Origin of the sequence: Aeromonas sp. R10-1, assembly GCF_040908465.1 — a bacterium.
GTDB lineage: Bacteria > Pseudomonadota > Gammaproteobacteria > Enterobacterales > Aeromonadaceae > Aeromonas > Aeromonas caviae.
Map to the genome: position 1 here is coordinate 1 of NZ_JBFODT010000030.1, position 57,429 is coordinate 57,429.

At 63.6% G+C, this 57,429-nt stretch carries 46 protein-coding genes, 1 tRNA gene and 1 riboswitch; of the genes, 33 read left to right on the forward strand and 14 right to left on the reverse strand.

The features are described from left to right. The first annotated feature begins 181 nt into the window (after positions 1–181). The 7 genes from AB5Y93_RS15175 (at position 182) to cbl (ending at position 6,442) form a co-directional block, all read left to right on the forward strand. Positions 182–258: transfer RNA gene (locus AB5Y93_RS15175), tRNA-Asp, on the forward strand. Positions 259–663: 405 nt separating this feature from the next. Next, entirely contained in the window at positions 664–1,665 is a 1,002-nt protein-coding gene (locus AB5Y93_RS15180; RefSeq protein ID WP_042864432.1) for a sulfate ABC transporter substrate-binding protein, read from the forward strand. Between the two features lie 39 nt (positions 1,666–1,704). After that, entirely contained in the window at positions 1,705–2,280 is a 576-nt protein-coding gene (locus AB5Y93_RS15185; protein WP_010672824.1) for an alpha/beta hydrolase, read from the forward strand. Between the two features lie 269 nt (positions 2,281–2,549). Beyond that, positions 2,550–3,389, forward strand: coding sequence for a sulfate ABC transporter permease subunit CysT (gene cysT, locus AB5Y93_RS15190; protein ID WP_368229744.1), 840 nt, complete (start codon positions 2,550–2,552; stop codon positions 3,387–3,389). Then, entirely contained in the window at positions 3,386–4,279 is an 894-nt protein-coding gene (cysW, locus tag AB5Y93_RS15195; protein ID WP_010672826.1) for a sulfate ABC transporter permease subunit CysW, read from the forward strand. The genes cysT and cysW overlap by 4 nt, the downstream gene beginning before the upstream one ends. 31 nt (positions 4,280–4,310) lie before the next feature. Further along, positions 4,311–5,378 carry a sulfate/molybdate ABC transporter ATP-binding protein gene (locus AB5Y93_RS15200; RefSeq protein WP_010672827.1) on the forward strand — a complete coding sequence of 356 codons (1,068 nt, stop codon included), beginning with the start codon at positions 4,311–4,313 and terminating at the stop codon, positions 5,376–5,378. A 116-nt stretch (positions 5,379–5,494) separates the two neighbouring features. Further along, positions 5,495–6,442, forward strand: coding sequence for an HTH-type transcriptional regulator Cbl (gene cbl / locus AB5Y93_RS15205; RefSeq protein ID WP_368229745.1), 948 nt, complete (start codon positions 5,495–5,497; stop codon positions 6,440–6,442). Positions 6,443–6,553: 111 nt separating this feature from the next. Here cbl and gbpA read toward each other — a convergent pair whose 3' ends face one another. Continuing rightward, positions 6,554–7,975, reverse strand: a complete 1,422-nt coding sequence (gene gbpA, locus AB5Y93_RS15210; RefSeq protein WP_368229746.1) for an N-acetylglucosamine-binding protein GbpA — start codon at positions 7,973–7,975, stop codon at positions 6,554–6,556. A gap of 60 nt (positions 7,976–8,035) precedes the next feature. Continuing rightward, positions 8,036–8,121: riboswitch (cyclic di-GMP riboswitch) on the reverse strand. Between the two features lie 229 nt (positions 8,122–8,350). After that, positions 8,351–10,030 (reverse strand): methyl-accepting chemotaxis protein, encoded by a 1,680-nt coding sequence (locus AB5Y93_RS15215; RefSeq protein WP_266140214.1) that lies wholly within the window; start codon positions 10,028–10,030, stop codon positions 8,351–8,353. Between the two features lie 296 nt (positions 10,031–10,326). On the opposite strand from AB5Y93_RS15215, the gene AB5Y93_RS15220 reads away from it, so the two are divergent. The 7 genes from AB5Y93_RS15220 to AB5Y93_RS15250 all read left to right on the forward strand — a co-directional run bounded on the left by AB5Y93_RS15220 (position 10,327) and on the right by AB5Y93_RS15250 (position 17,211). After that, complete coding sequence (locus AB5Y93_RS15220; RefSeq protein ID WP_368229747.1) at positions 10,327–12,177, forward strand: M3 family metallopeptidase; 1,851 nt, start codon at positions 10,327–10,329, stop codon at positions 12,175–12,177. A gap of 402 nt (positions 12,178–12,579) precedes the next feature. Continuing rightward, a complete protein-coding gene (locus tag AB5Y93_RS15225) occupies positions 12,580–13,056 on the forward strand; it encodes a murein L,D-transpeptidase family protein (RefSeq protein WP_029313677.1) in 477 nt (158 codons plus the stop codon). A 121-nt stretch (positions 13,057–13,177) separates the two neighbouring features. Beyond that, positions 13,178–13,891, forward strand: coding sequence for an AzlC family ABC transporter permease (locus AB5Y93_RS15230; RefSeq protein WP_368229748.1), 714 nt, complete (start codon positions 13,178–13,180; stop codon positions 13,889–13,891). Positions 13,892–13,893: 2 nt separating this feature from the next. Then, positions 13,894–14,229 carry an AzlD domain-containing protein gene (locus tag AB5Y93_RS15235; RefSeq protein ID WP_010672834.1) on the forward strand — a complete coding sequence of 112 codons (336 nt, stop codon included), beginning with the start codon at positions 13,894–13,896 and terminating at the stop codon, positions 14,227–14,229. A gap of 122 nt (positions 14,230–14,351) precedes the next feature. Further along, positions 14,352–15,878, forward strand: coding sequence for a YjjI family glycine radical enzyme (locus AB5Y93_RS15240; protein WP_368229749.1), 1,527 nt, complete (start codon positions 14,352–14,354; stop codon positions 15,876–15,878). 10 nt (positions 15,879–15,888) lie between these two features. Beyond that, the gene (locus tag AB5Y93_RS15245; protein WP_368229750.1) at positions 15,889–16,770 is read left to right on the forward strand and encodes a YjjW family glycine radical enzyme activase; all 882 of its coding nucleotides are present in this window, start codon (positions 15,889–15,891) and stop codon (positions 16,768–16,770) included. Between the two features lie 117 nt (positions 16,771–16,887). Further along, positions 16,888–17,211, forward strand: a complete 324-nt coding sequence (locus tag AB5Y93_RS15250; RefSeq protein WP_039039461.1) for a DUF1820 family protein — start codon at positions 16,888–16,890, stop codon at positions 17,209–17,211. A 16-nt stretch (positions 17,212–17,227) separates the two neighbouring features. Here AB5Y93_RS15250 and AB5Y93_RS15255 read toward each other — a convergent pair whose 3' ends face one another. Continuing rightward, positions 17,228–18,160, reverse strand: coding sequence for a LysR family transcriptional regulator (locus tag AB5Y93_RS15255; RefSeq protein WP_368229751.1), 933 nt, complete (start codon positions 18,158–18,160; stop codon positions 17,228–17,230). Between the two features lie 58 nt (positions 18,161–18,218). Next, positions 18,219–19,415 carry an aromatic amino acid transaminase gene (locus AB5Y93_RS15260; protein ID WP_368229752.1) on the reverse strand — a complete coding sequence of 399 codons (1,197 nt, stop codon included), beginning with the start codon at positions 19,413–19,415 and terminating at the stop codon, positions 18,219–18,221. A 392-nt stretch (positions 19,416–19,807) separates the two neighbouring features. Here AB5Y93_RS15260 and bcsG point away from each other — a divergent pair, with 392 nt between their 5' ends. From bcsG to bcsC, 7 genes are read left to right on the forward strand one after another with little or no spacing between them, the layout of a single operon-like run. Further along, positions 19,808–21,454: a cellulose biosynthesis protein BcsG gene (gene bcsG / locus AB5Y93_RS15265; RefSeq protein WP_368229753.1), complete on the forward strand. Its 1,647-nt coding sequence runs from the start codon at positions 19,808–19,810 to the stop codon at positions 21,452–21,454. 14 nt (positions 21,455–21,468) lie between these two features. Continuing rightward, entirely contained in the window at positions 21,469–21,693 is a 225-nt protein-coding gene (gene bcsR / locus AB5Y93_RS15270; protein ID WP_368229754.1) for a cellulose biosynthesis protein BcsR, read from the forward strand. Continuing rightward, positions 21,690–22,352 carry a cellulose biosynthesis protein BcsQ gene (bcsQ, locus tag AB5Y93_RS15275; protein ID WP_368229755.1) on the forward strand — a complete coding sequence of 221 codons (663 nt, stop codon included), beginning with the start codon at positions 21,690–21,692 and terminating at the stop codon, positions 22,350–22,352. The genes bcsR and bcsQ overlap by 4 nt, the downstream gene beginning before the upstream one ends. Further along, complete coding sequence (gene bcsA / locus AB5Y93_RS15280; RefSeq protein WP_368229756.1) at positions 22,349–24,916, forward strand: UDP-forming cellulose synthase catalytic subunit; 2,568 nt, start codon at positions 22,349–22,351, stop codon at positions 24,914–24,916. The genes bcsQ and bcsA overlap by 4 nt, the downstream gene beginning before the upstream one ends. Beyond that, the gene (gene bcsB / locus AB5Y93_RS15285) at positions 24,916–27,138 is read left to right on the forward strand and encodes a cellulose biosynthesis cyclic di-GMP-binding regulatory protein BcsB (RefSeq protein WP_368229757.1); all 2,223 of its coding nucleotides are present in this window, start codon (positions 24,916–24,918) and stop codon (positions 27,136–27,138) included. Before bcsA ends, bcsB begins: the two co-directional genes overlap by 1 nt. A gap of 3 nt (positions 27,139–27,141) precedes the next feature. Next, a complete protein-coding gene (bcsZ, locus tag AB5Y93_RS15290; RefSeq protein ID WP_368229758.1) occupies positions 27,142–28,251 on the forward strand; it encodes a cellulose synthase complex periplasmic endoglucanase BcsZ in 1,110 nt (369 codons plus the stop codon). Continuing rightward, a complete protein-coding gene (gene bcsC, locus AB5Y93_RS15295) occupies positions 28,236–31,676 on the forward strand; it encodes a cellulose synthase complex outer membrane protein BcsC (RefSeq protein ID WP_368229759.1) in 3,441 nt (1,146 codons plus the stop codon). Before bcsZ ends, bcsC begins: the two co-directional genes overlap by 16 nt. 28 nt (positions 31,677–31,704) lie before the next feature. Here bcsC and AB5Y93_RS15300 read toward each other — a convergent pair whose 3' ends face one another. After that, on the reverse strand, positions 31,705–31,980 hold the full coding sequence (locus AB5Y93_RS15300; protein WP_041214512.1) for a metal/formaldehyde-sensitive transcriptional repressor: 276 nt from the start codon (positions 31,978–31,980) through the stop codon (positions 31,705–31,707). Positions 31,981–32,051: 71 nt separating this feature from the next. Between AB5Y93_RS15300 and dmeF the strand changes: the two genes are divergently transcribed. Continuing rightward, positions 32,052–32,993: a CDF family Co(II)/Ni(II) efflux transporter DmeF gene (gene dmeF, locus AB5Y93_RS15305; protein ID WP_103858051.1), complete on the forward strand. Its 942-nt coding sequence runs from the start codon at positions 32,052–32,054 to the stop codon at positions 32,991–32,993. Positions 32,994–33,008: 15 nt separating this feature from the next. Here dmeF and AB5Y93_RS15310 read toward each other — a convergent pair whose 3' ends face one another. Further along, positions 33,009–33,410 carry a hypothetical protein gene (locus AB5Y93_RS15310; protein WP_041211001.1) on the reverse strand — a complete coding sequence of 134 codons (402 nt, stop codon included), beginning with the start codon at positions 33,408–33,410 and terminating at the stop codon, positions 33,009–33,011. Between the two features lie 261 nt (positions 33,411–33,671). On the opposite strand from AB5Y93_RS15310, the gene pulA reads away from it, so the two are divergent. Next, on the forward strand, positions 33,672–37,724 hold the full coding sequence (pulA, locus tag AB5Y93_RS15315; protein ID WP_368229760.1) for a pullulanase-type alpha-1,6-glucosidase: 4,053 nt from the start codon (positions 33,672–33,674) through the stop codon (positions 37,722–37,724). Positions 37,725–37,918: 194 nt separating this feature from the next. Here the strand turns inward: pulA and AB5Y93_RS15320 are convergent, their stop codons facing one another. Continuing rightward, positions 37,919–40,360 carry a zinc/cadmium/mercury/lead-transporting ATPase gene (locus tag AB5Y93_RS15320; RefSeq protein ID WP_368229761.1) on the reverse strand — a complete coding sequence of 814 codons (2,442 nt, stop codon included), beginning with the start codon at positions 40,358–40,360 and terminating at the stop codon, positions 37,919–37,921. 254 nt (positions 40,361–40,614) lie between these two features. Between AB5Y93_RS15320 and tpx the strand changes: the two genes are divergently transcribed. After that, on the forward strand, positions 40,615–41,115 hold the full coding sequence (tpx, locus tag AB5Y93_RS15325) for a thiol peroxidase (protein WP_010672853.1): 501 nt from the start codon (positions 40,615–40,617) through the stop codon (positions 41,113–41,115). Positions 41,116–41,261: 146 nt separating this feature from the next. Beyond that, a complete protein-coding gene (locus AB5Y93_RS15330; RefSeq protein ID WP_323955728.1) occupies positions 41,262–42,482 on the forward strand; it encodes a DEAD/DEAH box helicase in 1,221 nt (406 codons plus the stop codon). A 96-nt stretch (positions 42,483–42,578) separates the two neighbouring features. Here the strand turns inward: AB5Y93_RS15330 and AB5Y93_RS15335 are convergent, their stop codons facing one another. The 3 genes from AB5Y93_RS15335 to AB5Y93_RS15345 all read right to left on the reverse strand — a co-directional run bounded on the left by AB5Y93_RS15335 (position 42,579) and on the right by AB5Y93_RS15345 (position 46,305). Further along, entirely contained in the window at positions 42,579–44,138 is a 1,560-nt protein-coding gene (locus AB5Y93_RS15335; protein WP_045523352.1) for a PAS domain-containing methyl-accepting chemotaxis protein, read from the reverse strand. Between the two features lie 152 nt (positions 44,139–44,290). Beyond that, positions 44,291–44,590, reverse strand: coding sequence for a hypothetical protein (locus AB5Y93_RS15340; RefSeq protein WP_010672856.1), 300 nt, complete (start codon positions 44,588–44,590; stop codon positions 44,291–44,293). 110 nt (positions 44,591–44,700) lie between these two features. Further along, positions 44,701–46,305, reverse strand: a complete 1,605-nt coding sequence (locus AB5Y93_RS15345) for an ABC transporter substrate-binding protein (protein WP_368229762.1) — start codon at positions 46,303–46,305, stop codon at positions 44,701–44,703. Between the two features lie 174 nt (positions 46,306–46,479). Here AB5Y93_RS15345 and AB5Y93_RS15350 point away from each other — a divergent pair, with 174 nt between their 5' ends. Both AB5Y93_RS15350 and AB5Y93_RS15355 read left to right on the forward strand, forming a co-directional pair. Further along, complete coding sequence (locus AB5Y93_RS15350) at positions 46,480–47,187, forward strand: ParB-like protein (protein WP_368229763.1); 708 nt, start codon at positions 46,480–46,482, stop codon at positions 47,185–47,187. Between the two features lie 85 nt (positions 47,188–47,272). Next, the gene (locus AB5Y93_RS15355) at positions 47,273–47,701 is read left to right on the forward strand and encodes a DUF2753 family protein (protein WP_010672859.1); all 429 of its coding nucleotides are present in this window, start codon (positions 47,273–47,275) and stop codon (positions 47,699–47,701) included. Positions 47,702–47,703: 2 nt separating this feature from the next. Here AB5Y93_RS15355 and AB5Y93_RS15360 read toward each other — a convergent pair whose 3' ends face one another. Further along, positions 47,704–48,453, reverse strand: coding sequence for an enoyl-CoA hydratase-related protein (locus AB5Y93_RS15360; protein WP_368229764.1), 750 nt, complete (start codon positions 48,451–48,453; stop codon positions 47,704–47,706). A gap of 89 nt (positions 48,454–48,542) precedes the next feature. On the opposite strand from AB5Y93_RS15360, the gene AB5Y93_RS15365 reads away from it, so the two are divergent. The 3 genes from AB5Y93_RS15365 to AB5Y93_RS15375 all read left to right on the forward strand — a co-directional run bounded on the left by AB5Y93_RS15365 (position 48,543) and on the right by AB5Y93_RS15375 (position 50,404). Next, positions 48,543–48,983 (forward strand): copper chaperone PCu(A)C, encoded by a 441-nt coding sequence (locus tag AB5Y93_RS15365; protein WP_039039478.1) that lies wholly within the window; start codon positions 48,543–48,545, stop codon positions 48,981–48,983. Between the two features lie 92 nt (positions 48,984–49,075). Beyond that, on the forward strand, positions 49,076–49,705 hold the full coding sequence (locus AB5Y93_RS15370; protein ID WP_043155850.1) for a TIGR04219 family outer membrane beta-barrel protein: 630 nt from the start codon (positions 49,076–49,078) through the stop codon (positions 49,703–49,705). An 18-nt stretch (positions 49,706–49,723) separates the two neighbouring features. Beyond that, the gene (locus AB5Y93_RS15375) at positions 49,724–50,404 is read left to right on the forward strand and encodes an SDR family oxidoreductase (protein ID WP_043155851.1); all 681 of its coding nucleotides are present in this window, start codon (positions 49,724–49,726) and stop codon (positions 50,402–50,404) included. Between the two features lie 192 nt (positions 50,405–50,596). Here the strand turns inward: AB5Y93_RS15375 and AB5Y93_RS15380 are convergent, their stop codons facing one another. From AB5Y93_RS15380 to AB5Y93_RS15390, 3 genes are all read right to left on the reverse strand, one after another. Further along, a complete protein-coding gene (locus AB5Y93_RS15380) occupies positions 50,597–51,226 on the reverse strand; it encodes a 3'-5' exonuclease (protein WP_319910597.1) in 630 nt (209 codons plus the stop codon). A gap of 195 nt (positions 51,227–51,421) precedes the next feature. After that, entirely contained in the window at positions 51,422–53,146 is a 1,725-nt protein-coding gene (locus AB5Y93_RS15385; RefSeq protein WP_368229765.1) for a proline--tRNA ligase, read from the reverse strand. 137 nt (positions 53,147–53,283) lie between these two features. Then, entirely contained in the window at positions 53,284–55,293 is a 2,010-nt protein-coding gene (locus AB5Y93_RS15390; RefSeq protein ID WP_368229766.1) for a methyl-accepting chemotaxis protein, read from the reverse strand. Between the two features lie 232 nt (positions 55,294–55,525). Between AB5Y93_RS15390 and ruvA the strand changes: the two genes are divergently transcribed. The 3 genes from ruvA to AB5Y93_RS15405 are packed head-to-tail and all read left to right on the forward strand — an operon-like array spanning position 55,526 to position 57,412. Beyond that, a complete protein-coding gene (gene ruvA / locus AB5Y93_RS15395; protein ID WP_010672867.1) occupies positions 55,526–56,140 on the forward strand; it encodes a Holliday junction branch migration protein RuvA in 615 nt (204 codons plus the stop codon). Positions 56,141–56,148: 8 nt separating this feature from the next. Then, entirely contained in the window at positions 56,149–57,159 is a 1,011-nt protein-coding gene (gene ruvB, locus AB5Y93_RS15400; protein WP_041214526.1) for a Holliday junction branch migration DNA helicase RuvB, read from the forward strand. 10 nt (positions 57,160–57,169) lie between these two features. Then, entirely contained in the window at positions 57,170–57,412 is a 243-nt protein-coding gene (locus AB5Y93_RS15405) for a hypothetical protein (protein ID WP_113979080.1), read from the forward strand. The last annotated feature ends 17 nt before the right edge of the window (positions 57,413–57,429 follow it).

Below are 57,429 nucleotides of genomic sequence, written 5' to 3' on the forward strand. Positions count from 1 at the left end.
CTGACCCCATGCCGAACTCAGAAGTGAAACGCTGTAGCGCCGATGGTAGTGTGGCATTCGCCATGCGAGAGTAGGACACTGCCAGGCACCCAATTAAACGGTGATGTGAAAGACATGACCGGCTGCGAGGATGACACCTCAGAATAAGCGGCAAAAAATTTAGCGAAAGCTAACCGAATGCGGAGCGGTAGTTCAGTCGGTTAGAATACCGGCCTGTCACGCCGGGGGTCGCGGGTTCGAGTCCCGTCCGCTCCGCCACTAAATTGAAAGGCCTTCCCTATCGGGAAGGCCTTTTTGCTTTCTGGCGTCTGGATAAGAGCTCAGGGAACAAGAGGCAACCGACGGGTCTGCCGCCTGTTACTGACAACCCGCTTCTTCCCCCCTGTGGTGCCTGCGTGCCTGGCATTGTCCCTTTACCCAGGGCTTACCCTTCGCTCTGGTTTGCCTTTGTTCCTCCATCTTTTCCCAACCCGGCCAATCGACCGGGCTTTGTCGTGTCTGGAGATGAGCATCGCAAGCACGCGAATAGGCTCTGGCCGAGAGTGTCAGAGGGCCATCGGGAGCTCATATGCGGATAAGAGATAAGTAAAGCGCTTTTTCTTTCTTCATGGAATATACATAAGCGGGCATGCTGTGCTCAACCCAACGATATGGAGTATCACCATGAAACTGCGAATGACCGCTCTCACCGTTCTCTCCCTGCTGGCTCTCGGTCAGGTCCAAGCCGCCGAGGTGCGGCTGCTGAATGTCTCCTATGACCCGACGCGGGAGCTGTTCCAGGAGTACAACAGTGCCTTTGCCAAGGAGTGGAAGGCCAAAACCGGCGACGATGTGGTGGTGAGCCAGTCACACGGTGGCTCAGGCAAACAGGCTCGTGCCGTGGTGGACGGACTGGAGGCTGACGTGGTCTCCCTGGCGCTGGCCTATGACGTCGATGCGGTGGCCAAGGCAGGTCTCACCGCCAGCGACTGGGAAGGGCGTTTGGCCAACAATGCCTCTCCCTATACCTCCACCATCGTCTTCCTGGTGCGCAAGGGGAATCCCAAGCAGATCAAGGATTGGGGCGACCTGGTGCGCAAGGATGTCGCCATCATCACCCCCAACCCCAAGACCTCCGGCGGTGCGCGCTGGAATTATCTGGCTGCCTGGGGCTATGCCCTGAAGAAAAGCGGCACTGAAGAGGGCGCCAAACAGTTTGTCAGCGATCTGTTCAAGAATGTGAAGGTGCTGGACTCCGGGGCACGTGGCGCCACCACCAGCTTCATCGAACGCGGGCTCGGGGATGTGTTGCTGGCCTGGGAAAATGAAGCGTTGCTGGTGCTCAATCAACCGGGCACCAGCGACAAGTTCGAACTGGTGGTGCCCTCGGTCTCCATCCTGGCCGAGCCGCCGGTAGCCGTGGTGGACAAGGTAGCCAAGAAGCATGGTACCGAGGCCGTCTCCAAGGCTTACCTCGAGTATCTCTACTCTGACGAAGGGCAGCGCATCATCGCCAAATACCACTATCGTCCGAGCAATCCGGCGATCCTGAAGGAGACAGCGGCCCAGTTCCCCAACCTGACGCTCTTTACTGTCAAGGATCTGGAAGGCGATTGGGACAAGGCACAGAAGAAGCACTTCGCCCAGGGCGGATCGTTTGACCAGATTTACCAACCGGGCCGCTAAGAGACGCAGGCCCCTGTGACAACAGATAGGAGTACCACGATGAACAAGATCCTTCTGGTTCCCGGTCTGCACAACAGTGGGCCGGATCACTGGCAGAGCCGCTGGCACCAGCAATTTCCCCAGTGGCAGAGAATGATGGGTCTGCCCTGGGACAAGCCGGATCTCACGGTCTGGAGCGCAAAGCTGGCGAGCAAGCTCAGGAGCCGGCGCAGCCGGGTCCACCTGGTCGCCCACTCCTTCGGCGCTCTAACGGCCATCGCTGCCGCCAGACTGCAACCAGACAAGGTCTCTTCCATCTTCATCGTTGCCCCTGCCGACCCTGCCCGTTTCGGTATCCCGGATGAGGTGTTGACGGGGTCCATCAAGGTCTCTGCCCAGTTGATCGCCAGCCGCAATGACCCCTGGATGAGTTTCGAGCGGGCAGAGTTCTGGAGCCGGCAGTGGCAGGTGCCCTTGTTCGATGCGGGGGAGGTGGGCCATATCAATGCCCAGTCCGGCCATGGGGAGTGGCACCAGGGCCTCGCTTTGCTCGGCACCCTATACCGCCGTGCCGAAATGGTGGTGGAGCCTGCTCCTGCCGAGTGGGGCAAGCAGGCCGCACTCAGTTTTCGATGAGGGACCATCGGATTGTCTCGGCACGATTTCCAGGCGGGCTGGCAACTTGGCCAGCGTGACTGACTTTGCAGGTTCCCGGTTTTACCGCTCCGTCTTTTAGGTCTTTTATTTATATAAAAGACCTTTTTTTATGCTTATCGCTCTAAAAGCCTTGTTCCACCATTGTTAGATAAAAAAGTGCTTAGCAAAGGCATTATTGGTGTTTGTTGTCCCTGGCCGCCGTGAGCAAAATCGTCACATCCAAAGTATTTATAACAAACGGATGTGTTATGCGATTAAGTTCTTATTCCGTCCTGCCAGGCCTGGGGCCAACGCTGGGCTTCAGTCTGCTCTATCTGGGCATACTGGTGCTGCTGCCGCTCTCGGCACTGGTGCTGTTTGCGGTGAACAACCTGAGCGCCGCCGAGTTCTGGCAGGTGATCGGCTCCCCCCGGGTGCTCGCCTCCTTTCGCCTGAGCTTTGGCGCCGCCTTCATTGCCGCCCTGCTCAACAGTCTGTTCGGTCTGATACTGGCCTGGATACTGGTGCGCTATACCTTCCCCAGCCGCAGACTGGTGGATGCGCTGATCGACCTGCCCTTTGCCATGCCGACTGCCGTCTCCGGCATCGCCTTGTGCGCCATCTTTGCCCCCAACGGCTGGATTGGCCAATGGGTCGCTCCGCTGGGCATCGAGCTTGCCTACAACCCCATAGGGGTGGTCATTGCCCTGACCTTTATCGGGCTGCCCTTTGTGGTGCGTACCCTGCAGCCGGTGCTGCGGGAAGCGGAGAGCGAGCAAGAGGAGGCGGCCGCGAGCCTGGGTGCCAACCGCTGGCAGACCTTCATCCGGGTACTGTGGCCGACCCTGGTACCTGCGCTGCTCACCGGTTTTGCCCTGGCGTTTGCTCGCGGCGTGGGGGAGTACGGCTCTGTCATCTTCATTGCCGGCAACCTCCCCATGGTGTCCGAGATTGCCCCTCTGATGATCATGAGTCACCTGGAGGAGTATGACTACGCCGGTGCATCGGCCATTGCGTCCGTCATGCTGCTCATTTCCTTTGTGCTGCTGTTGCTCATCAACAAGTTGCAAGCCTGGAGCTGGGCTCGCATCGGAGGAAGCCGTATATGAACGCCTCTACTGCACATCTCGATCAGGCCCAGGAGTCCGCGCCGGCCACCCCGGCGCGTCATCCTCCGGTGACCCATGAACCGGTCTGGGTCAAATGGCTGCTGGTCACCGTCGGTCTGGGCTGGTTTGCCGCCTTGCTGCTGTTGCCGCTGGCCACCGTCTTCATCCAGGCGCTGAGCCCGGGTCTGGCCTTCTTCTGGCACGCCATCAGCGAGCCGGATGCCCTGAGCGCCCTGGGGCTGACCGCCCTGGTGACGCTCTGCTCGGTGCCCCTGAACCTGCTGTTCGGGCTGGCCGCTGCCTGGGCCATCGCTCGGTTCCGCTTTCCTGGCCGGCAACTGCTTATCACCCTCATCGATCTGCCGTTCTCGGTCTCGCCGGTCATCGCGGGCTTGATGTTCGTGCTGCTGTTCGGCAGTCGCGGCTGGTTCGGCGAGTGGCTCAGCGAGCACGACATCAAGATCATTTTCGCTACCCCGGGGATTATCCTGGCGACCACCTTCATCACTGTGCCCTTCGTGGTACGCGAGCTGCTGCCCCAGATGGAGGCGCGGGGCCCGGAGGAAGAGGAGGCCGCCATCATGCTGGGGGCGAGCGGGTTGCAGATGTTCTGGCGGGTGACCCTGCCCGGCATCCGCTGGAGCCTGATGTATGGCCTGCTGCTCTGTACCGCCCGGGCGGTGGGGGAGTTTGGCGCTGTCTCCGTGGTTTCCGGCCACATTCGCGGCCAGACCAACACGCTGCCGCTGCACATCGAGATCCTTTACAACGAGTACCAGACCGGTGCCGCCTTCGCGGTGGCCAGCCTGCTGGCGCTGTTCGGGATCTTCACCCTGCTGGGTGAGACCCTGCTGGCCAGGCTGCGCGGCCAACCGACCCAGTCCCATTGATCCCGAATTAACGGTTATAGGAGAGGCATTCATGAGCATTCAGGTTCAAGGGCTCAACAAGCATTTCAATCAGTACGCGGCGCTGGCCGACATCAACCTCGATTTTCACGACGGTGAGCTGGTCGCCCTGCTCGGCCCCTCTGGCTGCGGCAAGACCACCTTGCTGCGGATCATCGCCGGGCTGGAGCAGGCGGACAGTGGCAGCGTCATCATCCGCGGCGAGGATGCCTCGGATCTCCATGTGCGCGAGCGCAACGTTGGCTTCGTGTTCCAGCACTACGCCCTGTTTCGCCACATGACGGTGTTCGAGAACGTGGCCTTTGGCCTGAGGGTCAAGCCGCGCAGCGAACGCCCGGACGAGGCGGCCATCCGCACCCGGGTCAAGGAGCTGCTGGATCTGGTGCAGCTTAGCCATGTCGCGGCACGCTACCCGACCCAGCTCTCCGGTGGTCAGCGCCAGCGGGTCGCCCTGGCCCGGGCCCTGGCGGTGCAGCCCAAGGTGCTGCTGCTGGACGAGCCTTTCGGCGCCCTCGATGCCCAGGTGCGCAAGGAGCTGCGCCGCTGGCTGCGTGAGCTTCACGACGAGCTGCATGTCACCAGTCTGTTCGTGACCCACGATCAGGAAGAGGCCCTGGAGGTGGCGGATCGGGTGGTGCTGATGAACGCCGGCAAGGTAGAGCAGATTGGCACCCCTGCCGAAGTGTATGATCAGCCCGCCAGTGCCTTCGTGCACAGCTTCCTTGGCAGCGTAAACCTGTTTCGTGGCAGGGTGGCCGGGCAGGGGCTCGGCATCGGTGAACAGCAACTGGGTGGCCCCATCCCCTCACATCTGGCAGAAGGGAGTGCGGCCATTGCCTATGTGCGTCCCCACGAGCTGGAGATCCTGCCCTCGGATGCCCCCGGTGGCATTCGCGCCACCATTACCCGCCTGCTACCCATGGGGCCGCGCATCCGGGTGGAACTGCGTGGCGATGGGGAGACGGGAGGCGCTCACTACGAGGCCGAACTGAGCAAGGAGGCCGCCCGCGCTTTTGCTCCCGGCCAGGGGGTGCGTCTGGTGGCCAGGCAGGCACAGCTCTATCCCGACTACCAGATCTGAGGGCAAGCCGCGAGGTGCGGCCCTCTGTCAGGCTTGCTGCCGGGCTATGATCCCGGCAATCCATAACAAGAGGACGGTGGCACGAGCCACCGCCACTCAGCGCAGGAGGCGATGAGGTGAACTTTCAGCAATTGCGAATCATTCGGGAGGCGGCACGACGGGATTACAACCTGACCGACGTGGCCAATGCCCTCTTTACGTCCCAGTCCGGGGTCAGCCGCCACATTCGCGAGTTGGAGGAGGAGCTGGGGCTCGCCCTCTTCATTCGCTATGGCAAGCGCCTGCTCGGCATGACCGAGCCGGGCAAGGAGTTGCTGGTGATCGCCGAGCGTATCCTGGGGGATGCCGACAACATCCGCAAACTGGCGAGCACCTTTGCCAATCGCGACTCGGGCCGACTGCTCATCGCGACCACTCATACCCAGGCCCGTTATGCCCTGCCGAGGGTAGTGAAGGCGTTTCGGGAGCAATTTCCCCTGGTACAGCTGGAGCTGCGTCAGGGGAGCCCGGAGGAGATAGTGCGGCTGGTGCAGACCGGTGAGGTGGACATCGGCATCAGCAGCGAGCAGCTCGACAAGAGCGAAGGGGTGGTGGCCTTTCCCTACTATCGCTGGCACCACAATATCGTCGTGCCGGAGCAGCACCCCCTCACCGCCGAGCGGGAGCTGACCCTGGCCGCTCTGGCCCACTGGCCCATCGTCACCTATCAGGCCGGCCTCACCGGTCGGGCACGGGTGGATGATGCTTTTGCCGAGGCGGGCATAGTGCCGCAGATCCTGCTGACCGCCCAGGACTCCGACGTCATCAAGACCTATGTCGAGCTGGAGATGGGGGTGGGCATACTGGCGGACATGGCGTTCGATTCCCTGCGGGACAAGGGACTGGTACAGCTAGACGGCAGTCGGTTGTTTGCGCCGCACACCGCCTGGATCGGCCTCAAGCAGGGGCAGTTCCAGCACAACTTTGCCTGGCAGTTCATCCAGCTCTGCAACCCCGAGTTGGCGCTGGCGGAGATCCAGGCCCGCGCCATGAGCAACGAGCCCCTGCTCGACTATCAGATCTGAACCGAGGGATGGATGAAAAACGGGGAGCCATGGGCTCCCCGTTTGTTTGATGTTGACCTGATCTGGCACCGGAAACGCCGAGCGGGTTCCCGCTAGGTCGGATACGTCCCATCACTGCGCTGTCCAGGCCTCCTGCCAGTGGGAGCCTACGCCCGGTTCATACTGGGTGGCCGTGCTCGCCCACTGGCTGCACCAGCCGCTGTAGGGGAAGGGTTTGCACTGATAGACCTTGCCGTTCTTCGGCTGCAGTACCCGGGTTCCGGCGGTGTAGGACTTGAGGCCGTCCGGGAAAGTGAACTGGTAATAGCCCCCGCTTGCCGGATCCTTGAACATGAGATCCAGGGTCTGCTGCACCGCGTCACCACCGGCCTTGGGTTTGCCCTCGATCACCAGCTGATGGTGGCCCGCACTCAAGCCGGTCAGCGCCATGGAGAAACTCTGGCTGCCGTCCTTGATATCGGCACTGCTCTGTCCCCTGGCGACACCGCCGTGGTCATAGAGGGTGTTGGTGATGGCGAGATCCCCCTGGGCCGTGACGGTGAACATCAGGGTGAGCTTGCCGTTGTCGAGCGTGTAGTCGCTCGCCAGACCGCTCACGCTGATCCCGTTCTCCACCGGGGGCTGCTGTTGCTCAAGCTGGATCTCGACCCGTTGCAGGTTGCTGCCAGCCTTGAGGTAGACCGGGTTCTGGCCATAGACGGGGTTGAACTGGCCGTCCGTGCCTTGCTGGCCCGCACGGATCTGGCTCTGCTCGGCGTTGATCTTGCTCGCCAGGGCGTGGGCCCAGTTGTTCTTCTGGCCCTGCTCGGTGCTGGCGATGGTCAGCTCGGTCTGGAGATCGGTGCGCTCGCCATTGGCATCGAACACCCGGGTTCTGGCTTTGTCACCCGCCACCAGGTCGATGGAGGGATAGATGGTCCCTCCCTGGTTCCAGGTCAGCGGTGGCTGGGTGCCATCCTTGAACCGGGCGTCGATCAGGTTGTAGAAGCTGTTGGAGGTATCCCCTACCTCCCACACCCCGAGAATGACCTGATAACCGGTACGCGGGGGCAGGGTGCACTGATGGGTCACCTGTTTGGGGGGCTGCACCATGTTGCCGTCGATGACGCAGAAGGGATTGAGATCGAACGCATCCCGGGTGAGTGGCTGGTTCGGGTTCCAGTCCTGCTTGGTGAGGTAGTAGCGCCAGTTGCGGGTTACGTGGTTGGCAGTGAAGGTCCAGCTGATGACGAAGGGACCGGCCTGCACCTCACGCTTGGTCCAGCGATCGAGGGTCTGGGTGTTGAGCTCGCCGAATTGGGGGTGACCGGCCGAGGCTATCTGGCCGTCGGCGGGGCCGCCATCGGGGAAGCCGGAGGGGGCTTCCAGGCTCTGGGGTTCCCACTGGATGGCGCCACACTGGCTGTTGCCCCCTGTCTTGCACAGGTAGTTGCGCCCTTCGGGCTGGCTGATGTAGCCGTGAGCGAGTACGCCGCCACTGGCCAGCAGCGCCAGCGCTGCCGCGAGATGGGTGAGTCGGATATTTGCTGCCATACATTCCTCTGTTCGGTGATGTGGGCAGTCACGTTGGCAGGGGAGTTCCCCGAAACACGGTGCTGCAACCCCGCTATCCTGGACAGCTTGTCTTTAGACCGGAGGCTTTGCGTCCTGGCCTTTCAACCAGTTTGCCAAATGACTACAGAAAGGATCATGGTGCCGCCTGTGGCGACCACTCATCATGACTATATTTTGTTAAAAAATTAAGTGTAAAAATTGACAGTGCCATCTCATCGGAGCAGCGCATCAGCGGCAGATCACTCCATCGGGATCTGCGCGCTGGTTCAGTGCGAGAGGGTGGTCCGGGAGAGGCTCCCGTGGCCATAACAGGAAAGGAGCCCCTGCAAGCCTGGCAGGGGCTCATGGGGCCACTCAGTGGCGGGGTTGCATGCCTGCTCGGGAAGAGGACACCTGGGTCGGTCGCATCATCCTGTCCTGGGCTTGGGCGTTGTCGAGCTTGAACACCGCCAGTCGCTCGTCGAGGCTTCGGGAGAGACCGGCCAGCAGTTCGCTCTCCTGGGCCAACTGGGAGGCCGCCTGGGACATCTCGAGCGCCGAGTCGTTGATGCCGCTGACGTTGCGGTTCATGTCTTCCGCCACCATGCTCTGCTGCTCCGCCGCCGTGGCGATCTGGGTCGCCATATCGCTCACGTGCTGGATGTGATTGACGATGAGGGAGAGATCCTGCCCCGCCTTCTCGGACTGGTTGACGCTGCTCTCCGCCAGCTTGCGGCTGGCGTCCATGGCGTTGGCGGCGGTGACAGCCCGTTGCTGCAACTGGGTGATGGTACTCTGGATCTCCTCGGTGGAGTGGCGGGTGCGACTGGCCAGCTGGCGCACCTCGTCGGCCACCACGGCGAAGCCACGGCCCTGCTCGCCGGCCCGGGCCGCCTCGATGGCGGCGTTGAGGGCCAGCAGGTTGGTCTGCTCCGAGATGGCGCTGATGACCGCCGTCACCTCGCTTATCTGCATCACTCCCTCCTTGAGCTGGTTGACCTGCGAGGTGGCCTGATCCACCTCGGTGGCCAGCGCCTGGATGCCATGCACGCTGGCATGGACATCCTGGTTGCCGAGTCCGGCCTCGCTGGTGGCATCCTGGGTGTCGCGGGCCGTATTCTCGGCGTGACCCGCCACGTCGGCGATGGTGGCGCTCATCTCGTTCATGGCGGTGGCGAGCTGGGCGAGCTGATCCCGCTGACTGTTGACCGCCTGGTTGGTCTGTTCGGCGGAGGCGGCGATGCGCAGGGCGGCATCCGCCACGTTGCGGGCCCCCTGGCTCGCCTCCAGCAGGGCGCGGCGGATGGCATCCAGCCCCTGGTTGGTGGAGCTGGCGACGGCGCCGAGCTCATCCCTGCCCAGCACCGGGATGCTGACCACCAGATCGCCGGCCGCGACCCGGGCCATGGCCTTGTTGATCTCGGCCAGGGGATTGACGATGGAGCGGCTGATGGCGAGTCCCAGCAGCCCCATCAACAGGATCACTAGCAAGGTGGCGCCACCCATCCACTCATATTGCGACCACATAGTGGCCTCAATGTCCTGCAACAACACACCGGAGCCCAGGATCCAGCCCCAGGGCTGGTAGCCCGTCACCAGCGACATCTTCTGGGCCGCCTCGCCGGACGGGGAGACCCACTGATACTCCAGCCTGCCCTGGTGGCCGCCCTTGCCGAGATCCACCATGTGTTGCCAGTGGGACTCGGCAGGGTTGTTGCCCATCTGCTGGCCGACCAGCTCGGGTTTGGCGGGATGCACCACCACCCGACGATCTTCATCCAGCACGAACAGGTAGTTGTCCCCGTCAAAGCGCATGCTGTCGAGCATGGCCTTGGCCTGTGCCTTGGCCTGCTCCGGGGGGAGGGTGGCGGCCAGGGCCTGGATCCGGCTCATGGCCAGATCCAGCACCGCCTGCAGCCTGGCTTCCCGTTCACTCATCAGATTGCGGTGCAGGGCACTGGCCGAGATGAGCAGCAGTGCGATGAAGCCGACCAGGGCCAGTGAGAGCAGCAGCATCAGCTTGCGACTCACGGCAATATCACCGAGCTTGAACATAGTCTTATCCTTACTTTCCCATGCGGGTCTGATTGTGGCCGTTCTAGCGGCCGGACCTGATTATTGTTGTTTTTAACATGCCATTAACTTTCAATGGGTTGCGATGGAAAACAGCCAATTGAGCAGTTTGACAACCAGTATAGCCAGCAGACAGAAACCCTCGCTTTTGATAGCGTGATGGCGCGCATCCCGGCGCACAATTTGTCTGCTCCATTTGCAAGAAGTGTGAATGGGTTGGCATTTCACCAAAAAGGAGTGGGCGCCCCCCGTGGTCGCCCCATAACAAGAGGGAAGTTATGAGTTCCATTGCCAGGAATTATCTCAACCAGCTCAATGCCGATTACCTGCAGGTGCACAGACGCAAGGAGGACCTGTTCTGGTCCACCTACATGGGCACCAGCGACGATCAGGCAGGCTTCACCGCGGCCGAACAGGCCTACAAGGCGTTCTGTGCCGATCCTGCCCGCCTGCCGGTGCTGCGGGAGATGCATGCCCAGGCCGAAGAGGCGGATCTCAGGCGTGGTCTGGGGGGCTGGATCGCCTTCTTCGAGTGCAACGTCATCGAAGATCCCGGTGCCTCCGCCCTGATGGACGAGCTGGTGGCCGCCGAGGCGGATCTCTTCGCCCGTCGCAAGGGGCTGAAGCTCACCTTGCTGGATGAGCAGGGCCGCCAGGTCCCCGGCAGCCTGCCCGCCGCCAGCACGGCGCTGGCCGCCAGCAGCGACGAGGCGGTGCGCCAGAGCGCGCTCGCCATGTTCCACACCCTGGAGCAGTGGGTGGTCGACAACGGCTATCTTGACATCGTCGCGCTGCGCAACCGCTTCGCCCGTGCCATGGGTTATCGCGACTACTTCGATTACAAGGTGCACAAGAACGAGCAGATGAGCCCGGAGCAGCTGTTTGCCATTCTCGACGACTTCATCGCCCGTACCGATGCCCGCTTGCACCAGAGTCTGGCGGAGCTGAAAGCGGCCAAGGGGGAAGCAGCCCTGCTGCCCCACAACCTGCGCTACAGCGTGAGTGGTGACGTGACCCGCCAGCTCGACCCTTACGTGCCCTTCTCCCGGGCGCTGAAGGATTGGGTCGAGAGCTTCCGCCGGCTCGGCATCCAGTACCGCGGTGCCACCCTCACCCTGGATCTGCTGACCCGGGAGGGAAAATACGAGAACGGCTTCTGTCACGGCCCGGTGCCGAGCTTCTGGCAGGAAGGGGAGTGGGTGCCGGCGGTGGTCAACTTCACCAGCCTGGCCAATCCGGCCCAGGTGGGCAGCGGCTGGAGCGGGCTCAACACCCTGTTCCACGAGGGAGGCCACGCGGCGCACTTTGCCAACGTCACCGGCAACGCCCCCTGCTTCTCCCAGGAGTTTCCGCCCACCTCCATGGCCTATGCCGAGACCCAGTCCATGTTCTGCGACAGCCTGCTGGACGACGCGGACTGGCTCAAGCGCTACGCCAGAAACGCGGCGGGAGAACCCATCCCCGATGCGCTTATCCAGGCCATGATTGAAGCGCGCCAGCCATTTCGCGCCTTCAACGAGCGCCAGATCGCGCTGGTGGCCTACTTCGAGCGGGATCTCTACGCCATGGCAGATAGCGAGCGCACCCCGGCAGCCGTGCTGGCCCTGGCCCGCAAGTGGGAGCGCAAGATCCTGGGGGTGGATAGCCCGCGCCCGCTGCTGGCCATCCCACACCTTCTGAACCAGGAGTCGGCCTGCGCCTATCACGGCTATCTGCTGGCACTGATGGCGGTGGAGCAGACCCGCGCCTATTTCCTGAGGCGCGACGGCTACCTCACCGACAACCCGCGCATCGGACCGGATCTGGCCGCCCACTACTGGGGACCGGGCAACGGCATGACCCATGACGAGACGCTGCAGAGCCTCACCGGCGAGGGTTTCAGTGCGGTGCCGCTGGCAGAGGCGTGCAACCGGAGTGCCGCCGAGGCGTGGCAACAGGCAAAGACGTGCATGGCGGCGGCGCGGCAGCGCCCACCGGCAGGGGAGGGGACGCCCCTCGACGCCCATATCCGGGTGGTGCACGGGGCCGAGCTCATCGCCGACAACAGCGAGTCCGAGGCGCGCATGCTGGCAGACTTCGAGGCCTGGATCCGGCGCCTTGAGGCCGCCGAACCAGTGACCCTGACCTGAGCCCGGTATCGCACAGTCAAAAGAGCCCCATAAGGGGCTCTTTTCTTGTGCGTTGAGATAGTCTGACCCCATGGTGCCAGCCGGGGATTGGCGGGTGGACAGGCTCAAGTGTCACTGGCTGCGGCGCTGCCCGCTGGTTTTTCTTCCTGCGCCATCTTCCAGGCCTTGATGACCTGCGTTGAGGTGCCTGGTTGCATGCAAGAGACGACGCCCAGCCCTTGGCAGGGCCTCTGCATGGCGGGTTGACGGCCATTTCCCCCTGCTGGCCACAGATATGTTTCTCCCGATATATTGAGTATTCACGGCGATCCCATATCATGGCGCTCGCTCGCCACCAGAGAGTGGCGACATTCAGATGATTTGCTAACAAGAGAGCCCAGAAGGCTCGCAGAGGGATGGATAGTGAGAGCCGTATTGCTGTGTTTGCTGGGGCTGTGGCCCGCGTTGAGTTTTGCCACTCTGTCCGCCGATATGGTGGTGGTGAAGAAGTCGAGTTACAGCCTGACCCTGATGAAGGATGGCAAGGAAGTGAAGCGCTACTGGATTGCCCTAGGCCCGGCTCCCAAAGGACACAAGCAGCGTGAGGGGGATCAGCGTACCCCGGAAGGTCGCTATACCCTGGACTACAAGAAGAGCAACTCCGGTTTCTACAAGGCCATTCACATCAACTACCCGAATCTGGACGACATCAAGCGCGCCAACGAGCTGGGTGTGAACCCGGGCGGCATGATCATGATCCACGGCCAGCGCAACAGCCTGGGGGATCGCAGGGTGCAGCCGTCCAACTGGACCAATGGCTGCATCGCGGTGCTGAACCACGAGATGGACGAGATCTGGAACGCCATCGAGCCCGGCACTCCCATCATCATCGAGCCCTGATCCTGTCTGCCAACGCCCGCTCTCATGCGGGCGTTGCATTTGTCGCAGACCATGACGTGACACTGCCTCCTGCGCCGTGCTAGTTTTTCCGGTTCGCATTGGCTGTGACAAGGATGATCCCATGATGTCGGAAACCCGCCTCCCTGTGCCCGAGCGCACGGGGGCGCTCTGGTGGCGTGCCACCCTGGATATGCTCCCGCTCTCCATTTCCGTCATCCCCTGGGGAATACTGTGTGGCGCCCTGGCGCTTCAGGCGGGTATGAGCCCGCTCCAGGCCCAGCTGATGTCGCTGCTGGTCTATGCGGGGGCGGCCCAGCTCTCGGCCACCACCCTGTTCGGGGCGGGGACGCCGCTGCTGCCCATCATGGGCTCCACCATGGTGATCACCTCCCAGCATCTGCTCTATGGCTTCACCTTCCGCGGAGACGTGCTGCCGCTCTCCCTGCGCTGGCGGGCCAGCCTCGCCTTCTTCCTGACCGACGAGATGTTTGCGGTGGCGCTGAAAGACAGGGAGCGCAGCGGCGCCTTCAATCCCGCCTATGCGCTCATCGCGGGCTTTGTCTTCTATCTGTTCTGGAACCTGGCGACCCTGCTCGGCATCGCCGCCGGCCAGTACATTGACGGGCTGGACAAGATGGGGCTCGACTTTGCCATTGCCGCCACCTTTATCGCCATGACGCTCCCCGCCATGAAGAACCTGCCCATGGTGGCGGCCACCCTGGTGAGCGGCGGGACGGCGCTCGTCACCAAGCCGCTGCTGGCGGAGATCCACATCATCGTCTCGGCCCTGGCCGGCATGGTGGTGGGCTATGTGCTGCACCGGATGAGGAGGTGATCATGGGCTGGCTGATGATAGGGCTGCTGGCCCTGATCACTTTCTTCAACCGTTTTGCCTTCTTCTCGCGGTTGACCCGCTATCAGCCGGGGGCCGAGATGGGGGCTTTCCTCAGCTTCTCGGCCCAGTCGGTGCTGACCGCCATCTGGCTGCCCATCGTCTTCAGCTATGAGCCCGGCCACGGGCTGGACTGGGATCCGGACTACCTGGCCGCCACCCTGCTGGTGACGGTGTTGACCCTGCTGCGCCTGCCTACTTTGGTGGTGGTGGTCGTCGGCATGGGGGGCTTCTTCCTGCTGCGCTGGCTGGGGGGCGTGGCCCTGTTCTGGCCCTGGTGAAGGGCGTGCCGTGATCCGGCATGGCGGATGTCTTGATGGGATATCCGCCCTGTTGGGAATGTCACTTCAAAAAAGGCCTCTCAAGTGTGAGGATTTTGGTTCCACCCGCCGAGGAGCGAGCCATGTCCTTCACCGAAACCTGCCAGCGCATCGTGCGCGACCCCCTGCTGTCACCGGCCCAGAAGAGCCACGCCCTGGCGCTCGCCGCCGAAAACGCGTTGCCTTACCCCGAGTTGCCTGCCGCCGTGCAGGATGCCATGGCACAAGGGGTGCTGTGCGACATGTTCGAGGGACACGCTCCCCACAAACCGCGCTATGTGCTGCCGGATTACGAGCGGTTTCTGCGCCAGGGCTCGGCCTGGCTGGAGCTGGCGCTCCCCCTGGACTTCGACGAGGCCCTCGATGCCCTGCGCATCCTCTACCACCACGTGCCCTCCGTCACCGGCATGCCGGTCTGGCTGGGGCGCCTCGATCACCTGCTGCTGCCCTTCGTCGGTGAGCTGGATGATGAAACGCTCCATCGCAAGCTGAAGGCCTTCTGGATCTATCTGGATCGGGTGCTGCCGGATGCCTTCATGCACGTCAACATTGGTCCCGACGACAACCGGATCTGCCGCCTGATCCTGCGCATCGACAACGAGCTCAAGCAGGTGGCCCCCAACCTCACCTTCTTCCACGATCCGGAGCAGACTCCCGACGATCTGCTGCTGCTGGCGGTGAAGAATATCGCCGAGTGCAGCAAGCCGCATATCGCCAACTACCCGGTCCATCGCGATACCTTCGACCAGCGTGGTTTTGGCATCGTCAGCTGCTACAACGCCCTGCCGCAGGCCGGTGGCGCCAACACCCTGGTGCGGATCTCCCTCAAGCGAGTCGCCGAGCAGGCACAGGGGATCGATGATTTCCTCGGCTGTCTGCTGCCCCACTACTGCCGTCTCACGTCCCAGCTGATTGCGGTGCGCGCCGCCTTCCTGCACGAGGAGTCCGGTTTCTTCGACAGCTTCCTGGTCAAGGAGGGGCTGCTGGATGAGGATCGCTTCGTCCCCATGTTCGGCATCTACGGCATGGCGGAAGCGGTCAACATCTTGATGGATAAAGAGAATCTGCCGGGCCGCTACGGTCACGACGAAGAGGCAAATCAGCTTGGCTATCGCATCTCGGCCCAGCTTTCGGAATATGTCACTACGACGCCGCAGGCCCATGCCTGGGGTGGGCACGCTCTGCTGCACTCACAGGGCGGCCTCAGCATCGATGTGGCGGTGACCCCGGGGGTGCGGATTCCCTACGGGCAGGAGCCGGATCCGGCCAGCCATGTGCTGGCGCTGGCGCCGCACCACGGCTACTACCACTCGGGGATCAGCGAGATCCTGACCCTGGATCCCACCATCCGCCAGAATCCGCAGGCACTGCTGCAGCTCTGCAAGGGGGCGCTCGCCATCGGCATGCGCGAGTTCACCGCCAACGTGGCCGACAGCGATCTGGTGCGGGTGACCGGCTACATGATCCGCAAGAGCGACGTGGGCCGCTTCGCAGAGGAGGGGTCGCGGCTGCAGACCACCTGTCTTGGTGCCGAGGCGAGTGACGTGACCGCTATTCGCCAGCGGGCACCGCGAGTGGTGGCCAATGAGTCGACCATCAGCCAGTACTGAGCCGAGTCCGATGGATGAAGCTCTGCTGACGCGCAGCGCCCTGGTGAGCAGGGTGCTGCCTTTTTCCTGCGTAGACGGGCCGGGCAACCGGCTGGTCTTGTTTCTGCAAGGGTGCAACTTCCGCTGCCCCGGTTGTCACAATCCCCACACTATCGGGCTGTGCGACGATTGCGGCGACTGCCTTGCGGTCTGCCCGAGTGGCGCCCTCGCCATGAGCGAGGGCAAGGTTCATTGGCAGGAGGCGCTCTGCACCGATTGCGACGCCTGTCTGGAGGCCTGCCCGCGCAGTGCCAACCCCAAGACGCGCCAGATGTCGGTGGCCGAGGTGCTGGCCCTGCTGCGCCGCTATGGCCCGCTGCTCACCGGCATCACCGTCTCCGGCGGGGAGGCGACCACCCAGTTGCCGTTCGTGATCGCCCTGTTCACGGCCATCAAGGCTGCGCCGGATCTGGCCCATCTCAGTTGTCTGCTCGACAGCAATGGCTCGCTCGCGGAGACAGGCTGGCAGCGGTTGCTGCCGCAGCTCGACGGCGCCATGATCGACCTCAAGGGGTGGCGTGACTCGGTACACCTCTCCCTGACCGGCTATGGCCGCGAGCGGGTGCTGGCGTCGCTGCAACTGCTGGCGCAGGCGGGCAAGCTGGCGGAGGTGCGGCTGTTGCTGGTGCCGGGGCACAGCGATTTTCTCGATGCCACCGGCGCGCTGCAGGAGGCGTTGACGACCTTCTTGCTGTCGCTGGGACCCGTACCCATCCGCCTCAACGGTTTTCGCCACCACGGGGTGCGAGGGGAGGCGCTGTCATGGCCAGAAGCCGGGTCGGCTGACCTGACAGTGCTTGCCAACGCATTGAAGGCCAAGGGGTTTGGGGCCGTGATGCTGCCTGCGATCTGAGCTCTGCGGCACGTCGGGATGCTGAGACCCGATATGACGCAACTGTGAACTCTGTCTATAGGGGCTGTCCGAGGGGACGGCTAGAATGGGCAAACCGTCCATCACCAACAGATACCCATGAGTGAATCCAACGCCCTTTATCGAGTGCAGTTCATTTGTCACAGCGAGCGTTACGAAGTCTATGTAAGAGAGGTGAATCAGGGCCAGCTGTTCGGCTTCATCGAGATCGCCCACTTCGTGTGGGACACCCACACGGCGCTCATCGTCGACCCCAGCCACGAGAAGCTGAAGAGCGAATTTGCCGACGTCACCCGCACCCTTATTCCCATGCACCACGTGCTGCGGGTCGATCAGGTGCGCAAGCAGGGGGCCGCCCGCATCACCGAACTGGGCAACAACGTCACCTCTTTCCCAGGCCCCATCTACACCAAGAAACCCTGATTCCTGCCACCAGGCATCATTGTGGGGCGTCCAGCTCCCGGGCCAGTCGCAGGATGCGCTGACGGAACCAGCGCAGGGCGGGATCTTCCCCCAGGGGGCCATACCACACCAGGCTGTGGGTCACGGCGCCGTAATCGAAGGGGACAGGGCGGCTCACCAACCCCTGGGTACAAGCCCGGGTAGCCCAGCCCTTCACGGCCGTGAGAATGAGATCGCTCTGGCGCAGCAGGGCGGCGGCGCTGCCAAAATCCGGCAGGGTGGCCCCCAGTCTGCGCCGTACCTGGCGCTGGGCCAGACTCTGCTCGAAGAAGGGATCGGCCAGCTCCTGATCGCGAATGGCGATGTGGCGCCAGCTCAGGTAGGCATCGAGATCCCAGGGGCGCATCAACGCCGAATGATCCGCGCGCATCAGGCAGACCAGCTCGTCCTCCCGCAAGGTTTCCCAGACGAGGCCGGGCTGATTGACCCCGGGCTGGCTCTGATCGTGGGGCAGGATCACGAAGTCGAGTTTGCCCGCCGCCAGAGCAGCCAGTCCCTGCTCGTCCTTGTTACGCACGACGGGCATCAGCCCCGGCACCTCCTGCATCAACTGACCCAGTATGGCCCCCATGGGCCAGATCATGCTGCTCTCCCGCATCGCCAGGTTCAGCTCCCCCTGCCAGTTGGCAGGGGCAAATCCTTCCTGGTTGGTGAGGCCGTTGAGCTCCCCCAGCAGGCGGCGCAGCGTCGGGCCGAGCCGCTCGGCAAACGGGGTCAGCAGCAACTGATTGCCCTGGCGGTAGAGCAGTTGATCCCCCAGCAGTTCGCGCAACTGGTTGAGGGTCTTGCTGACGGTGGAGGGGGTGGTGCAGATCCGCTCGGCGCTGCGGGTGACACTGCGGGTGTCGAGCAGCAGATGCAGGGTCACCAGGTGGCGACCGCCGAGGCGGGAGAGGGCAATGAGATCCATCACGGTTCCACGGGCAAGGGGATAAATGAAAAGCCCCGCCTGAGCGGGGCTTGCGGGCTTAGCCCTTGAGCACGGCGGCCATGGCGTCGGCCACGTAGTCGACGTTGCGGCTGTTGAGGCCCGCCACGCACATGCGACCGGAGCGCACCAGGTAGACGGCGAACTCTTCCCGAAGGCGGTCCACCTGCTCCGGCGTGAAGCCGGTGTAGCTGAACATGCCGCGTTGGTTGATGAAGTAACTGAAGTCGCGGCCCGGCACCTTGGCACTCAGCACCTCGAACAGCTTCTGGCGCATGGCCTTGATGCGGGTGCGCATCTCGGTCACCTCACCGACCCACATGGTGTGCAGTTCGGGCTGGCTCATCACAGCCGCGGTGATCTGACCGCCGTGGGTGGGGGGGCTGGAGTAGTTGCGGCGCACGGTGGCCTTCATCTGGCCGAGCACCCGGCTCGCCTCTTCGGCATCCTGGCAGATGACCGACAGGCCGCCGCAGCGCTCGCCGTAGAAGGAGAGGTTCTTGGAGAAGGAGTTGCTGACGAAGAAGCTGACACCGGCGGCCACCATGGCGCGGATGGCATAGGCATCCTCTTCCAGCCCGTCACCGAAGCCCTGATAGGCGATGTCCATGAAGGGGATCAGGTTCTTCTCGACCACCAGGGCGATCACCTTGTCCCACTGGGCACGGGAGAGATCCACCCCGGTCGGGTTGTGGCAGCAGGGGTGCAGCAGCACGATGCTTTTCGCAGGCAGGCTGCTCAGGCAGTCGATAATGGCGTCGAACAGCACGCCGCCGGTGGCCGCATCGTAATAGGGGTAGTCGTGCACCTTGATGCCGGCCCCCTCGAACATCGCCTTGTGGTTGTCCCAGGTGGGATTGCTGACCCACACCTCGGAGGTCGGGAAGTAGCGCTTGAGCAGATCGGCACCGATCTTCAGTGCGCCGGAGCCGCCGATGGTCTGGATGGTGGCGATGCGACCCGCCTTGACCGCTTCGTGCTCGGCGCCAAACAGCAGGTGCTGCACCGCAGTGCGGTAGTTGGCGGCGCCTTCCATCGGCTGGTAGGGGCGCGGGGCCGGGGCGGCGGCGCGCTGCGCTTCGGCCTGCTGCACCGACGGCAGCAGCGGAATGCGGCCCTGCTCGTCGTAATAGAGGCCGATCCCCAGGTTCACCTTCTGCTCGCGGGTATCTTTATGGAAGGTCTCGACTAGCGTCAGTATGGGGTCGCCAGCATAGGCATCGACGTGTTCAAACATGGGGGGTCCTTGAAGTTGACTGTCCAATTCGGCCGGCCATCAGCCGGGCCGATATGATGGCGCAATCCAGAGGTGGCCTCAAGTTGTTCGAGATGGCGACAGGGCTGACAAAGTCTGTCGCAGTGGTAAGCGCGGGGCCCTTGTCAGGATCCTGCATCCCGTCTGCACGTTCCCCCCATTTTGTCAGAGAAGGCTGCCTTATCGGGATCGTTTGGATAATATATGGATACATACGGCCCCTCTCATTCCCCTCCCACCCATCCGGGGGAGTCAGGTTCAGCGCCACCTGAGACAAATTAATAGTTGCATAATAGTCAGGCTATTCTTTTGACAACCATTGCAGTGTGCCCGGCCCCTTCGGGGGGCCCACGATAACAGGTGACTCATCGCCGATGACCCGACATGTTTCTGATGCCGATTCTCCCTGGCTGGACTGGCACGGCCTGGGTGGCTGGAATGTCTATTTTCTTGCCAAGTTCGCCCTGCTCTGGGCGGGCTACCTCAATTTTCACCCGCTGATTAACCTGGTGTTTGCCGCCTTCCTGATCTTTCCCCTGCCCGGGGCGGGGCTGCGGCGCCTCCGGCATTGGCTGGCGCTGCCCATCGGGGTGGGGATCTTCTATCACGACACCTGGTTGCCGGGGATAGAGAGCATTCTCGATCAGGGAAGCCAGGTCTTCTCCTTCACCCTGGACTACTGGCTGGAGCTGCTCGGGCGCTTCATCAACTGGGAGATGGTGGGTATCGGCTTCGTGATACTGACCCTCTACCTGTTCATCGCCCAGTGGCTGCGCTTCACCCCCTGGATCCTGCTGGCGCTGCTCTGGCTCTGGGTCTCGCCCCAGGTGAGCAATCCCTTCGCGAGCAGCAAGGGGACGAGCGAGCATGCCCTGAACACGTCCCGGGAGGAGACCCGCTCTTCAGTGCTGCCCATGGAGGAGCAGCTTGACCAGAGTGCCCCGCCGACCAACGAGAACCTCAACGCCTATCTCGATGACTTCTATCGGGAGGAGCAGGAGAGACTGGTGCACTTCCCGGAGAGCCTGCCAGCCCAGGCGACCCCCTTCGATGTGCTCATCATCAATGTCTGCTCCCTGGCCTGGCATGACGTGGAGGCGAGCGGCCTGAGCGGGCATCCGGTCTGGTCCCACTTCGACATTCGCTTCAACCGCTTCAACTCCGCCACCTCCTACAGCGGCCCGAGCTCTATTCGCCTGCTGCGGGCCAGTTGCGGGCAGACCAGCCACCAGGGGCTCTATGTGACGGCGCCGAAGCAGTGTCTGCTGTTCGAGAACCTGGCCCAGCTCGGCTTTGCCAAACAGGTGGCCATGGATCACTCGGGGGATTTTGGCAACTACCTGACCGGCCTGCAGCAGTATGCCGGGCTGGATGTGACCCCTATGGACAAGAAGGGACTGGCCCATGATCTCGCCTCCTTCGATGGCGAGCCCATCTATCGCGGGGATGCCCTGTTCGGCCGCTGGCTGAACGAGCGGACACAGAGTCAGGCGGCACGCAACGTCACCTTCTTCAACCTCATCGCCCTGCACGATGGCAACCGCTATGTGGCGAGCCGCCAGATAGCGCCCTACAAGGAGAGGCTCAAGACCCTGCTGGATCAGCTGGACGACTTCATGACGACGCTGGAGCAATCCGGCCGCAAGGTGGCCGTGGTGATGGTGCCTGAGCACGGCGCCGCTCTCACCGGCGACAAGATGCAGATGGCCGGGCTGCGGGACATTCCCAGCCCGAGCATCACCCAGGTGCCGGTGGGGGTTGCCCTGCTCGGTACCAAGGCGCCCCACGAGGCGACCCGCAACGTGGACACCCCCAGCAGCTTCCTGGCGGTATCAGAACTGGTCTCCAGGCTGGTGGGGAAGGATGTGTTCGGGAGCGAGACCATCGATTGGGATGCCTTGCTGGGCGACCTGCCGCAGACCCCGCCGGTGTCCGAGAACCAGGGCTCGGTGGTGATCGAATATCAGGGCAAGTACCACATCAAGCTGGGGCAGGGGGACTGGGTCCCCTATCCCCAATGAGACCGGAAGTGACGATGCGCAGCGAACGGCAATCAGACATGCAGACCCCCTTCGGCGTCCCGGTGGAGGGCACGGTGATCAATGACGTGGCCATGGTCCAGCAGGCCTTTGGTGTCAGCCTCTCCTATCAGGATATTGCCGCCAGGGAGCGGCTCGCCGCCTTGTGCGCACGCTTCCCCCTGCTGGCGGAGGTGGCAGTGAAAGGGACCGAGGGGACTGGCGAGGGGAGGTCTGCATGAAGGTGATCGCCCTGCAGGGGATCCGGGGAGGTGTGGGGACCACCGCCATCGTGGCCGGACTGGCCCAGGCTGCCCATGAGCAGGGGGCAAGGGTGCTGGCGGTGGATCTCTGCCCGGACAACCAGCTTGGCATCCACCTTGGCCTGCACCATGACGATCCGGGAGGCTGGAGCCGGCTGACCCAGCCGGCGCGGGAGTGGCGAGGAGCGCTTCACCGCCGGGAGGAGGGACTGGATCTGCTCTCCCATGGCGGGGGGGAGGGGACGTCGGCCGAGTGGCTGGCGGGGATCGATGGCTATGATCTGGTGCTGCTGGATCTCCCCCGGGGCATGGCCCCCGTCATTCCCTGCATGCGCTTGCTGGTGGTCAATGCGGATGCCAACTGCCATGTGCGGCTTCACCGCCACCTCTGGGCGGCCGATGAGCGTCTGCTGGTGACCCAGTTCTCCAGCCAGCGGGCCCTGCAGCAGGGGTTGCTGGATCTCTGGCTGGCAGGGGGGCTCCCTCTGCTCAATCTTCATCTGCACAGGGACGAAGCCATGGCGGAGGCCATGGCCGCCAAGCTGCCGGTCGGCCGCTATGCGCCCACCAGTCTGGTTGCCCACGAGCTGGCCGCCCTGGCGACCTGGTGTCTGGCAGAGGGGGAGGCGCCCCGATGAGAGTGCGGCTGCTGACGCCGGCTGCGGGCCTCTGGTGCTCGCAGCGCTATCGCGCACTGCGCGATCGGGGGGCTTCCCGCCCGGGGGCGGCCGCATTGACCCTGGGCTGGCTGCTGGCCTGGGCTCTCTTCCCCCTCGAGCGTCATGGCTGGCAATGGGTGCTGGGCCATGCCCGGGGACTCTATCCCCAGCTGACGCACCCCCGGGTGGGGGATCCCCTGCGCGTTCTGTTGCAGAGCCTCTGGATGATAGTGCGTCGCCCACAGCCCATCCCCCTGCGCTGGCCTGCCTCCTGGCAACGGCTCTGGCATATGGGTACTCAGGCTCTCGGGGCCTTCCTGGCCCGCCAGGAGGAGAAAGGGCTGGCCGCCGCCAGGGCCACGCCCCGCGAGGCACGCTGGAAGAGCGTGCTGCTCTGCGTGGTGGCCGGGAGCCTCTCCCTGCTCTGCGTCACCCAGCCGTTCACCCTGCAGGCACAACTGGTGTTCGTCCTCCTGCTGGCGGCCATGGCCTTCATCCTGCGGGCCGTGCCGGGCCGTTATCCCATGCTGATGATGATGGTGCTCTCCCTCACCATCTCCTGCCGTTACATCTGGTGGCGCTACACCTCGACCCTCGACTGGTTCGATCCCGTCAGCCTGGCCTGCGGCCTGCTGCTGCTGGCCGCCGAGACCTATGCCTGGCTGGTGCTGCTGCTCGGCTACTGGCAGACCGCATGGCCCCTGCACCGCCCCCCGGCACAACTGCCGGCGGATCCGGCCCAGTGGCCCAGCGTGGATCTGATGATCCCCACCTACAACGAGGATCTCGCCATCGTGAAGGGGACTGTCTACGCCGCCATGGGGCTTGACTGGCCCGCCGACAAGCTGACCATCTGGCTGCTTGACGACGGGGGGCGGGCGGCGTTTCGCGATTTCGCCGAGGAGGCCGGGATCCGCTATGTGGCCCGGTCGACCCATGAGCACGCCAAGGCGGGCAACATCAATCACGCCCTCAAGATGGCCACCGGTGATCTGGTCGCCATCTTCGACTGTGACCACCTGCCGACCCGCTCCTTCCTGCAGATGACGGTGGGCTGGTTCTACCGGGATCCCCGTCTGGGCGTGGTCCAGACCCCCCACCACTTCTTCTCCGCCGATCCGTTCGAGCACAACTTGCAACGGTTTCGCAAGATGCCGAACGAGGGGGCCCTCTTCTACGGCCTGGTGCAGGATGGCAACGACATGTGGGATGCCAGCTTCTTCTGCGGCTCTTGCGCCGTCATCAAGCGCACCGCCCTTGACGAGATCGGCGGCATCGCGGTGGAGACGGTCACCGAGGATGCCCATACCTCCCTGCGGCTGCACCGCCTCGGCTACACCTCGGCCTATATCCGGATCCCGCTGGCGGCGGGGCTGGCCACCGAAAGCCTCTCTGCCCACATCGGTCAGCGCATCCGGTGGGCGCGCGGCATGGTGCAGATCCTGCGTCTGGACAACCCCCTCTTCGGCAAGGGGCTCAAGCTGGGGCAGCGGCTGTGCTACTTCAATGCCATGCTGCACTTCCTCTCGGGCATACCGAGGCTCATCTTCCTGACGGCGCCGCTCGCCTTCCTTATCCTGCACGCCTACATCATCTATGCTCCGGCGGCGGCCATCGCCCTCTACATGTTGCCGCACATCTTCCACAGCGCTCTGACCAACTCCCGGTTGCAGGGCAAGGTGCGCCACTCCTTCTGGGGCGAGGTCTATGAGACGGTGCTGGCCTGGTACATCGCCAGGCCGACCACGGTGGCGCTCTTTGCACCCCACAAGGGGACGTTCAACGTGACTGCCAAGGGGGGCATGACGGAGGAGGTGTTCCTCGATCTGTCGGTCTCCCGCCCCTATCTGCTGTTGATCTTGCTCAATCTGTGCGGGTTGGGGTTCGGCCTCTGGCGCATCGGCACCGGCCCTGCCGACGAGGTGCCGACCCTGATCCTCAGCATGATCTGGACCCTCTACAACATGACCATACTGGGCGGCGCCCTGGCGGTGGCCTTCGAGTCGCGGCAGGTCCGTGCCAATCCCAGGGTGGAGATGGTGATGCCGGCGGCCATCAGGCTGGCGAACGGTCACCTCTACCCCTGTACCGTCAGGGATTACTCCAACGGGGGGGTCGGGGTACTGCTCGAGGCGCCCCTGCCCCTGGCCGACAAGGAGAGGGTCTGGTTGCTGCTGCGCCATGACCAGCGGGAGCAGGCGTTCGCCGCCAAGGTGCAGCGAGTGTTCGGCTGCAAGCTGGGACTGGAGCTGGAGCCCATGGCGCAGGCACAGCATGTCGAGTTCATCCAGTGCACCTTCGCCCGGGCCGATACCTGGTCCCTGTGGCAGCAGCGTCTGGGCAAGGATCGCCCCCTCCACAGCCTGATCGACATTACCCTGCTCGGCTGGGGAGCTTACTGGCGTCTGGCCCGTACCTCACCCATCGGCTTTGTTTGTATCCTCCTCGAGAAGCTGGCTCGCTGGCTCCTCTCTTTCGTTCCCCGTCGCGTCTCCCCAGATTTCCGGGCCGGGACTCCGACCTCACAGACAGTGAAAGGATGATGAAACCACAACGCTACCTTATTCCTCTCCTGCTGATGGCGCAGGGTGCGACCGCCGCCGAGGCCGTCGGCCCCCTGCCGCCCGTTCCCGCTCCGGTGCGCACCCAGGGGATGAGCTTTGAACAGATGGCGTCATCGCCAGGCACCCTCTCCCTGCGCGGCAATGCGCCAGACGGACTGGCCGACTTCACCGTGCGGCGGGACGAGGTGGTGACCCGGGCCACCCTGGACCTGAACTTCACGCCATCGCCCTCCCTGCTGCCGCTCATCTCCCAGGTCAAGGTCTATCTCAATGACGAGCTGATGGGGGTGACGGCCCTCAACCAGGATCAGATGGGGACGATGACCCATGCCAGCATCGAGCTGGATCCCCGCTATGCCAAGGATTTCAACCGCCTCAAGGTGAGCTTCGTCGGCCACTATCGGAAAGTGTGCGAGAACCCGGCGAGCGATACCCTCTGGCTCAACGTCAACCGGGACAGCAAGCTGACCCTGCAGTTGCAGACCCTGCCGGTGCGCAACGAGCTCTCCTTCTTCCCCATGCCGTTCCTCGACGTGCGGGACAATGGCAAGCTGACTCTGCCCATGGTGTTCACGGGCTCAGTGCCCCCGGAGCAGCAGCAGGCGGCGGCGGTGCTGGCCTCCTGGTTCGGCACCAGGGCCCAGTGGCGGGGCCAGCATTTCCCGGTGCTCATCAACCAGTTGCCGGATCGCAACGCCGTGATCTTTGCCACCAATGACGCGCGCCCCGATTTCCTGGTGGACTATCCCGAGGTGAAGGGGCCCACCATCGACATGATCAGCTCCCCCGACAACCCCTATGTGAAGCTGCTGCTGATCCTGGGGCGGGATCGGCAGGATCTGCTGACGGCGGTGCAGGGGCTGGCGCGAGGCGATGTCATGCTGCGTGGCCAGAGCGTCATGGTGGACGAGGTGAAGCCGCTCTCCCCGCGTCAACCCTACGACGCCCCGAACTGGGTGCGACTGGATCGCAAGATGCGCTTTGACGAGCTCACGGAGTACCCGGGCCAGTTGCAGGCAACGGGGCGCACGCTGTGGCCCATGAGCCTGACGCTGCGCCTGCCGCCGGATCTCTATCTGCTGGGGGAGAACGGCATCAGGACGGAGCTGAAGTATCACCACACCTCGCCCACCCTGCGCGACGGTTCCCGGCTGGATGTGGCGGTCAACGGCCAGCTTATGAAGTCGTTCACGCTCGAGCCCGGCGAGATCAAGAGTGAGCGGTTGCTGACCCTGCCGCTCTGGTTTGCCGACGACGGCGACACCATGGCGCTGCGCATGCCCGGGCTCAAGACCACCCAGGCCAACAGCCTGAGCTTCTCGTTCGAGTATGCCCAGCAATACATGGGAGGGACGGAGGATGGCCGTTGCGATCTGGTGATGCCGCCTGCCCATCAGGTGCGCATTGACGAGGGCTCCACCATCGACTTCACCGGCTATCGCCACTTCATCGAGATGCCCGACCTCAAGGCGTTCGCCTATGCCGGCTTCCCGTTCAGCCGGATGGCGGATCTCGCCGACACCCAGATTGTCATGCCGGCCAGACCCCATCCCGGGCAGATCACCACCTTGCTCGATGCCGTCGGTGCCATCGGGGCCGAGACCGGGTATCCGGCGCTCTCCCTGCAGGTTCTGGACGACTGGGAGCGGGCGCGCACCGCGGATCGGGATACCCTGCTCATCGGCATCCTGCCGGAGGAGTTTCGAGGGGATCTGGCTCCCGACGCCCTGCTGCAATCCACGCGCAGCTGGGTCAACGAGCCAACCCGCCAGCACAAGGGGGATCTGCTGCACACCATGGCCGATCGCCAGCCCCAGGCCCGGGTGGGCATGACGGGCAACCGGGCCATCGCCGTCATCCTGGGGCTGCAATCGCCGACCCATGATCAGCGCAGCCTGGTGGCCTTGCTGGCGGATGGACCGGCGGGGGTCACATTGCTCAATGATGCCCTGCAGACCCGGACCCTGCGCGATCAGGTGGCAGGCTCGGTGGCCATCATCCGGGAATCCGGGGTGAAGAGCCTGGTGGTGGGGGATCGCTACGAGGTGGGCTACCTGCCGTGGTGGGAGCGTCTCTGGCAACTGTTTGCCCGTTATCCGGTGCGTCTTGCCGGGCTGACCCTGCTCTGCATGCTGGTACTGGGCTGGGGCCTGCGGGTGCTGCTTGCCAGTGCCAGCCGCCGCCGTCTGAAGGAAGATTAAGAGATGACTCAGATGAAAAATGTCTGTGGTGCCCTGCTCCTCTGGGCCCTTTGTTCCCTCCCGGCGCAGGCCGTCTGCCACTGGCCGGAGTGGGATCACTTTCGCCAGCACTACATCAGCGAAGAGGGCAGGGTCATCGACCCTGCCGACGGGCGCCGCATCACCACCTCGGAAGGCCAGAGCTATGCCCTCTTCTTCGCCCTGGTCAACGATGACAGGGAGACCTTTGCCCGCCTGCTCGACTGGACGGAGCGGCAGCTCGCCCGCGGGGATCTGACCGGCTTCCTGCCATCCTGGCTCTGGGGCAGGCAGCAGGACGACAACTGGGGCGTGCTGGACGCGAACAGCGCGTCCGATTCGGATCTCTGGATAGCCTACAGCCTGCTGGAGGCAGGTCGCCTGTGGGACAACCACAGCTACTCTGCCCTCGGCACCCTGTTGCTGCGCCGCATCGCCCGGGAAGAGGTCGCCACGCTGCCGGGTCTCGGCCCCGTGTTGCTGCCCGGGGCGAAAGGCTATGAGGGGGAGGGACGCTGGACCCTCAATCCCAGCTATCTGCCTCCACAACTGCTGGCCAGATTCGCCTCCTTCCAGGGGCCCTGGGGGGAGATGCGGGCCCTCTTGCCCAAGCTGTTGCAGGAGAGTGCGCCCCGTGGCTTTGCCCCGGACTGGGTGGACTGGCAGGCCGACAAGGGATGGCAGGTGACGGCGGACAAGGGCGACACCGGTGGCTATGACGCCATCCGCGTCTATCTCTGGCTCGGCATGTTGAGCGAGGAGGATCCCGCCAGGGCTTCCCTGGTGGCCCATTTTGCCCCCATGCTGGCGCAGCTGACCGAATCGGGTCAGCTTCCCGAGCGGGTCTCCAGCCAAAGTGGTCAGGTTCAGGGCAAGGGCCCGAGCGGCTTTGCCGCCGCCCTTCTGCCCCTGTCACGGGGCTTGCCGGCGCAGGTCACCTTGCGCAAGCAGGTCTCCGATCACGGGCTGGATGCGAATGCCTACTACGGCAGCGTGCTGACCCTGTTCGGCGCAGGCTGGGATCAGGGGCGTTATCGCTTTGCCGCCGACGGTACCCTGCAGCCGGATTGGAGCGAGTCATGTCAGGCAGAGTGACCCTGGGGTGCCTGCTCGCCTGCCTGATGAGCGGAGCCCTGGCGCAAGGGACGGTACAGCCGGTGGCCTGGTTGCTGGAGCAGGTCAGGATTGGCGAGGCCCGTGGGCGGGAAGATCTCGTCAGCAACAGCCTCTATTCCCTCTCCCTGGTGGAGCCCGATCATCCGGAGCTGCTGGCAGCCCAGGCCCGTCAGGCCCTGCGCCAGGGCAAGGTCAAGGAGGCCGGGACACTGCTGGCCCGCCTTGGCAAGCAAGACCCCGACTCTGCGCTCTATCGTCAGGGCATGGCCAACCTGGCCCTGAACGAACCGGCCAGGCGCCAGCAACTGCAACAAGCCAGGCTGCTGACCAGCGCCGGCAGGCTGGAGGAGGCCGAGCGTCTTTATCGCTCCCTGTTCTCCGGTGATTTGCCCCCCAATCTCGACGTGGCGGTGGATTATGCCCTGTTGCAGACACGGATCCCGGCCATGAAGGCAAAGGGGCTGGCGGCCCTGGAGGCACTCAACCGGCAATATCCGGGTGAGCCCAGAGTGCGGGGCGGGCTGGCTCGCCTCTATCTGGCGGAGGGTCGGCGTCAGGGGGCGCAGAACCTGTTGCGCGAGATGGCGCGAGACCCCTATCAGCGGGACGAGGCCGCCGAGATCTGGCTCGCGGACATCGAATCCCTGCCCATCGGTCCCGGGAGCATCGCTGCCTTGCAGGAGTACATGGTGCTCTTTGGCGAAGGGGATACCACCAAGGCGGAACAGCTGCTCGCGGCCCAGGAGGAGAAGTGGGCCTCGCCCGCCTATCGTGCACGCCAGTCGGCGCTCGCAAGCACGGCGGGAGGTGGTGCCTCCATCTCCCGCTTGCAGCGTGCCCTGGCTGCCAACCCGGGGGATCCCGAACTCATGGGGGCCCTCGGGCAGGCCTACTCCCGCAACGATCAGCGAGCGCTGGCCATCGCCCAGTTTGAACGGGTGCTGGCACACCCCGAGGTGACCGACAAGGACAAATGGCGCAGCCTGCTGGCCACCAACCGCTACTGGCTGCTGGTGAGCCAGGGGCGCAGCGCCCTGGAACGGGAGCAGTGGGATGAGGCGGCGACCCTGTATCGCCGTGCCATCGCCCAGGATGGGCGTGAGCCCGAAGCTTGGCTGGGGCTCGGAGACAGCGAGCGTGGCCGCCATCGCGATGCCGACGCGGAGTCCGCCTACCGCAAGGCGCTCGCTATGGGGAACGCGCGGGAGCGGGCACTGGCCCGCCTGTTCGATCTCTACAAGGAGCAGGATCCGGCGCGTGCTCTGGCCCTGCTGGAGCAGCAGGGCCCCCCCGGGATGCAGGCCGAAGGGCGGCGGCTCAAGGCCGGGCTGTTGCAGGAGGAGGCCGATCAGCTCGATCGGGCCGGCAAGGTGGCGGCGGCGCTGCGCCTTCGCGAGCAGGCACTCGCGCTGACCCCGGAAGAGGTGTGGCTGGCCTATCGAGTGGCCGATACCCGGGCCCGCCTCGGGGAAGCCGGTAGCGGGGAGCGGCTCTTGCGGGAACGGCTGGCGGCGCACCCGCAGGATGCCACCCTGCGCTACGCCACCGCCCTCTATCTCTCGGGGCAGGACAAGATGGTGGAGGCGAGATGGGTGCTGGCCGCCATCCCTAGGTCCGGCTGGACACAGGACATGGATGCGCTGGATCAGCGCCTCGCCCGTGACGAGGTGCTCGCCAGGGCGAGGGCGCGTCACGAGGCCGGGGATGATGAGGGGGCCGAACGCCTGCTTCAGCCGTTGCAGCCGGATGAAGAGGTAAGCCTGATGCAGGCGGAGTGGGCCACGGATCGGGGGGCCTATGCACTGGCGGAGCAGCGCTATCAGGAGGTGCTTGCCCGCACGCCGCAACAGCCCGAGGCCAGGCTTGGCATGGCCGAACTGGCCCAGGCCAGGGGCGATCTGGCAAAGGCCCGTCACTGGCTGCCCGCCTGGCCGGTCAGCCCGCTGCCCCCGGAGGGGGCCAACTACTACCGCCGGGTAGCCAATCTCTATCAGGCGCTGGGAGAGGGCGAGACAGCCCGCGCCATCTTCACCGACTACGAACCCCTGGTGGCGATGCAACCAGCCTCCCAGCAGACGGCGCTGTTCTGGCGCGATGCCGCCCGCCAGCGCGTTGCCGAGCATGATGTGGAAGGGGCTCTGGTGCGGGATCGCAAGGGGCTGGCGGCCGCAGGTCTGGCCCCCCGCGAGGATCTGGAGGGGGGCGAGCTGACCCGGCTGGCCCGTAGTCAGGATGGGGAGGGATGGCTGGCATCCGGCCTGCGCAGCGATCTTGACAGACATTACCGGCAGAGTCAGACCACCTTCTCCCTCGACAGCGATTACTGGGGCTCCAGCGGTACCGGGGGCTACTCGGATCTGCGGGCGCTGACCCAGATGGCGCAACTGGATACGCCGCTGGCCGGTGGTACCGCCTTCGGCCGCCTTGAACTGGTCGACATGGATGCCGGAGATCTGCCGGACTCCCCTTACCGGGCGCAGTTCGGTACCTGTGCGGCCAGGGACTGCCGCGGGGACGCGCACCAGCAGAGCCGGGGGACCACCCTGGCGGCAGGCTGGCAGCGGGGGGCCTGGGCGTTCGATCTGGGGACCACGCCCCTCGGTTTCGAGGTGGTGGACTGGGTTGGTGGCGCCACCTTGACCGGTGACTGGCACACGCTGGGGTGGGGGATGACCCTCTCGCGTCGGCCCGTCAGCAGCTCGCTGCTCTCCTATGGGGGAACGGTGGATCCGGGCACGGGCATCAGCTGGGGCGGGGTGCGGGCGAACGGGATCCGCCTCGATCTCAGCCGGGATCTGGGAGGGGCCGTCGGGTTCTGGGGCAGCGCCCAGCAGCATCTGCTGACCGGCAAGAACGTGCCCGACAACTGGCGCACCCGGCTGATGGGGGGCGGCTACTACAAGCTGGTCAACGAGACCCATCGCCGTGCCAGCGTGGGGCTCAGCACCATGCTGTGGCACTACCAGCAGGATCTGGGGGGCTATACCCTGGGACAGGGGGGTTATTACAGCCCGCAGGGGTACTTCTCGCTCTCGGTGCCGGTGAGCTACCGGCAGCGTACCCCGGACTGGTCGTGGGAGCTGGGCGGATCGGGCTCCTGGTCCTACGCCCGCACCGACGACAGTCGCCGCTACCCGCTGGAAGGCTTGTTGCCAAGCGGTTTGCCAGACAGAAATGCGCCTGTGAAAGGGGGCAGTAGCAGTGGATTCGGCTACACCCTGAATGGCGTGGTGGAACACAGGCTGACGGAGCACTGGCGCATCGGTGGCCGGGTGGACATCCAGCAGGCGGATGACTATGCCCCCAGCCATGTCACCCTGTTCCTGCGCTACACCTTCAAGCCCTGGCAAGGGGATCTCGACATGCCACCAAGGCCTCTCACCCCCTACGCGGACTTCGACTGACAGGGGCGCCCGTCATCACCGGACGCCCTTATTTCAGATAGGAGCGCAGTACCCTCACCACCTGATCCAGATCCTCCAGCCGCTCGGCATGGGTCGCCTCCTCGGCGCCAAGATGCTCGCGCATGTGCCCCTCCAGTACCTCCAGCATCAGGCCGTTGACGGCGCCGCGGATGGCGGCGATCTGCTGCAGGATGGCGGCGCAGTCTGTTTCCTGTTCCAGGGCGCTCTCCAGGGCGCCGGTCTGCCCCTTGATGCGCCTGACCCGTGCCAGCAGCTTCTTCTTGTCGTGAACCGTGTGTGACATCCAGGATCCTCTCGATCAATAAAACTATACTGGGGTATAGTATATGGCATCCTCGTTTTCAGGAGAAATCCATGTCATCCCTCGCCTCATCCCACTGCCACCACCCCGTCGTCCACGAAGGGAATCCCCTGGCCGAACAGAAGACCCGCTGGGCCGTGCTGCTCACCGTCGTCATGATGGTGGCGGAGATCGGTGGCGGCTGGTTCTACAACTCCATGGCGCTGCTGGCCGACGGTTGGCACATGAGCTCCCATGCCCTGGCCCTCGGCCTCTCGGTGCTGGCCTATCGCGCTGCCCGCCACTTCGCGCGGGATCACAGGTTCAGCTTCGGTACCTGGAAGATAGAGGTGCTGGGGGGCTTCAGTAGCGCCCTGCTGCTGGTGGGGGTGGCGGGGTTGATGCTGTTCGAGTCGGTGGCCAGGTTGCTGGACCCCAGCCCCATCCATTATCAGCAGGCGATCGGCATTGCCCTGCTGGGCCTGCTGGTGAATCTGGCCTGTGCCTGGCTGCTCAGGGACGATCACGGCCATCACCATGGTCACGACCACCATCACGGTCATCACGACCACTCGCACGATCACCACCACGGCCATCAGGATCTCAACCTGCGCGCCGCCTACCTCCACGTGCTGGCGGACGCGGCTACCTCGGTGTTGGCGATTCTGGCGTTGGTGGGAGGCATGTTGTGGGGGGCGGACTGGCTGGATCCCCTGATGGGCATCGCCGGGGCCGTGCTGGTGGCGGTGTGGGCCAGGGGGCTGCTGCGTGATACCGGGCGCGTCTTGCTGGATGCGGAGATGGATGCGCCCCTGGTGGACGAGATCCGCGAGGTGATCGCCGAGCTGCCTGGCGCCGAGATCCGCGATCTGCACGTCTGGCGGGTGGGGCAGATGCAGTATGCCGCCGCGATGTCGTTGCAGATGGCGACCCCGGTCCCGGCACAGGCGATCCGCGAGCGCCTCGCCATCCACGAGGAGCTGGTGCACCTGACCATCGAAGTGTCTGCCGACTGACGCCCCTGGCGGGTGTCAGCGGGGAGGCTCGCTCCCCTGATCCTGCCAGAGGGAGCCCAGCATCAGCCTCAGCAGCAGTCCCGGCGGGTCGTCGAGCAGGCGGCCCGGCTCCAGCAGCAGGTGGCCGTCGGCATGAAAGCCCAGGCTGGCGTGAACCTTGCCTTCCTCGCCACACACCTGGAGGAGGCCGTTCAGGGAACCCCCCTCGCCGGGTTGACAGCGCAGCCGCAGCTCCCGTGGTTCCCCCAGCAAGGTGAAGGCGCGGGCGAGGGGCGGGCTCTCTTCATAATCCGGCCAGTTGAAGAAGTGATAGCGTTCGGCGAGCACGCCGGCCTGCTGGCAGAACTGATCGAACAACTGGGCAATACCCTGATACTCCTGGTCCAGCCGCCTGGCCTGCTCCTCAATCCGTTTCATCACCCAGTCCCCTCTATCCATTTGATTGGACATTGATTTCGTCACTCGCTCCCCTCTTTCCGCTGGTATGGGCCGAAAGCGGTGCCAGGTCTGTGAGCGCGATCGAGTTTTCGTTATGAAAACGTTATCTTGTTGATGCGGATTGGTTTTTTTTGCCCATCCGCTCACATTTACGGCAATTCCTGCTGATTAATATGGCACCGCTCGGCAATGACCGGGTACTCGGATATCGAGACTAACTACAGCGGGAATTATAAAAAAATGGATATGAAAAAGACCAAAGTGGCGCTGGTAACAGCCTCACTGCTCGCGCTTTTGTCAGGCTGTAACGACAACAGTTCTTCTGCTCCTGCCCCTCAGGATGAGCCCGTCGCTCGTCTTCCCAACGTCCAGCCCCCGGCCGAACTGCTGACGGCCGGCCCCGACGAAGCGGTCATCGCCCTGGTGGATACCCAGACCAGCGCGGCGCGCGGTGTCACCGGCCCGTTCGCCAGCCACAGCCTGCACCTGTGGAACAACGACGCCTGCAACTCGACCTCGGAGGGCGGCCTCAACACCGGTTGGGATGACAAGAGCAAGACGCCGTCCGCGGCGGACAGTTTTGGTCCGGCCTGGGTCGTGCCGCTCTCCAAGATGGAAGGCTGCATCAACTTCATCGCCCGCAACGGCGATCTCGCGAACCTGACCGGCAGCGACATGAAGGTGGTCTTCAGTGATCACCCGGATCGCACCGTGGCCATCGTCGCCGGCAAGAACGAGATCTTCGGCAGCCGGGCGGAAGCCTTCACCGCCGCCTTCGGCGTGGCGGGGGCCAGTGCCCATCTCATCGACGACAACACCCTGATTTGGCAAGGGGGCAAGGACAAGCCCTATGTGCGCCTCTACTACACAGAGTCAGGCACCATCACCGCAAACAGCGAGGGTGTATTCGATTTCCCCTACCTCAAGCTGACCCCGACCAGCCTGACCGAAGAGCAGCAGGCCAAATACCCGCACCTCAAGGATGCCGCCGCCTTCGCCCTGCCTGCGGGGAAAGATCTCAAGCCCCTGCTCAAGGGTGAGCTGGTCGCCATCGGGACCGATGCGGACGGTATCCTGCAGGGGGCGACCCTGGTGCAGAGTGCCGGTGCCCTCGATGCCCTTTACAGCGAAGCGGCCACCAAGCTGGCCTACGGCGCCGTGGTGGAGGGGGGCAATGTCACCTTCCGGCTCTGGGCTCCGACCGCCAAGTCGGTCAAGCTGGCGCTGTTCGACGAGCAGCACAAGTCGCTTGGCGAGCGCGCCATGACCCTGGACGAGGCCAGCGGCAGCTGGAGCGTGCAGGGGGGCAGCGATCTTGTCGGCAAATACTACCGCTACGATATCCAGGTCTATCACCCGGTCAGCCGCAAGCTGGAATCCTATCAGGTGACCGACCCCTACTCCCTGAGCCTGGCGATGAACTCCGAGTTCAGCCAGGTGGTGGATCTCGACGATCCGGCCCTCAAGCCGGAAGGCTGGGACAGCCTGAAGGCGCCCCACAGCCAGAAGAACCCCGCCGACATCACCATCTATGAGGCCCACGTCCGGGATCTGACCGGCAACGACGAGTCGACGCCGGTGGATCACCGCGGCAAGTTCCTCGGGCTGACCGACAGCGACAGCGTGCCCGTCACCCACCTGAAATCCCTGGCCAAGAGCGGCGTCAGCCACCTGCACCTGCTGCCGGTGTTCGACATCGCCACCGTCAACGAGGATCCGGCCAAGGTGGCCAACATCGGTGATGACTTCAGCAAGCTGTGCGAGGTCAATCCCGAGGTCAAGAACTCCAGGTTTGCCAGCCACTGTGGTGGCGGCGAGACCATCGAAGCCGTGCTCGGTGATCTGCAAGCCAGCGACAGCAAGGAAAGCCCCGTAGTGCAGGAGCTGTACGGCTACCTGCGCGGGGTGGACTCCTTCAACTGGGGCTATGACCCCTACCACTACACCACCCCGGAAGGCTCCTACGCCACCAATGCGGAGGGGACGACCCGGATCAAGGAGTTCCGCGAGATGGTGCAGGCCATCAAGCAGAACATCGGCATGAACGTGGTGATGGACGTGGTCTACAACCACACCAACGAAGCGGGTCTCGGTTCCAAATCCGTGCTCGACAAGATTGTGCCCTGGTACTACCAGCGCCTCAATCCGGAGACCGGTTCGGTGGAAAACTCCACCTGCTGCTCCAACACGGCGCCGGAACACGCCATGTTCGCCAAGCTGATGGATGACTCTCTGGTCACCTGGGCGCGGGACTACAAGATCGATGCCTTCCGCTTCGACCTCATGGGCCATCACCCGAAAGATCAGATGGTGCAGGCCCTGGCCGAGGTGAAGAAGGTCAATCCGGACATGTACTTCTACGGCGAGGGGTGGAACTTCGGCGAGGTACAGGATGACAAGCGCTTCGTACAGGCGACCCAGAAGCACCTGGCCGGTACCGGCATCGGCTCCTTCTCCGACCGGCTGCGTGATGCGGTGCGCGGCGGCAGCCCGTTCGACGGCGGCGAAGCCATTCGCAAGACCCAGGGCTTTGGCAACGGCGCCCTGGTGGATGCCAACGAGCTGGACGGCGTCGATCTCGCCACCGCCCTGCATCAGTCCGATCTGGTGCGCCTCGGCATGGCGGGCAACCTCAAGGAGTTCGTGCTGACCGACAAGGACGGCATACCGAAGAAAGGCTCCGACATCGACTACAACGGTCAACCGGCGGGCTATGCCCAGGATCCGACCGAAATCCAGAACTATGTCGACAAGCACGACAACCAGACTCTGTTCGACAACCTGGTGTACAAGGCACCCGCCGGGGCCGACCTGGTGCGGATGCAGGGGGTCTCTCTGGCGACCGCCATGCTGGGTCAGGGCATTCCCTTCACCCACGCGGGTGTCGAACTGCTGCGCTCCAAGTCCATGGAGCGGGACAGCTACGACTCCGGTGACTGGTACAACCGGGTCGATTACACCCTTGGCGACAACAACTTCGACAAGGGCTTGCCGCGCAAGGACAAGGACGAGGCCAACTACGAGCTGATCGAGCAGGTGCTCGGCCAGCACGCCAAGCCGGGTTCGGCCGAGATGCATCAGATGGTGAACTTCTACCAGGAGCTCTCCGAACTGCGTCAATCCTCTCGTCTGCTGCGTCTTGGCAGCGGCGCCGAGGTGATCAAGCGGGTCGACTTCCGCAACACCGGCCCTGAGCAGATCCCGGGTCTCATCGTGATGAGCGTGGATGACGGGGTGGGCGCCGGTGCGGATCTGGATCCGGCCATCGACGGCCTGGTGGTGATGATCAACGCCACCAATCAGCCCCAGAGCATCGGCGATTTCCGTGACGGCAAGGATCAGCCCATCGATCTGACCGGCATGGTCCTGAGCGGTGCCCACCGTGACTCCGACAGCATCGCCAGCGGTGCGGCCAATGACAGCGGTCAGCTGACCCTTGGCGCCTGGTCGGCGGCGGTGTTCGTCAAGCCGCAGAGCGGTGCCCAGGGCGCGGGGCTGCCGGTGAGCAAGAAGACGGATCTGAGCACCTTGCCTCCCTTCGGTGACACCGAGGTGTTCGTGCGCGGTTTCCTGAATCAGTGGGATCCGGTCAACAAGATGAACTTCAGTGGCAACTTCACCTATGAGTTCACCACCGAGGTGACGGCGGATCAGCTGGGGTCGACCCAGGTGAAGATCGCTGGCAACGAGTGGAGCGGACCCGTCAATTACGGCAAGTGCAGCGATACCGACCAGCTTGCGACCGGCCAGGTCAATACGCTCTGTGCCAATGGCGGGGATCTGCCGTTCAACGTGGAGAAGGCTGGCACCTACAAGTTTGTCTTCACCGCCATGAACAAGGACAAGCCCACCCTGAGCATCAGCTACACCGAACCGGCGCAGAGCTGCAAGGTGCTGGATACCGTCGCGGGCAATCCGCTTGGCTTCCCGCTCTATGTGCGCGGCAGTCTGAGCGACTGGAACGCCCAGCCGGCCTACCAGCTGAGCTACAAGGGGATGGAAGGCAACCTCGCCATCTATCAGGCCGCCTTCAACTACGCGGGCAGCTTTGACTTCAAGTTTGCCAACGACGATGGCAACTGGAGCAAGCAGTTCTTCGTGAAGGATGCCGGTGGCACCCTGATCGCACTGGAGCCCGAGCAGGTTTACCCGCTCCAGCACGGCGACGGTGGCATGGGCAACAACAGCATCACGCTGGAACAGGGTCTGTGGAGCTTCCTGGTGAAGGTTGACCCGACCCAGACTTCCGGCGAGGTGGGCAGCGTCATCATCCAGGAGTGCAGCGCCAAGTAAGTCTTTCCCATCGAGCCTGGGGCTGGCTCGGCAGCCCCGGGTTGAATTCCGCCTCGCCAAGGGCGGGATAACACCGAGAGAGTAAGCAAAGCGCGACTGCCGACCGGCAGCCGCGCTTTTTCTTTGCTCGTGGGCGAGGCAATAAAAAAGCCGCCCCGTTGGAGCGGCTGTTGGTTGTGCAGTTTACGGCCGGACTAGCGTTTTCGCAGCAGGCGCAGGGCGTTGGCGGTGACCAGGGCGGTGGCGCCGGTGTCGGCCAGCACCGCAATCCACAGGCCGGTGATGCCGAGCAGGCTGGTGACCAGGAAGATGGCCTTGAGCCCCAGCGCCAGCGCGATGTTCTGGTGGATGTTGGCCAGCGCCGCGCGGGAGAGCCGGATCATGGCGGCGACCCCGCCGAGCTGGTTGTGGGTCAGCGCCGCATCGGCGGTTTCCAGCGCCACGTCGGTGCCGCCTCCCATGGCGATGCCGATGCTGGCCCGCTTCATGGCCGGTGCATCGTTGATGCCGTCGCCGATCATGGCCACCTTGCGGGTGCTGGCGAGCTGGCTTATCTCCTCTACCTTGCCTTCCGGCAGCAGGCCGGCGCGCCAGCCCATGCCGAGCTCGGTGGCGATGGCCTCGGCGGCGCGGGGGTTGTCGCCGGTCAGCATGATGCTCTGCAGGCCGAGCTGGTTGAGCTCTTGCAGCGCCGCCGCCGCTTCTGGCCGGATCTGGTCGCGCAGGGCCAGCAGGGCGGCCGGAGCGGTGTCGGGCTGACCGAGCACCACCACCGTCTTGCCTTGCTGCTCCAGGGTGGCGATCCGGGCCTGCATGGCGGCATCCAGGGTGGCGACCCGGCTCGGCGCCAGCAACTGCCAGAGGGCGCCGTCGATGCGGCCTTCCACGCCCATGCCGGGCAGGGCGCGCAGCTCCTGGGCGGCGGCGAGGCTGAGGCCCCGTTCGCTGGCCGCCGTCACCACGGCGCGGGCCAGCGGGTGGTGGGAGCCCTGCTCGATGGCCGCCGCCAGTGCCAGCAGGTCGGCCTCAGGCTGGCCATTGAGGCTCACCAGTTCGGTCAGCTGCGGCTTGCCCAGGGTCAGGGTGCCGGTCTTGTCAAAGGCCAGGGTATCAATGTGTGCCAGCCGCTCCAGCGCGGCGCCCCCCTTGATGAGGGCCCCCTGGCGGGTGGCTGCCGCCAGCGCCGAGGTGACCGCCGCCGGGGTGGAGATGACCAGGGCGCAGGGGCAACCGATGAGCAGCAGCGCCAGCCCGCGATAGACCCACTCGTCCCAGCTCTGGCCGAAGGCGAGCGGCGGTACCAGCACCACCAGCAGGGCGACCAGCATCATGGCCGGGGTATACCAGCGACTGAAGCGGTCGATGAAGCGCTCGATGGGGGCGCGCTGGGTCTCGGCCTCCTCGATGAGATGCAGGATGCGGTCGATGGCGTTGTTGCCGGGTTCGGACACCACCTCGAGGCGCAGCACCCGGTCCGCCGCCAGACTGCCGGCGGGGACCTTGTCACCCCGGCGGCGCTCCACCGGGATGGATTCGCCGGTCAGGGCGCTCTCGTCAAAGGCGCCGAGGGGGTCGAGCAGGCGGGCATCGGCGGCCAGGCGGGCGCCCGGGGCGATTTCGATGATGTCGCCGGGGCGCAGCTGGTCGGCAGCGACCTCTTCGCGCACCTCGCCCTCGGCAGTGGTGCGGATGCGCAGCGCCTTGTCGGGCACCAGCGCCATCAGGGCGGTGACCCCGGCGCGGGCGCGGCCGGCGGCGTAGGCCTCCAGATGTTCACCCAGCATGAACAGCAGCAGCACCATGGCCGCTTCGGCGGTTTCACCGAGGAACAGGGCCCCCACGGCGGCGACCGTCATCAGGGTCTCGATGGCGAAGGGAGAGCCGCTTCTGGTCAGTGCCCACGCCTTGCGGGCGACGGGCCACAGTCCCCAGAGGGTGGCCAGGGTAAAGAGCGGCTGACCGAGCTGGTTCGGCAACAGGGCCGCCACCCCCATCAGGCCGGCCAGCGACAGGGGCTGCCAGTATTTGCCGAGCAGGTTGCTGACTCTCTGCATCTGCGGGCTGCGGCCCGGTTCGCTGCGAGCCGTGTTCTGAGCGCCTCCTTTGAGCTGGAAGCCGGCGGCCAGCACGGCGGCGGTAACGGGGTCGGGGGAGAGGCCGGGGGCCAGATCCACCACCAGCTTCTCGGTGGCAAACAGCACCCGAGCCTGCTGTACGCCCTCCAGCCGGCTGACGGCGGTCTCTATCTTGCGGGCACAGCTGGGACAATCCATGCCCAGCACCTGCCAGCTATGGCGGCGGCTGTTCTGCTCGGGGCTAGCCAGCGGCGGCTCGGTCGCGGCGCCCGTGTGGGCGTGCTCGTGCCCCTGCTCATGATGATCGTGATCGTGGTCGTGTTCGTGGCCGTTGGCTGTGTCGGTGGTGCAAGCGCCTCTGGGGGGCTCTTCATCACCCGGGCTGTCTGCGCCACTTTGCCCCTGATGATCGTGGCGGGTCGGGTTGGCGACACCACTGGCCTGTGCCCCGTTGTCGCAGCAGTGGCTGGTGTGGCTGTGTCCGGCCTGTGGGGTGGCGGTCTTGCTGACGGCCTTGATGGGGGCAGCGGCGTGTTGATGGCTGCAGCAGGATTTGCTCATGATGCGTTCCTCTTGAGGGATCCCGCCCCTGCGGGATCCTGGATGACTGCGCCGAGTGTAAACCTTGGTGTAAAGTCCAAGGTCAAGCCCTCTTCTCCTCTTTGTCCGGGGCCATGACAGTGGCCGCTGATCTGCCCCTGGAGCAGGAGGGACGCAAAGGGATGCCAAATCCCTTTCATTAGCGGGTGTTTGTCATCCCGTGGCGGGCCTATACTGGGGACCCTGGATCCCACATCAATCATCAAGGACCTAACATGAGCAATACCGTCACCCTGCAAGGCAACCCCGTCTCCGTCTCCGGCCACTTCCCCGTTGCCGGTGAGCAGGCCAAGCCCTTCTCCCTGGTTGCTGGCGATCTGTCTGATGCGACCCTGGCGACCTTCGCCGGCAAGCGCAAGATCCTGAACATCTTCCCGAGCGTCGACACCCCGACCTGCGCCACTTCCGTGCGCAAGTTCAATGAGCAGGCAAGCGCCCTGAACAACACCGTCGTGCTGTGTATCTCTGCCGACCTGCCGTTCGCCCAGGCCCGCTTCTGCGGCGCCGAGGGTCTGGACAAGGTGGTGAACCTCTCCACCCTGCGCGGTGTCTCCTTCCTGCAGGACTACGGCGTGGCCTTCTCCTCCGGCCCGCTGGTGGGTCTGGCTGCCCGTGCCATCGTGGTACTGGATGAGCACGACAAGGTGCTGCACAGCGAGCTGGTGGCCGAAGTCGCCGACGAGCCGAACTACGCCGCCGCCCTGGCCGTTCTGTAAGTCGCGCCAAAGGCTGATTGCCTGACGGCCTGCCCCGTTCACACGGGGCAGGCCGTTTTTATTGCGCTCCCGAACCTTTTACTTATGGGGTGGGTCTGGCTAGACTTCGCCTCCACATCCTTGTTCAGCCTGTATCTGCGATCCCCATGACGTTTGACGAACTCGCCCTTGACCCCGCCCTGTTGCCCCTGCTGCCCGCCGCGCTGGAAAAACCGACCCCCATTCAGCAGCTAGCCATTCCTGCTGCCTTGTCAGGACGGGATCTGCTTGCCCTGGCCAGGACCGGCAGTGGCAAGACCCTGGCATTCGGCCTGCCGCTGCTGCAGAGGCTGGACGCAGCCAGCGACCGGGTACAGGGATTGGTACTGGTCCCCACCCGGGAGCTGGCAAGCCAGGTGAGCGCCGCCCTGCAGGAGATTGCCGACGGGTTGGGGGTGCGTCTCCTGACCCTGTGTGGCGGGGTGGCCCAGGAGTGGCAGGAGCGGGAACTGGCTCTCGGCCCCCAACTGCTGGTGGCGACCCCCGGACGGTTGCGGGACTTGCTGGCCCAGCAGACGCTGGGGCTGGGTGCCCTGCGCATGCTGGTGCTGGATGAAGCGGATCGCCTGCTGGAGATGGGGTTCTGGCCCGATATCCAGTGGCTGATGAAGGCAATGCCGGAGGCGCGGCAGCAGATGCTCTTCTCCGCCACCTTGCCGGTCGAACTGGAGAGCCTGGCCTCGGGCCTGCTGCAGGATCCGGTGCGCATCGAGGCCGAGCCGCTCAACAGCCTGGTGAACGACATCGAGGAGCGGCTCTATCTGGTCAACAGGAGCAGCAAGGTGCCTGCGCTGATCGCCCTGCTGGAGGCCGGAGAGTGGCCCCAGGTGCTGGTCTTCATCAGTGCCAGGGACGACGCGGACGGGGTGGCCAAGAAACTCGCCAGGGCTGGCATGACGGTGGCGGCCCTGCACGGAAACAAGGATCAGGCCGCGCGGGAGCAGGCGCTGGCGGATTTCAAGGAGGGCAGGGTGCGGGTGCTGGTGGCCACGGACCTGATGGCGCGCGGCATCCACGTGGAGGCATTGCCGGTGGTGATCAATCTGGATCTGCCGGACCATGCGCCCGTCTACGTGCATCGTATCGGTCGTACCGCCCGTGCCGGACAGAGCGGTCTGGCCATCTCCCTTACCTGCCACGGGGATGGGGAGGCGCTCGAGGGGATCCGGGCCCTGACCGGTCGGCCCCTGCCCTTGGCGGCGCTGGCAGGTTTCCCGGTGACCGACAAACCCGCCAGCGGGGAGAGCAAACGGGCGCCAAGAGACAAGCAGGCGAACCGTCGCACCCAGGGCAAGCGCAGCATCAAGCAGTTCAAGGGCAAATCCTGAGACGGACTTCTTGCCCCCGGCGGGAGCCTGTCGTCGTGGAGGAGAGGAGAGATCGGCAGCGCGCCCGGGGGCGCGCCAAACTACACGGCAAGGGGGTCAGTCGTGGAACTGGTTGATCAGGCGGGAGAGGTTTTGCAGCCGCTCCACCAGCAGGGTGATGCCATCGAGGGCTTGACGGCTGTTGTCCGCGGTGTGGCTCGCCAGTTGGTGGATCTGGTGGATCCCCTGATCCAGGGTGCTGGTGACATCCGCCTGCTGGCTCACCGCCTGGGCTATCTCGTCGCTGGTGTGGGTCACCCGGGCCAGCATCCGGTTGATCTGGTCGAGCACCTCGGCGGTGGCCCCCATGTGCTGCTGACAGAGCACTGATGTCTGGGCCCCCTGCTCCATGCCATCGGACAGTTGCCGGGTGCTCTGTTGCAGCGCCCCTATCATGTCGCTTATCTCGCCGGTGGAGCTGCGGGTCTTCTGGGCCAGGGCCCGTATCTCGTCGGCCACCACCGCAAAGCCGCGCCCCTGTTCACCGGCCCGTGCCGCCTCGATGGCCGCATTGAGGGAGAGCAGGTTGGTCTGATCCGCAATCTGCCCGATCACCTCCAGAATGCCGTTGATCTTCTGGCTGTCCTGGGTCAGGCGCGCCAGCACGCCCTGGCTGGCGTCCAGCTCCTGATGAAGCCTGTCGACCGAATCCCGGGTGGTGGCCAGCGCCTGCTGGCCACTGGCGGACACCTGCTGGACCTCGCCCACCAGCGCATTGGCCTGGTGGGCATTGTCAGCCACATCGCGGATGGACTGGCTCATCTGGGTGATGGCCGCCGCCAGTTGCTCGCTCTGGGCCCGCTGCTGTTGCAGGTGAGTGTCTATGGTCTGGATATGCCCCCTGTCATCCTCCGCCGCCTGCAGGATCTGCTGGTTGGTGTCCGCGCTGCGACCTACCACGGCGCGCAGCTCCGCCTTCTTCATGCGCAGCAGCAGTTCAAGGGCGGCCAGGCTGTCCTGACGCCTGGCATAGAGTACCTGGCAAAGGGCGCTGCCCTGCTCCTCGCCCGCCATGGCCAGCAGCCTGGCCAGCCGCCGTTGCAGATGCCAGCCATGTCCCATCTGGGCCAGCAAGCAGAGCAGAGTGATGACTCCCCACCCCGGCTGGCCGGTGACCAGACTGGCCCCCATGCCGAGCAGGGCGGTGCCAGAGAGCAGCAGACACAGCTGCCCCGGCTCCAGGGTCAGCCGGGTCAGCCAGGGCAGTGCCTTGCCGTCACGGATCCGGGCATAGAGCTGCTCTGCCCAGGCGATGTCGTGATCCTGGGGACGGGTGCGGACAGACTGGTATTCGATGATCTGCTGCTGATCGTTGAGAATCGGCGTGACGTAGGCGTTGACCCAGTAGAACTGACCACTCTTGGCGCGGTTCTTTACCAGCCCCATCCAGCTCTTGCCTTGTTGCAGGCGGCGCCACATGTCGGCGAACGCGGCCTTGGGCATGTCGGGGTGGCGGACCAGATTGTGGGGCTCCCCTTCCATTTCGGTCGCGCTGTAGCCCGCCACATCGCAAAAGTGCTGGTTGGCATAAGTGATGTGACTGGTGGGATCCGTGGTCGAGATCAGTGATATGTGATCGGGGAAACGGATCTCCCCTTCGTGCCGGGCTGTGGTCATGTGCGCATCCTGAATGAGCCAAGTAACTGATAAAATTATTTTTTATTTTTGTGATTGTTACGGCGTCATTGTAGATGCGGACTGTTGCACCACCTTGGCTTGGGTCAATAAATCAACACGGGAAAGGCTGAAAAAAGTCGTAGATGGCGGGCTCAGCCGCGGGGAGTGAAGTCGTGGATCTCCCCCGTCCTCGGCTTGAAGCGGGGGTCATTGTCTTCTGCGCTGGCGACCCAGGCCATGGCCTGGCAGAAACTCTCCTGCTTGGCGAAGGCATCCCGGGCCTGATCGATGGCTCGTTCGGCATTGCGCCGCTCCATCTTGCTGGCCTTGCGGTCGCTGAACTGCTTCTGCTGGCTCAACATCCATTCGAGGAAGGCCTGGCGGCATTCGGTTTCATCGGCGGCCTTGGCGGGAAGGGCAACAAACAGGGCAATCAAGAGCAGAGCACGCATGGCAGGATCGGATCACGGGGTTGATGAATGAAAAGAGGCGGCATTTTAGGCCGGGAACTTGAACAGGAACAGTGCCAGGAGGGGTCAGATGTCCCGACCCCTCCCCGGACTCAGTGTTTGACGAGGTAGAGCTGACGGCTGTAGGCCACGTCTTCCGGGTTGTTGATGGGATACCCCTTGAGCCAGGGCTTGATGAGCCGGGCATTGGTGTACTGGTAGATGGGGGCGATGGGGGCCTCCTTCTGCAAGATGGCCTCGGCCTCATCGAACAGGCGGGCCCGCTCTGCGGGATCCTGACTGTTGGCCGCCTGCGCCAGCAGCTTGTCGTAAGCCGGGTTGGCGAACCGGGCCATGTTGCCGCTGTGGCCCGATCCCCAGAGCCCGAGGAAGGCGGAGGGGTCGTTGTAATCGGCGACCCAGGAGGAGCGGATCACCTCGAACTGGCCGCTTTGACGGCTGTCGAGATAGGTTTTCCACTCCTGGTTGGTCAGCTCGACCCGGGCCCCCAGCTTCTGTTTCCACAGGTTGGCGATGGCCAGTGCCATCTTCTTGTGAATTTCCGCCGTGTTGTAGAGCAGGGTCAGCTTGAGGGGATTGCTTGGGCCGTAGCCCGCTTCTTTCAGCAGGGCTCTGGCACGCTCGTCCAGCGCCTGCTGGCTGCTGGTGGAGAGCAGATTGGGCTTGGGGTCGAAGTCGGCGGTCACGTCCGGGGTAAAGTGATAGGCCGGTTTCTCCCCGGTGCCCAGCACCTTGTCGGCAATCAGGCCCCTGTCGATGGTGTAGGAGAGCGCCTGGCGCACCCGCACATCATTGAGGGGCGGGCGCTGGGTGTTGAAGGCGTAGTAGTAGGTGCCGAGCTGTTCCGGGGTATAGACCTCCCCCGGGATCTGGGCCATCAGGCTCTGGTACTGCTCCTTGGGGAAGGATTCGGTGATGTGCAGATCCCCGGCCAGATAGCGGTGGGTGGCCGCGCTCTCCTGGTTGATGGGCACGAAGGTGACGCGGGTCAGCACCGTGTGGGCGCGATCCCAGTAGTAGGGATTGGGCGTCAGCTCCAGTTTCTCGTTCACCACCCGGTGACTCAGCACGAAGGCGCCGTTGCCCACCAGCTTGCCGGGCTGGGTCCACTGGTTGCCATATTGTTCCATGCTGGCCTGGTGCAGGGGCGACAGGCTGGGATGGGTCAGCAGGCTCAGGAAATAGGGCACCGGCTGGGAGAGGGTCACCTTCAGGGTATGGTCATCGACGGCCTCCACCCCGAGCGCATCGGGGGCCAGCTTGCCTGCCACTATGTCGTCCACCTTGTCGAAGCGGGCGAGCTGGGCGAACCAGGCGAAAGTGGCGGCTTCCCTGGGGTCAACCAGCTTGCGCCAGCCATAGACGAAGTCGGCGGCGCGCACGGGGTCGCCGTTGGACCAGCGGGCATCCTGCCTCAGATGGAATGTGAACTGCCGGTTGTCCTTGTTCTCCCAGTTCGCGGCCACCCCGGGCAGCACCTTGCCGTCCGGCCCCTGGGTCAGCAGCCCTTCGTAAAGGTCTCTGAGGACCTGCAGCTCCGGCAGTCCCACCAGCTTGAGAGGGCTCAGGCTCGCCGGTTCATCTTTGAGATGACGGACGACAGCCTGCTCGGCGGCGAGTGGGGTACCGGGCGGCACATCGGCAGCCTGGATGCAGGCACAGCCCAGCAGGGCCAACAGGGGGCTCCATCCTTTCATGGTGAATCCTTCAAAATGTGTGAAGCGGGGAGAAAACTCGGCGAGAATGCATCGCCGGCAGATGGGAAATCATGATATCCCCTTTGCTGGTCAGACCGCCAGCATGAGTCCCATTGATATCCGATGCGGCTGTCAACGAAGGGGCGCCGTGAGCGCCAGGAAAAGGAGAGAATGATGAGAGCATGGATCTTGTTGGTCTGCGTGCTGAGCCAGGGGGCCTGGGCGTTGGCCCCGTGCGAGAAGAGCAGCCCGGTGGGAAGCTGGTGCGAGGTGAACATAGAGGCGCTGCACCCCACCCAGGGTGGCGTGGGGCAGTTGCAGGTGGATACCACTGCCCGGGAGCTGGCGGACAAGGGCGAGAAGCAGCTCGACAAACTGATGAAAAAGAAAGAGATCCCTATCGTCATCGCGCCGGATGGGGGTTACTGGCTGGTGGACAGGCACCACCTGACCAAGGCGCTGTGGCAGCAGGGGGTGAAGCAGGTCAGGGTCAAGGTGATTGCACGGTTGCAGGACAGGGCCAATTTCTGGAGCCAGATGCAGAACAACCACTGGGCCTGGCTCAAGGATGAACGGGGTCAACCCCTGACTCCCGAGCAGTTGCCCGGCCATATCGGTGAGTTGCCGGATTATCCCTACCGCACCCTGGCGGGGCTGTTGCAGGATGCGGGCTACTTCAGCAAGAAGGATCAGGTCTACTTCGTCGAGTTTGCCTGGGCCAGCTGGCTCGGCCAGCAGATGGCCTGGCAGCCGATCGATGAGCTCAACCTCGCGGATCGCCTCGCCGAAGCCAAACGGCTGGCGTGCAGCAGCAAGGCGGCGGATCTGCCTGGTTACCCCGGCAAGCAGTGTCGCGTCAATCAGCCCAGAACGGCGGGTTGAGGGATCCTGCACAAAGGCTCTGGTTGATATTTGTTCTCGATTGGCCATGATACAAACTCCACTCGTGTCGGCAAAGGAGAGGAACATGGAACATCAGAACTGGCAACGTTACATGCTGGAGGCGGAGAACGCCCTTGGCATGGGGGCTCTGGGCACGGCGATCTGCCTCTATCAGCAGGCCCTGGGGGAAGTGTATGAGCTGGCCTCCGGGGATCTGGACGAACTGGCCAGCATGCGGGTCGCCACCTGTCACCGCATGGCCGATTTCTGGCGTGCCATGGAAGAGCCTGCCTATGAACTGCGCTACCTCAAGCTCGCCTCCGAGCTGGTCACCGCCCTGGTGCCCCAGTGCCCCAACCGGGAGTGCGAATCCCTCATCAGTGAGCTGGGCTGCTGTCGCGCCGCCCTGCTCTCCTTCTTGAAGCGCCATCCCAATCCGGAGATTGCCCGGCTTATCCAGGTGCAGGACAGGGTGCAGGGCTGCGAGTTGATAGGCCGGTTCCGTCTCAACTGAGTTCAGCGCCGTTTTTGCAGCTTGCTGGCGATGCGGCTTTGCGCCTCTTCCCCTTGCAGGGCCTGGGCGAAGGCGCGCGCTTCCAGGTCGATGACGAAATGCACTGCCTGTTTGAGCTCCTGCTTGAGCAGCGCCTTGCTCTTCTGGAGCGCCATCGGCGGCTTGGCCGCCAGTTTCAGTCCCTGCTCCCGAGCGAAGGGGAGCAGGTCCGCCGGGGCCAGCACCCGGTTGGCGAGCCCGAGACGCAGCGCCTCTTCCCCATCGATGGCCTCTGCCAGCAGCAACAGCTCCGCCGCCTTTAGGTGACCGACGGCGCGTGGCAGCAGCAGGCTGGCGGCAAACTCCGGCACCAGTCCCAGCTCGACGAAAGGCAGCTGCAGCCGGGCGTTGTCAGCCAGATAGACCAGGTCGCAGTGCAGCAGCAGTGTGGTGCCGATGCCGACTGCCGGGCCGCCCACGGCGGCGATCACCGGTTTGGGGAAGTCGGCCAGGGTGTGCAGAAATTGCAGGATGGGATCGTCCGGCTCAAGGGCGTGCTTGCCAACAAAGTCGGCCAGATCGTTGCCGGCGGTGAAGCACTCCGCCTGGCCCTGCAACAGCAGCACATGGACCTCTTCGTCCCAGGCGGCCTGGCGCAGTGCGTCGGTCAGCGCCAGATACGTTTCCGTGTTGAGGGCATTGCGCTTTTCCGGTCGATTGAAGGTCAGGGTGAGCAAGCCGTCCTGCTGTTCGGCCAGAATTGTGAGGGCCATGTCTGAATCCTTGTTGTCGGGGGCTGTCAAAAGCTTGCCACAGGGGTAAGCTTTGTCTCGTTTAACAACATCATAAAAGGATTTCAACCATGTTTAAACGTGCGTTTTATTCCACCATGGCACTGCTTCTGGCCGCCCCGGCCCTGGCCAAGGTCGACGCGGTCGATGGTTATGTGCGCCTGCTGCCCCCTGGCTCGCCGAACACGGCGGCGTTCATGGTGCTCAGGAACGATGGGGACAAACCGGTGAAACTGGTGGCGGGTGCGTCCCCTGAGGCGGGCCGTGTCGAGCTGCACACCCATTTGCACGAGAACGGCGTCATGAAGATGCGCCAGGTGGAGAGCATCGAGATCCCGGCCAAGGGGGAGGCCGTGCTCAAGCCCGGCAGCCTGCACATCATGTTGTTCGACATCCATACCCTGGCCCAGGGCACGCCCTTCCCGCTGACCCTGACCCTGGACGATGGTCAGACGCTGTCACTGAGCCTGCCCGTGAAGCCGGTCGAACCCATGAAAGGGATGAAGCACTGACATTTATGGACGCTTGTTCAGCTTTTTACTCTAGGTATTCCTTGCCCAGCGGGTAAAATGATGGCCTTTCCAGTCCAAAATGGAGCGAAGTGATGAAGAAGACCCTGATTGCCGGCACTGTGATGGCTCTGCTCAGCCATGGGGCCATGGCCGCCAATGACTGGCGTTTTGCGGCGGGTGCCGATCTGTGGAATGCCCAGGGAAGTGGCCAGGTCAGCAGCGTGGGTGCCGATGGCAGCTACGACGAGAACTACAACTGGAGCGGCTACCTGCAACTGGAGCACGGCATCCTGCTGCTGCCCAACGCCAAGTTCGAAATGTCCGACTTCAGCAGCAGCGGCGGCAGCTTCAACAACGATCTGCTGGCTTACGACCTGAGCCTCTACTATCGCCTGTTCAACAACGACCTGTTCCAGATCGACCTGGGTCTGACCGGTCGTCGCTACGACGGTGATTTCAACACCCAGCACTACTCCTATGACAAGGATGTGCTGATGGCCTACACCGGCGCCGAAGTGCGCATCCCGGGGACCGGCTTTGCCGCCTTCGGTGATGCCCGCGTGCAGGATGCCGACAACTACGACTACCGTCTGGGCGGCTCCTACAAGTTCTCTTCCGTGCCGCTCAAGATCCGCGCCGGCTGGCGTGAGGCCGAGATGGACTTCGATCGCGTCGATCAGACCATCGACGGCTGGTTCATCGGTGGTGAATTCACCTTCTGATCTCCCTGAGGAGCACACATGGGCCACATCATAGTGACTGGCGCGGGGTCCGGACTGGGCCGCGCCCTGACCATAGGGCTGGTTGAACGCGGCCATCAGGTTTCCATGATGGGTCGCCGTTACCAGAAACTGCAGGAGCAGGAAGAGCTGCTCGGCAAGGCGGTGATCGGCATTGCCGCCGATCTCGCACACCACGAAGAGGTGGATGTCGCCTTTGCCGCTGCGGTGGAGTGGGGCGGCCTGCCCGACATGGTGATCCACTGTGCCGGTGTCGGCGAGTTCGGCCCGGTGGGTGTCTACACCGCCGAGCAGATCCGCCGGGTGGTGGAGAGCAATCTCATCTCCACCATACTGGTGGCCCAGCAGACGGTGCGCCTCATCGGCGACAATGGCGGCGTGCTGGCGAATGTGCTCTCCTCTGCCGCCCAGACCGGCAAGGCCAACGAGAGCCTCTATTGCGCCTCCAAATGGGGCATGCGCGGCTTTCTCGAATCCTTGCGGGCCGAGCTGAAGAGTGCTCCCCTGCGACTGGTGAACCTCTATCCGAGCGGGATCCGCAGCGAGTTCTGGGAGAATTCGGATCACGTGGATTCGAGTGGCTTCATGACGCCGGAAGACGCTGCAGCCTACATGCTGGATGCGCTGGCCGCGAGAAGCAGCTGCCATGTGACCGATCTCTTTATCGGTCGCAATGCCTGAAGCGCCGTGAACCGGCCCCGTCGCCAGATGACAAGGAAAAAAAGCGCGCCATTTGGCGCGCTTTTTCATTGATGTGCAGTGCTAAATTATCTGCTTGCCTGCCTCTCTTTACGCCGGGCCATCATGGATGTGAAGGCGGGTAAATTCAGTGCCGACATGGCACGGATGATTGATGATGCATGTCGGCACATATTATTTCCGAGTCGCATATTCCCGCAGGAAGGATGGAATCACCTGTTTTGGCTTCTTGCCAAGGGTCAGCAGCAATGCAAAGTCCGGGTCGATAATGCCATGCCGACACGCCAGCTCTTCCAACAAGGCAAGCCAGAGGTGGGCCGTCACCTCTGCATCCGCCAGGGCACGGTGAAACACCCCGTCATTGGGCAGGCTCCGGTATTGCACCAGGGTACCCAGCTTGTGATCCGGGGCATCGGGAAACAGGCGCCTCGATAGCAGCAGGGAACAGGCGAACTGGCCGCGGTATTGCGCCGGCAATCGCTCGATTTCCGCATCCAGAAAGCGCTTGTCGAAGGAGGCGTTGTGGGCGACCAGATTGTCATCACCGATAAAGTCGACGAAATCCGCCATCACCTCGTTACAGGGGGGAGCCTGTTTCAGCATGGCATTGCTGATCCCGGTATATTGCTCGATGAAGCTGCTCACATTGAAGCCCGGATTCATCAATGCCGAGAAACGCTCACTGATATGACCATCCTTGATTCTGACTGCACCGATCTCGATGGCTCTATCCCCTTGTCCGGGTGAAAGCCCTGTGGTCTCGAAGTCGAGCACGACAACGGTATTGGCTGAGGTGATGGACATAACTTCTCGGGCAAGCTGGGTAAAGAGCGCCAGTCTAGGAAATCAGCCGTGCCGTGTACAGGGCAATGCAGTTATCTCATTGGTTCACGCTGGAGACGCATTTTTGTGCATCATGGCTGAGAGGCATATAAAAAGCCCCGAGTGCCGTGGCACTCGGGGCTTTCCTATGAAAAGCGAAAGGCGGTGTCGGCGTTATCAGCGACCCAGCTTGGCCTTGAGCAGGGCAACGATCTCGCCGATGGCCACTTCCTGCTTCTCGCCGGAGCGGCGGCACTTGTACTCCACCACGCCGTTGTCCAGACCACGGTCACCGATGACGATGGCGTGGGGCACACCGATCAGCTCCATGTCGGCGAACATCACACCCGGGCGCTCCTTGCGGTCGTCAAACAGCACGTCCACACCGGCGGCTTTGAGCTCGGCGTAGAACTGTTGTGCCTGCTCGGCCACGCGCTCGGACTTGTGCATGTTCATCGGCACGATGGCCACTTCGAACGGGGCGATGGCGTCCGGCCAGATGATGCCGTACTGGTCGTTATTCTGCTCGATAGCGGCAGCCACCAGACGGGAAACCCCGATACCGTAGCAACCCATTTCCATGGTGACGGACTTGCCGCCTTCGTTCAGCACGCTCGCCTTCATCGCTTCGGAGTACTTGGTACCCAGCTGGAAGATGTGGCCCACTTCGATACCGCGCTTGAGCAGCAGCTTGCCCTGGCCGCACGGGCTCGGGTCGCCTTCTACCACGTTGCGCAGGTCGGCAACCTCAAAAGAGGTGATGTCGCGATCCCAGTTGGCACCGGTCAGGTGGAAACCGGTCTCGTTGGCGCCGCAAACAAAATCGCTCAGATGGGCGGCGCTGCGATCGACGATGATGCGACCGGCAAAGCCGACCGGGCCGATGGAGCCTGCGTCGCAACCGGCGGCCGCTTTGATCTGCTCGTCATTGGCGAAGGTCAGCGGGTTAGCCACGCCAGAAAGCTTCTCGGCCTTGATTTCGTTCAGCTCGTGGTCGCCACGCAGTACCAGGGCGATGACGGCCTGTTTGCCGTGCTCGTCTTCCTCGGCCAGTACCAGCAGGGTCTTGGCGATGGCGGTCGGCGCCACGTTCAGGAAAGCGGCCACTTCGTCGATGGTGTGGACGGCCGGGGTGGCCACCTTGGTCAGGGCTTTGGTTGCGGCAGTGCGCTCGCCAGCCGGTGCCAGGGCTTCGGCCATCTCGATGTTGGCGGCGTAATCGGATGTATCGGAGAAGGCGATCAAGTCTTCACCGCTCTCGGCCAGCACCTGGAATTCGTGGGAGCCGGTGCCCCCGATGGAGCCGGTATCGGCCTGCACCGGGCGGAAGTTCAGACCCATGCGAGTGAAGGCGGTGCAGTAGGCCGCATGCATCTTCTCATAGGTATCGACCAGGGAAGCCTTGTCGATGTGGAAGGAGTAGGCATCCTTCATCAGGAATTCGCGGCCGCGCATCACGCCGAAACGGGGGCGCACTTCATCGCGGAATTTGGTCTGGATCTGGTACAGATTCAGCGGCAGTTGCTTGTAGCTGTTCACTTCGTAACGGACCAGCGCGGTGATCACCTCTTCGTGGGTCGGACCCAGCACGAAGGGGCGGTTGTGACGGTCGGTCAGGCGGCACAGCTCGGGGCCGTAGTCATCCCAGCGGCCGGACTCCTGCCACAGCTCGGCGGGCTGTACCACCGGCATGGATACTTCGACGGCACCCGCATTGTTCATCTCTTCGCGGACGATGTTTTCAATCTTCTTCAGGACCCGCAGGCCGGTCGGCAGCCAGGCGTACATGCCGGAAGCGAGTTTGCGGATCATCCCGGCGCGCAGCATCAGCTGGTGGCTGACAACTTCAGCGTCGGAGGGGGTTTCCTTGAGAGTGGAAAGCAGATATTGGCTGGTACGCATCGCGGTAGACCTTCGCTAGTTCGGGCGGCTTGGCCCTGGAAAATTTCAAGTGCGGAATTTTAACAGGCGAAGTCCCCCGGCCCAAGGGCTAAATTCAGCGGCGCTGGGGGGGAGGGCGGGGCCTTGCCCCGCCCGCACTAGACCCGAAATTGCGACAGCAACTGCTGTTGCTGCTGGCTGGCCTGATGGAGGGAGGAGGCCAGTTGCAGGCACTCCTGGGCTTCCTGTTCGCCCGTCTGGGCCTGCAGGCTGATATCCGAAACCTTGCCCGTGGTGTGTCCCAGGGTGTGGGAGAGCTGGCTGGTCGCCTCTGCCACCTGTTGCACCATGTCGGCGAGCTGATCGATGGCCTCTTCTACCTTGAACAGGATCTGTTTGGTGTTGTCGGAGTCCGCCATACCCGATTCCACAGTTTTCAGGTTGCGTTGCATCATCAGATAAGCCTGCTCTGTCTGCTGCTGGATGCTGTTGATCACGTCCGTTATCTCGGCACTGGAGGTGGCGGTGCGATTGGCCAGGGTGCGCACCTCGTCGGCCACCACGGCAAAACCGCGCCCCATCTCGCCCGCCCGGGCGGCTTCGATGGCGGCATTGAGTGCCAGCAGGTTGGTCTGCTCCGAGATATTGCTGATGGTGGAGATGATCTGGCCAATCTGCCCTGCCTGCTCCTTGAGGGCGTTGATGGCGGTGGCGCATTCACCCACCTCCATGACCACCCGCTGCATGCCGGCGGTGGCGGAGGAGACATACTGGCTGCTTTGCGTGGTGAGCTGGCGCACCTCGTTGGCGTTGTGTGCCGCCAGGTTGCAGTTGTCCGAGATGGTGGTGGCCACCTGCACCATCTGCTCGCTGTCGTGGTGCAGCGCCTGGGCATGCGCTGCGGTCTGGCGGCTGCTCTGGCTGATGGCCTGGACCCGGTTGACCGAGGTGTGCACGTGCTGGTTGATGTGCTGGTTGTTGTCCATGGTGGCGCTGATCATCTTCTGCAGCTTCTCGATGAAGCGATCCACGCTGCCGGCCAGGGAGCCAATCTCGTCGTCGCGTGAGAGGTTGATGCGGGCATTGAGATCTCCCTCCCCGGCGGCGATGTCCTGCATGCGCTTGTCGACCTGGAGTAGCGGGCGAACAATGGTGCGCACCAGCCAGAAGCCGCAGCAGGTGACGATCAGCAGGCTGAGCAGCAAGCCCCCCAGGATGAGTCCCCTGGTGTAGTCGATGATGGCGTTGAGCTGGTGAACCTGATCCTCGACGGTGGCGTCCCCCTGGGCCTCGACCTCGACCAGAGCCAGCCTGAGCTGGTCGGCACTGTGTTCGTAACGGGCCAGCTGGTTCTGATAAGCGCTCAGGGCTGTGGTCCATTCACGGATCAGGCGGGCATTGTCGGCTTGCAGGGCACGATACTGGGTGGAGAGCATTTGGCCTGCAAACTCCCCGTCGCCGGGCACATCGAACTGGCCGGTTGCCAGCATGCCGTCAACCGCGTCCTGATAGAAGCGGGTGGCTTGTGCCAGCTCGGCCTGGATGGCAGGAGTAGGGCCTTCGCTCTGCATCTTCTCCAGCGCATAGAGCTGGCGCAGGAATCCGATGTTGGCCTCCATGCCGCCATCGGCCGCCTGCCAGCGGGTCGCGAGGCCGCCGTTCCAGCTGATGGCCTGATCCGGTGAGCGGGTGAGGCTCTCGACGGCCTCGTCACCGATCACCTCCAGCCTGGTCGAGAGGCGTGACATGCGTTCCGAACTGGCACGCAGCGCCTCATCGGCGCTCGTGAAGGTGCGATAGAGGGTCAGCAGCTGTGCCTGCTCTTGCTGATAGGTCTGCTCATGCTGCTTCAGCGTGGTAATGGCCGCCGCATCGATGAGCCCGCCTTGCTCCACCCGGCGCAAAGCGTCGTTGGCCGCCTCTTTTGCCCGTTGCAGCTCCGGTGCGTCGAGGGGGATCCCCGAGAGCATTTTCTGGATATAGAGCGACTGGTTGCCGAGTTCGATGGAGCCCTCCATGGCACCATCTGCCGTCTGCCAGGCGGCACCCAGGACGTAGGAGAGCAGATCAGCCAGCCGCTGGCTGCCATACCAGCCGATCGCCCCCATGCCCAGGGTACAGCCGAGCAGAATGGTGAGTCCGAGGTTGGATGTGGTGACGATTTTCATGATTCAAGCCTTCCCTGGTGCCGAACAAGACCATTTCAGTGTTCAATCAATGACGAAGATGTGCCATCCCCGATGGAAAATAAAGTGACAGACTGTGTTCTGAACGAGGGAAATGGCCGGGTATGAAGAGCTGGTCATCCCATGTTCTGCATGGACCTATGCTGGATACTTATCCAGTTATTCTTTATGCTATGCCCCAATTTGCGAGAGTCTGCGTGGCGAGGAAAAGAACATGATCGGTCGCTTGAGAGGCGTCATCATCGAGAAGCAACCCCCCGAGGTGTTGCTGGAAGTCGGAGGGGTGGGATATGAGGTTCATATGCCCATGAGCTGCTTCTATGATCTGCCCGAACTCGGGAAGGAGGCCGTCATTCACACCCACTTCGTGGTGCGTGAAGATGCCCAGCTGCTCTACGGCTTCAACCACAAGCAGGAGCGGGCGCTGTTTCGCGAGCTGATCAAGACCAACGGGGTCGGCCCCAAGCTGGCCCTGGCCATTCTCTCCGGCATGACGGCCACCCAGTTTGTGATGAGCGTCGAGCGCGAGGAGATAAGCTCCCTGGTCAAGTTGCCCGGCGTGGGCAAGAAGACCGCCGAGCGCCTGGTGGTGGAGATGAAAGACCGCCTCAAGGGCTGGGTCAGCCACGATCTCTTCTCCCCGGCCGAAATCACCCTGCCCGCGAAAGAGAGCCCGCTGCGTGCCCCGGATGCGAGCGAGGAGGCGGCCAGTGCACTGGTGGCCCTCGGCTACAAGCCGCAGCAGGCCAGCCAGATCGTCAGCAAGGTGGCCGCCGACGGCATGTCGGTAGAGGAGATCATTCGTGAATCCCTGCGCAGCCTGGTGTGAGGTAGACAATGATTGAAGCGGATCGCCTCATCTCGGCCGGTGCCGCCCGTGAGGACGAGATCATCGATCGGGCCATCCGGCCCAGAAAGCTGGCCGATTACACCGGACAGGATCACGTCTGCGATCAGATGGAGATCTTCATCGAGGCCGCCCGCCAGCGCGGGGAGGCCCTCGATCATCTGCTGATCTTCGGGCCTCCCGGCCTTGGCAAGACCACGCTGGCCAACATCGTCGCCAACGAGATGGGGGTCAACATCAAGACCACCTCGGGCCCCGTGCTGGAGAAGGCCGGCGATCTGGCGGCACTCCTCACCAACCTGGAACCGAACGATGTGCTCTTCATCGACGAGATCCACCGTCTCAGCCCGGTGGTGGAGGAGGTGCTCTACCCGGCCATGGAGGATTATCAGCTCGACATCATGATAGGGGAGGGGCCGGCGGCCCGCTCCATCAAGCTCGATCTCCCTCCCTTCACCCTGATCGGTGCCACCACCCGGGCCGGCTCCCTCACCAGCCCCCTGCGGGATCGGTTTGGCATCGTGCAGCGCCTCGAGTTTTACAACGTCAAGGACCTGACCGACATCGTCTCTCGCAGCGCCCGCTGCCTCGGGCTCGACATGACGGAAGACGGCGCTCTCGAGGTAGCCCGTCGCTCCCGGGGGACACCGCGCATTGCTAACCGTTTGTTAAGGCGGGTACGGGATTTTGCCCAGGTGAAGTCTGACGGGCGAATTGACGGACCCATTTCGGCCCGTGCCATGGACATGCTGGACGTGGACAATGAAGGCTTCGACTTCATGGATCGCAAGCTATTGTTGGCCGTCATCGACAAGTTTATGGGGGGGCCAGTCGGGCTCGACAACCTGGCCGCCGCCATCGGTGAGGAGAAGGACACCATAGAAGACGTGCTGGAACCTTATCTGATCCAGCAAGGCTATCTGCAACGTACACCCAGAGGGCGGATCGCAACTCAGAGAGCCTACGCACACTTTGGCCTGGAACGACCGGCAGATCAGTAGACGTTGCGATATGAACCAAAAAGCCGCCCTTGAGGCGGCTTTTTGTTTTGCGGGCAAAAAAAAGCCCACGGCACAGGCGGTGGGCAAAGACAATTCAGGATGGATGTTCACAGACAGTGAGAGCGTCTGCAGACCGGTCGGGAAAAAACAGAGGAGCCGTCGCGAGGCTTCAGAGTCGGTTCATTTGATAGAGTTGAACGAAAGAAAGCTTGTAGTAACGGATGGTCTTGGCAACAAACTTTTTCATCATTAATCCCAACAAACAGGTTC

Coding starts and splice junctions, on each gene's coding strand:
- ruvA (WP_010672867.1), top strand. CDS start 55,526: ATGATCGGTCGCTTGAGAGGCGTCATCATCGAGAAGCAACCCCCCGAG.
- bcsQ (WP_368229755.1), top strand. CDS start 21,690: ATGAAGGTGATCGCCCTGCAGGGGATCCGGGGAGGTGTGGGGACCACC.
- AB5Y93_RS15370 (WP_043155850.1), top strand. CDS start 49,076: ATGAAGAAGACCCTGATTGCCGGCACTGTGATGGCTCTGCTCAGCCAT.
- AB5Y93_RS15375 (WP_043155851.1), top strand. CDS start 49,724: ATGGGCCACATCATAGTGACTGGCGCGGGGTCCGGACTGGGCCGCGCC.
- tpx (WP_010672853.1), top strand. CDS start 40,615: ATGAGCAATACCGTCACCCTGCAAGGCAACCCCGTCTCCGTCTCCGGC.
- AB5Y93_RS15320 (WP_368229761.1), bottom strand. CDS start 40,360: ATGAGCAAATCCTGCTGCAGCCATCAACACGCCGCTGCCCCCATCAAG.
- AB5Y93_RS15355 (WP_010672859.1), top strand. CDS start 47,273: ATGGAACATCAGAACTGGCAACGTTACATGCTGGAGGCGGAGAACGCC.
- bcsG (WP_368229753.1), top strand. CDS start 19,808: ATGACCCGACATGTTTCTGATGCCGATTCTCCCTGGCTGGACTGGCAC.
- AB5Y93_RS15200 (WP_010672827.1), top strand. CDS start 4,311: ATGAGCATTCAGGTTCAAGGGCTCAACAAGCATTTCAATCAGTACGCG.
- AB5Y93_RS15405 (WP_113979080.1), top strand. CDS start 57,170: ATGAACCAAAAAGCCGCCCTTGAGGCGGCTTTTTGTTTTGCGGGCAAA.
- AB5Y93_RS15260 (WP_368229752.1), bottom strand. CDS start 19,415: ATGTTTGAACACGTCGATGCCTATGCTGGCGACCCCATACTGACGCTA.
- AB5Y93_RS15250 (WP_039039461.1), top strand. CDS start 16,888: ATGAGTGAATCCAACGCCCTTTATCGAGTGCAGTTCATTTGTCACAGC.
- AB5Y93_RS15390 (WP_368229766.1), bottom strand. CDS start 55,293: ATGAAAATCGTCACCACATCCAACCTCGGACTCACCATTCTGCTCGGC.
- AB5Y93_RS15345 (WP_368229762.1), bottom strand. CDS start 46,305: ATGAAAGGATGGAGCCCCCTGTTGGCCCTGCTGGGCTGTGCCTGCATC.
- pulA (WP_368229760.1), top strand. CDS start 33,672: ATGGATATGAAAAAGACCAAAGTGGCGCTGGTAACAGCCTCACTGCTC.
- bcsC (WP_368229759.1), top strand. CDS start 28,236: ATGTCAGGCAGAGTGACCCTGGGGTGCCTGCTCGCCTGCCTGATGAGC.
- AB5Y93_RS15220 (WP_368229747.1), top strand. CDS start 10,327: ATGAGTTCCATTGCCAGGAATTATCTCAACCAGCTCAATGCCGATTAC.
- AB5Y93_RS15180 (WP_042864432.1), top strand. CDS start 664: ATGAAACTGCGAATGACCGCTCTCACCGTTCTCTCCCTGCTGGCTCTC.
- AB5Y93_RS15365 (WP_039039478.1), top strand. CDS start 48,543: ATGTTTAAACGTGCGTTTTATTCCACCATGGCACTGCTTCTGGCCGCC.
- AB5Y93_RS15215 (WP_266140214.1), bottom strand. CDS start 10,030: ATGTTCAAGCTCGGTGATATTGCCGTGAGTCGCAAGCTGATGCTGCTG.
- ruvB (WP_041214526.1), top strand. CDS start 56,149: ATGATTGAAGCGGATCGCCTCATCTCGGCCGGTGCCGCCCGTGAGGAC.
- AB5Y93_RS15340 (WP_010672856.1), bottom strand. CDS start 44,590: ATGCGTGCTCTGCTCTTGATTGCCCTGTTTGTTGCCCTTCCCGCCAAG.
- dmeF (WP_103858051.1), top strand. CDS start 32,052: ATGTCATCCCTCGCCTCATCCCACTGCCACCACCCCGTCGTCCACGAA.
- bcsZ (WP_368229758.1), top strand. CDS start 27,142: ATGACTCAGATGAAAAATGTCTGTGGTGCCCTGCTCCTCTGGGCCCTT.
- bcsA (WP_368229756.1), top strand. CDS start 22,349: ATGAGAGTGCGGCTGCTGACGCCGGCTGCGGGCCTCTGGTGCTCGCAG.
- AB5Y93_RS15245 (WP_368229750.1), top strand. CDS start 15,889: ATGGATGAAGCTCTGCTGACGCGCAGCGCCCTGGTGAGCAGGGTGCTG.
- AB5Y93_RS15350 (WP_368229763.1), top strand. CDS start 46,480: ATGAGAGCATGGATCTTGTTGGTCTGCGTGCTGAGCCAGGGGGCCTGG.
- AB5Y93_RS15230 (WP_368229748.1), top strand. CDS start 13,178: ATGATGTCGGAAACCCGCCTCCCTGTGCCCGAGCGCACGGGGGCGCTC.
- gbpA (WP_368229746.1), bottom strand. CDS start 7,975: ATGGCAGCAAATATCCGACTCACCCATCTCGCGGCAGCGCTGGCGCTG.
- AB5Y93_RS15330 (WP_323955728.1), top strand. CDS start 41,262: ATGACGTTTGACGAACTCGCCCTTGACCCCGCCCTGTTGCCCCTGCTG.
- AB5Y93_RS15360 (WP_368229764.1), bottom strand. CDS start 48,453: ATGGCCCTCACAATTCTGGCCGAACAGCAGGACGGCTTGCTCACCCTG.
- bcsB (WP_368229757.1), top strand. CDS start 24,916: ATGAAACCACAACGCTACCTTATTCCTCTCCTGCTGATGGCGCAGGGT.
- AB5Y93_RS15310 (WP_041211001.1), bottom strand. CDS start 33,410: ATGAAACGGATTGAGGAGCAGGCCAGGCGGCTGGACCAGGAGTATCAG.
- AB5Y93_RS15255 (WP_368229751.1), bottom strand. CDS start 18,160: ATGGATCTCATTGCCCTCTCCCGCCTCGGCGGTCGCCACCTGGTGACC.
- cysT (WP_368229744.1), top strand. CDS start 2,550: ATGCGATTAAGTTCTTATTCCGTCCTGCCAGGCCTGGGGCCAACGCTG.
- AB5Y93_RS15385 (WP_368229765.1), bottom strand. CDS start 53,146: ATGCGTACCAGCCAATATCTGCTTTCCACTCTCAAGGAAACCCCCTCC.
- AB5Y93_RS15335 (WP_045523352.1), bottom strand. CDS start 44,138: ATGACCACAGCCCGGCACGAAGGGGAGATCCGTTTCCCCGATCACATA.
- cysW (WP_010672826.1), top strand. CDS start 3,386: ATGAACGCCTCTACTGCACATCTCGATCAGGCCCAGGAGTCCGCGCCG.
- AB5Y93_RS15240 (WP_368229749.1), top strand. CDS start 14,352: ATGTCCTTCACCGAAACCTGCCAGCGCATCGTGCGCGACCCCCTGCTG.
- AB5Y93_RS15185 (WP_010672824.1), top strand. CDS start 1,705: ATGAACAAGATCCTTCTGGTTCCCGGTCTGCACAACAGTGGGCCGGAT.
- bcsR (WP_368229754.1), top strand. CDS start 21,469: ATGCGCAGCGAACGGCAATCAGACATGCAGACCCCCTTCGGCGTCCCG.
- AB5Y93_RS15300 (WP_041214512.1), bottom strand. CDS start 31,980: ATGTCACACACGGTTCACGACAAGAAGAAGCTGCTGGCACGGGTCAGG.
- AB5Y93_RS15380 (WP_319910597.1), bottom strand. CDS start 51,226: ATGTCCATCACCTCAGCCAATACCGTTGTCGTGCTCGACTTCGAGACC.
- AB5Y93_RS15235 (WP_010672834.1), top strand. CDS start 13,894: ATGGGCTGGCTGATGATAGGGCTGCTGGCCCTGATCACTTTCTTCAAC.